Here is a 57,671-nt window from a genome sequence, read left to right as displayed (position 1 = left end):
GCTCTGGGGTGACGAGTCCTACCGCGCCGACTACCTCGCGCTGGTCGAGGAGGTGCGGCGTCAGGACGCCGGGCTGATGACGATCAAGACGGTCTCGCGGCGCAACTGGCCCGAGGGCGACGCACAGCGCTACACCACGTGGTACGAGCCCTACGACGACCAGGCGCGGATCACGGCCGCCGTGTCGTGGGTGCTCGCCCACGAGGAGGTCACCGGCATCCCGACCGCCGGTGACGTCGGGCTGCTGGGCATGCTCCTCGAGGCCGAGCGCAACCGCATCCCGGTCGAGGAGGCCGAGGCGCAGCTCGCCCGCGACCCGGCGTACTCCTCGCCGTTCGTGTCCATGCCCTGGTGAGGCCCGGTCGTCCACAGGCCATGGCTGGGGACAGTTCGCGTCGAGCTGCCCCGATCGAGGCGTGACCTCCGCTCGCGGTCGTCGAACTGCCCCGCGCCGCGGCCGCCCTCGTCCGCCGACCGGCGCCGGGTCGGCACCGAGGTCAGGCAGGCACCAGCACCCCGTCGGTGACCCCGGCGTGGACGTCGAGCATCCGGTCCACGGTGGCCGACCACGGGAACCGTTCGGCGCGGAGTCGCGCGGCCCGACGTCGTACGGCGGCGGGTCGCGCGGTCAGCTCGAGGACCGCGTCGGCGAGAGCACCCGCCTCGGGCTCGGCCCAGGCGCCCGAGTGCTCGTCGACCAGCTCGCGCGCGCCACCGCGGTCGGCGGTCACGACCGGGGTGCCGCTGGCCAGCGCCTCCAGCACGGCGAGCCCGAACGTCTCGCCGGGGCAGACCGAGAGCGCCACGTCGGCGGCGGCGATCCGGCGGCTGAGGTCCGCGCGCCCGTCGACGTATCCGTGGAACGTCACCGGCGCGTCACCCGCCAGCTCGACGAGCTCGTCGAGGTGGGGCCCGTCGCCGTACACGTCCAGGTGCACCGGCACGCCGCGTCGGTGCAGCTCGACCGCGGTCGCGACTGCCAGGTGCGGTGACTTCTCCCGGGAGAGCCGGCCGACGTGGGTCAGGCGTAGCGCGTCCGAGACCGGCGCCGGGTGCGGGCGGAACGTGTCGAGGTCGACGCCCAGCGGCACCCGCACCATCGGGCACCCGGCGGCGTCGGCCACCTCCTGGAACTCCCGCTGGGCGTAGCGCGACGTCACCACGATCGTGTCGAAGCTGCGCACCAGCACCCGGTTGAGCAACCCGATCGAGACCTTCGAGGTGGTCTCCAGGCCGCTGCGCATCGCGAACATGTCGTCGAGCCGCTCGTGGGAGAACAGCACCGACCCGACGCCGCGCCGGCGTGCCCAGCGGGTCACGGGCAGCAACGTGAGCTTGTCGCTGAGCTCGACCGAGGTGGGCGCGTACCTCTCGAGGACGTCGATCACCCGCCAGGGCTCGACGATCAACCGATAGCCGCCACCGACCCGGGGCGCCCGCACCTGGACCACGTCACCGTGCTCGGTGGCGGTCACCGTGTCGGCCGGACCGGGTACGACGAGCAGCCGTTCGGCCCCGGCTGCGACGTATCCCGCGCCGAGTGCGGCGACTGCGGTCCTCATCCCTCCGGAGGCGGGTCCGATGAAGTTGGCGAGCTGGGCGATGCGCACGACCCTGACCGTTCCGTGCCCGCGTGAACGACCGGCGAGGCACGGGTGGATGTCGGGTGTCGGTGCCGTGGTGGACGATGGCCCGGTGGACGAGGGCGAGGTTGGCGTGGGCGGACCGGCCGGGTGGTCCTGCGAGTTCGAGGCCGAGCTCTGGGAGTGGTCGTCCTCGCCCCAGGGGACGGCGTGGTGCTTCGTGACCGTGCCGGCCGACGAGACCGAGGAGATCCGGCTGCGCTCCGGCCCGCCGCGCGGCTTCGGCTCGGTGCGGGTCGAGGTGACGCTCGGCGGGTCGACGTGGCGCACGTCGGTGTTCCCGCACCGCGAGCTCGGATTCATGCTGCCGGTGAAGAAGGCCGTGCGCCGCGCCGAGTCCCTCGAGGTCGGGGACCCGGCGTGGCTGCGGCTCGAGCTGGTGTGAGTGCTCCTACGGCGCGACGGGCTCGTGGTTGAGCGTCTTGTACGTGTAGGCGGTGCCGATCAGCACGACCGGGACGCTCACGAGCGCCCCGATTCCGCACACGATGAAGCCCGCCGCCGCGACCAGGCCTCCGACGATGTACCAGACGATCGTGTTCGCGAGGTTGTCCCTGACGAACATCACGCTGGCCTTGATCGCGTCGACGGGCGCCATGCCCTTGTCGACGATGAAGTACAGCGTGTACGACGTCGCGAAGCCGATCACGATCGCGGGCAGGTAGCACAGGATCGTGCCGACGAACGTCGCGGCCGCGACGATCACGCTGGCGACGATCACCGACCCGAGGTTGTCGGTCTTGATCACGTCGGAGAACAGGAACGGCCTGCCCTCGGTGACGTTCAGCGACGCCCGGACGATGCCCGCGCCGATGATCCAGCCGACCACGAGCAGCACCGCCGACAGCAGTGACTGGACGATCAAGCGGCCGAAGAACCCGGTGCTCGAGTCGGTGAGGCCGCTGGTGGCCAGGCTGCCGATGACGGCGACCACGCCGACCGCGACGAGGACGACGAGGATCGACACGATGATCTGGCCGGCGTTGGCCTGGAACTTCGCCCAGCCGTAGGACAGGGCGTTGCCGAGGCTGTAGCCGGTGCTGTCACCGCCGCCGTACGCCGGCGCCGGAGGTGGCGGGGGAGGCGGTGTCTCGCCGTACCCGCCCGTGGGCGGGGGAGGAGGGACCTGGCCGGGAGGGGGCTCGTGCGTCGACATCCGTTGCTCCTGGGTCGGTGCGGAGAAGGCAGTCGCAACGTAGCGCCGGGGAACCTCCTCAGGACAGGCTCAGTCGGGCTATTGGCAGGCATCTGAACGCCTGCTTCGGGTACCGCTTCCCCGAGCTTGCCCCGGCGGACAGGATGGTCGACATGAGACGCAGGTCACGCGCGCAGGAGATCGAGGAGGCCGACGTCCGCGTCGGGGAGCCCAAGGGCTCCGCTGCCGGGGTCCCGGCGGTCGCGGTCGCGATGAAGCGAGCGGTCGAGCACATGGGCGTGGTGCGTTCCTCCCGCACGCTGCGCAAGCTCAACCAGGTGGGCGGTTTCGACTGCCAGGGGTGCGCCTGGCCCGACCCCGACGCCGAGCACCGGCACACCGCTGAGTTCTGCGAGAACGGCGTCAAGGCGGTCGCCGACGAGGCCACGCGCGAGCTGCTGGATCGGGAGTTCTTCGCCCGCCACAGCGTGGCCGACCTCGCCGACCACACGGACTACTGGCTCAACCGCCAGGGCCGGATCACCGAGCCGATGGTCCTGCGCGAGGGCGGCGCCCACTACGAGCCGACGTCGTGGGAGGACGCGTTCGCGCTGATGGCGCGCCACCTGCGAGCGATCTCGCCGGACCAAGCGGTCTTCTACACCTCGGGCAAGACCTCCAACGAGGCCGCGTTCCTCTACCAGCTCTTCGCCCGCGCCTACGGCACCAACAACCTGCCCGACTGCTCGAACATGTGCCACGAGTCGACCTCCGTCGGCCTGGCCGAGGTCATCGGCATCGGCAAGGGGTCGGTGACGCTGGACGACATCCACCACGCCGAGCTCATCGTGATCATGGGTCAGAACCCGGGCACCAACCACCCGCGCATGCTGACGGCGCTGGAGGAGGCCAAGGGCAACGGCGCGAAGATCATCGCGGTCAACCCTCTCAAGGAGACCGGGCTCGTCCGGTTCAAGAACCCGCAGAAGGTGCGTGGCGTCGTCGGCCACGGCACCGGACTCGCGGACCTCTACCTCCAGATCCGGACCAACGGCGACCTGGCGCTGCTGCAGGCCCTGGGCCACCTGCTGCTCGCCCGGGGCGCCGTCGACCAGGACTTCATCGACCAGCACACCACCGGGTTCGACCAGTACGCCGCGGCCGCGACGCTGCTCGACTGGGACGCCGTCTTGCAGTCCACCGGCCTGACACGCGCGGAGATCGAGCAGGCGGCGGACCTGCTCGCGTCCTCAGAGCGAACGGTCTTCTGCTGGGCGATGGGCATCACCCAGCACCGCAACGCGGTCGCGACCGTCAAGGAGATCGCCAACCTCGCGTTCCTGCAGGGCAACATCGGCAAGCCTGGTGCCGGTCTCTGCCCGGTGCGCGGGCACTCCAACGTCCAGGGCGACCGGACCATGGGCATCTGGGAGCGAGCTCCGGAGCACTTCCTGGACGCCCTGCGCGACGAGTTCGGCTTCGAGCCGCCGCGCCAGCACGGGTTCGACAGCGTCGCCGCGATCAAGGCGCTGCGCGACGGTGACGCGAAGGTCTTCATGGGCATGGGAGGCAACTTCGTCTCCGCCGCGCCCGACACCTCCGTCACCGAGGACGCGCTGCGCTCGGCCGCCCTCACCGTGCACGTGTCGACGAAGCTCAACCGCTCCCACGTGGTCCACGGGAGCGAAGCGCTGATCCTGCCCGTTCTCGGCCGCAGCGAGCGCGACCTGACCGGTGGCAGGAAGCAGCGCGTGACCGTCGAGGACTCGATGTCGGCCGTGCACGCCTCGCAGGGTCCGCTCGAGCCGGCCTCGCCGCACCTGCGCTCCGAGGTCGACATCGTCTGCTCCATCGCCGAGGCGGTCCTCCCGGACGGGCGCGGCATCCCGTGGACCGACTTCCGGGCCGACTACTCCGAGATCCGGCGGCGGATCGCCCGGGTGGTGCCTGGCTGCGCGGCGTACGAGGAGAAGGCCGACCAGCCGGGCGGCTTCACCCTGCCGCACCCGCCCCGTGATACCCGCACCTTCCCCACCGGGAAGGACAAGGCGATCTTCACGGTCAGCCCGATCGAGGTCCTGCACGTCCCCGACGGGCGGCTGCTGCTGCAGACCATCCGCTCGCACGACCAGTTCAACACCACGATCTACGGCCTGAGCGATCGCTACCGCGGCATCGAGGGCGGCCGCCGGGTCATATTCCTGCACCGAGACGACATCGCCGCTCTGGGGTTCGCCGAGGGCGACCACGTCGACATCATCAGCGAGTGGGCGGACGGGTCCGAACGCCAGGTGCCGACCTTCCGGGTCGTCGCCTACGACCAGCCCCGCGGGTGCGCAGCGGCGTACTACCCCGAGACCAACCCGTTGGTCCCGCTCGAGCACACGGCCGAGGGGAGCAACCAGCCTGCCTACAAGTCGGTGGTGGTGCGCCTGGAGCCGTCGACCGGCGGCCGGACCGGGGTCACGCAGGCGAGCGACGCGAACAGGCGGGTGCCCTCCGGGCGAGGCGACGAGACGAAGCGGGCGGTCCAGCCGCACCACCTGAGCTGACCGCCCGCACCCGGCGGAGAGTCACACTGGGCCGGTGAGCAACCTCGAGGACCGGCCCGACGAGCTGACGGCCGCCTGTGCGGTCACCCCGGGCGTGGAGATCATGACCCCGCGCGACGTCCCACTCGGCGGGCCGCGGGCGATGCGGGTCCGCCGTACCCTTCCGCAGCGACAGCGCTCGCTGATCGGCGCCTGGTGCTTCGTCGACCACTACGGGCCCGACCGGGTCGCCGACACCGGTGGGATGGTCGTGCCGCCGCATCCGCACACCGGGCTGCAGACGGTCAGCTGGCTGTTCACCGGTGAGGTGGAGCACCGCGACAGCGCCGGCCACCACGCGATGGTGCGGCCCGGCGAGGTGAACCTGATGACCGCCGGACGCGGCATCAGTCACTCCGAGGTCTCGCCGCCGTCGACGACCACGCTGCATGGCGCGCAGCTCTGGGTGGCGCTGCCGTCCTCGGACCGCTTCACCGACCCCGGCTTCGCCCACCACGCACCGTCGCCGGTCAGCGGACCGGGGTGGGAGGCGCGGGTGTTCCTCGGGTCGCTGCTCGGAGAGACGTCCCCGGTCCCGACGTACACGCCGTTGCTGGGGGCAGAGCTGCTCCTCTCGGCCGGCGCGACGCTCGCGCTCGACGTCGACGCGACGTTCGAGCACGGCGTGCTGGTGGACACCGGGGTGCTGTCGGCCGACGGCGTCGAGACCAAGCCGAGCGACCTCGCCTACGTGCCACCCGGCCGCTCGACGCTCACGCTGGCGGCGCACGACGAGCCGGTGCGGTTGCTGCTGCTCGGCGGCCCGCCGTTCGGCGAGAGCATCGTGATGTGGTGGAACATCGTGGCCCGCACCCACGAGGAGGTCGTCGCCTGGCGCGAGCAGTGGCAGGCGCAGATCAGCGACGCCGGTCTCGTCGACGGCCACTTCGGCATCCCGGTGGGGGACACCCGTCCGCCGATCCCGGCGCCGCCGCTGCCCAACGCCCGGTTGAGGGAGCGCCACTGAGGGTGTCGGAGCCGTCCGCCAGGATGGCGCCATGGGACCTGTGACCGGCGAGGACGGCATCCTCCGCTGCCCCTGGGCCGGTGGCCCGGGCGTGATGCGCGACTACCACGACACCGAGTGGGGCGAGCGGGTGCACGGGGAGGCGGCGTACCTCGAGCGGCTCACCCTCGAGGCCTTCCAGTCCGGGCTGTCCTGGTCGACGATCCTCAACAAGCGCCCGGCGTTCCGCGAGGTCTTCCACGGCTTCGACGCCGAGGCGATCGCAGCGTTCGACGAGGGTGACGTCGAGCGGCTGATGCAGGAGCCGCGTGTCGTGCGCAACCGGCTCAAGATCGAGGCGACGCTCACCAACGCCCGCGCCACCGTCGCACTCCGCGAGGCCGAGGGCCTCGAGGCGTTCGTTCTCTCGTTCGCCCCGGACGAGCCCACCGACTGGCACGACACCTCCGAGATGGTCTCCACCTCCGCGGAGTCCGTCGCCCTCTCCAAGGGCCTGAAGAAGCGCGGCTTCGCCTTCGTCGGCCCCACCACCATGTACGCCCTGATGCAGGCGCTCGGCATCTTCGACCCGCACCTGGTCGGCTGCTTCCGCCACGGTCTCAACGACTGAGCCCGGGCCGGCGGTGGTCGCGCTTGTCGAGACCCCGGCAGCGTGCGCAGGGCTCCGACTGCACGGATCACCACGGGCGCGTTGCTTGCACGGATCTCGACGGGCCCTCAGGCCCCAGGGGCCTTCGCTGCTCGATCAGCGGCTCCGGCCTCAGCGCAGCGCGGCGGCCTCGGCGGCGAGCCGCGTGACCCGCTCCCAGTCGCCGGCCGCGAGGGCGGCGGCAGGGGTGATCCAGGAGCCGCCGACGCACCCGACGTTCGGCAGCGCGAGGTACGCCGGCGCCGAGGCGGCCGTGATGCCGCCGGTCGGGCAGAAGCGGGCGGCCGGAACCGGCGAGGCGACGGACTGGAGGAACGCCGCCCCGCCGGAGGCCTCCGCGGGGAAGAACTTGAGCTCGGTGCACCCGGCCTCGAGCGCGATGAGCACCTCCGAGACCGTCGCGGTGCCGGGGAGGAACGGCAGCCCCGTCTCCCGCATCGCGTCCAGCAGCGACGGCGTGGCGCCGGGGGAGACGAGGAACGAGGCGCCTGCGTCAGCGGCCTGCTGAGCCTGGGCAGGGGTCACGATCGTGCCGGCGCCCACCCGGATCTCGGGGACCTCGGTGGCGATCGCCTTGATCGCGTCGAGGGCGACCGGGGTGCGCAGCGTCAGCTCGATCGCGGGCAGGCCGCCGGCGACCAGGGCGCGAGCCACCGGGACGGCGTGCTCGAGCGACTCGATGACCACGACCGGCAGCACCGGCACCAGGTCGAGCAGGGACTCGGTCAGGGGCTCGGTCAGGGGCTCAGACGGGCTGGACAACGGGGGCCTCCTGGGAGTGCGGCGCGGGCGGCGCGGTGACGTCGGGGAACACGCTGGCGCCGGTGTCGGCGGACCCGACGGTGGAGCGGAACGCCGCGAAGAGCTCGCGACCGGTGCCCGCCCACGCGGCGCCCTGCGGCGCACCTCCGGTGACCGGCCGGCTCGCGAGCTCCTCGCGGTCGACGTGCAGGTCGAGCACCCCCGAGTCCGGGTCGACCGTGACCAGGTCGCCGTCGCGCACCCGCGCGATCGGCCCACCGAGCGCAGCCTCCGGGGTGACGTGGATGGCAGCGGGCACCTTGCCGGAGGCGCCGGACATCCGGCCGTCGGTGACGATGGCGACCCGCTGCCCTCGGTCCTGGAGGACGCCGAGGGCAGGGGTCAGCTTGTGGAGCTCCGGCATGCCGTTGGCGGCCGGACCCTGGTAGCGGATCACCGCGACGAAGTCGCGGCCGTCGAGCTCACCCGCACCGAACGCCGCGAGGAGCTCGTCCTGGTCGTCGAACACGACGGCGGGGGCGGTGACCAGGCGTTGCTCGGGCTTGACCGCCGACGTCTTCACGACGGCGCGGCCGAGCGGACCGGTGAGCACGCGCAGGCCACCGTCGGGTGCGAACGGGTCGTCGGCCGGGCGCAGCACCGAGAGGTCGAGCGACTCCTTGGGGCCCTCCTCCCAGGTCAGGTCGCCGGTCGCCGGGTCGCCGCGCAGTACCGGCTCGCGGGTGTAGAGCGAGAGGCCGTGACCCGCGACGGTCCGCACGTCCTCGTGCAGGAGCCCGGCGCGCAGCAGCGTGTGCACCAGGAAGGCGATGCCGCCCGCGGCGTGGAAGTGGTTCACGTCAGCGGCGCCGTTGGGGTAGATCCGGCACAGCGACGGGACGACCGCGGACAGCTCGGACAGGTCGTCCCAGGTCAGCACGATGCCGGCGGCCCGGGCGATCGCGACGAGGTGGATCGTGTGGTTGGTGGAGCCGCCGCTGGCGAGCAGGGCCACGCAGGCGTTGACGATCGCCCGCTCGTCGACGATCTCGCCGATCGGCGTGGGCTCGCCGCCCTGCCGGGTCAGCTCGGTCGCCCGGCGCCCGGCGGCACGGGTCAGCGCGTCGCGCAGCGGTGTGCCCGGGTTGACGAACGACGACCCGGGCAGGTGCAGCCCGAGCACCTCCATCAGCAGCTGGTTGGAGTTGGCGGTGCCGTAGAACGTGCACGTCCCAGCTGAGTGGTACGACGCCGCCTCGGCCTCGAGCAGCTCGGCGCGGCCGACCTTGCCCTCGGCGTACAGCTGGCGGACCTTCGCCTTCTCGCCGTTCGGCAGCCCGGAGGCCATCGGCCCCGCGGGCACGAAGACCGTCGGCAGGTGGCCGAAGGACAGCGCCCCGATGAGCAGTCCGGGCACGATCTTGTCGCAGACCCCGAGCATCAGGGCGCCGTCGAACATGTCGTGCGAGAGCGCGATCGCGGTTGACATCGCGATCACGTCGCGGCTGTAGAGCGAGAGCTGCATGCCGTCGCGGCCCTGGGTGATGCCGTCGCACATCGCGGGCACGCCCCCGGCGAACTGGGCGATGCCGCCGGCGCGGATCACGGCCTTCTTCAGCTGCTCGGGGTAGTCGCGGAAGGGCTGGTGGGCCGAGAGCATGTCGTTGTACGCCGACACGATCGCCAGGTTGGGCTTCACCCGTCCCCGCAGCGCCTGCTTGTCCTCCGGCTCGGCGGCCGCGAAGCCGTGGGCGAGGTTGGCGCAGGCGAGGCGGCCGCGTGCCGGCCCGCTCTCGCCGGCGGCGCCGATCCGGCGCAGGTACTCCGCGCGGCTCTCGGCGCTGCGCTCGACGATCCGGTCGGTGACGGCCTTGACCGTTGCATTCATCGGGGTGGTCACTGGTCGAGCTCCTGCCAGTTTCGGCCGTCCCGCTCGAGGAGCATCGCGGCGGCGGTGGGTCCGGGAGTGCCGGCGGGGTAGCGCTTCGGGCGCTCGGCGGCGGCCGCCCAGCGCTTGAGGATCGGCTCGGTCCAGGTCCAGGCGGCCTCGACCTCGTCGCGCCGCATGAACAGGGTCGGGTTGCCCTTCATCACGTCCATCAGCAGTCGCTCGTAGGCGTCGGGCAGCCGCACCTGGAACGCGGTGGCGTAGCTGAGGTCGAGCGACACCGGGCGCAGCCGGTAGCCGCCGGGGCCGGGCTCCTTGGCGGTCAGGTGCAGCTTCATGCCCTCGTCGGGCTGGACCTGGATGTGCAGCCGGTTCGCGGTGGTGACGCCCTCCGCGCCGGGGAACATCGAGTGCGGGGGCTCCTTGAAGACCACGACGATCTCGGAGATCCGCCGGTCCATCCGCTTGCCGGTGCGCAGGTAGAACGGCACGCCGGCCCAGCGCCAGTTCTGCACCTCGGTCTTGAGCGCCACGAACGTCTCGGTCAGAGATCCGCCCTGCCCGCCGGTGGCCTTCAGGTCGTCGGAGTACGACGGCACCGCGGCTCCGTCGACAAGGCCGGCGACGTACCGGCCGCGCACGGTGTCGCGGTCGACGTCCTCGTCCTGCATCGGCTTGAGCGCCTGGAGGACCTTGAGCTTCTCGTCGCGCACGGTCTCGCGCCCGACGTACGTCGGCGGCTCCATCGCCACCAAGCAGAGCAGCTGCAGCAGGTGGTTCTGCACCATGTCCCGCAGCGCGCCGGCGTTGTCGTAGTAGGGGCCGCGGGCGCCGACGCCGACGGTCTCGGAGACCGTGATCTGCACGTGGTCGACCCACCGGGAGTTCCACAGCGGTTCGAGGAACGTGTTGGCGAACCGGGTGACCAGGAGGTTCTGGACGCTCTCCTTGCCCAGGTAGTGGTCGATGCGGAAGATCTGGGACTCGGCGAACACCCGGCCGACGGCCTCGTTGACCTCGCGGGCCGAGGCCAGGTCGTGGCCGATCGGCTTCTCCAGCACGACCCGGGCGCGCTCGTCGACCGCGCCGATCTCGTCGAGCCGTTGGCAGATCGAGCCGAACAGGCGGGGGGCGACCGCGAGGTAGAACACGCGCACGGCGTCCTCGACGCGCGGCCGGTCCTTGAGCAGGGCGTGGAACCGGTGCCAGTCGTCGGGGTCCTGGGCGTCCAGGGGGAGGTGGTGGAGGCGGGCGGTGAACCGGGCGAGGACTTCCTCGCGCAGGTCGGACCGGGGGACGTGCGTCGTCAGCGCCGACCGCACCGCCTCTCGCCAGCCGTCGTCGTCGAGCTGAGAGACGGAGACGCCGAGGATCCGGGTGTCGGCGGGCAGCTGTCCCTCGAGGTCGCGGTGGTAGAGCGAGGGCAGCAGCTTGCGGAGCGCGAGGTCTCCGGTCCCGCCGAAGACGGTGAAGTCGCACACGTCGGGAAGCGCGTGCGAGGCCGGAGTCGGGTCCATGTCACAACCGTAAGGAGAAGTTTGGATCGATACAACCCTATCTAAGGTCTTTTCGAGATCAAAGACGAGCGGTTTATGCTCACCCCGTGACTCAGCTGGTCGAGAACCGCGAGACCGCCGCCCCCGCCACCGCCGGAGAGCTCCTCGAGCTCGTCCGCACCGGACGCGCGAGCACCCGCTCCCAGCTGCGTGCCCTGACCGGGCTCTCGCGGACCGCGGTCACCGCCCGGGTCAGCTCGCTGACCTCGGCGGGCCTGCTGCTGCTCGGCGAGGAGCTCGCGTCCACCGGTGGCCGGCCCCCCGGCGCCCTGGTCTTCAACAAGGACGCCGGCGTGGTGCTCGCGGTCGCGATCGGCCGCTCCCGCACGCAGCTGGCCGTGCTCGACCTCGATGGCCAGGAGCTGACCGCCGACTCGCGCGACCACGAGGTCGGGGTGGGCCCCGACGAGCTGATGGCCGAGATCGTCGCCCGCTTCCGGGTGCTGCTCGAGGGCGTCGAGCCCCGGGTGCTCGGCATCGGCCTGAGCCTGCCGGGCACGCTGGACCCCGCGCGGGGTCTGAGCATCGGGTCGCCGGTGATGTCGGGCTGGGACGGCGTGCCGCTCGCGCCGTACTTCGCCGACCTCGCCCAGGCGCCCCTGTTCGTGGGCAACGACGCCGACGTGCTGGCCCGCTCCGAGCTCCTCGGCGGCGCCGGTGACCTCGACGACGTGCTGGTGGTCAAGGCCTCCACCGGCCTCGGCCTCGGCATCATCGCCGGCGGGCGCGTGCTCAGCGGCCACCTCGGTGCGGCGGGCGAGATCGGGCACACGGTGGTCGACCCCGCCGGGGACCTGCCGTGCCGTTGCGGCGCGGTCGGCTGCCTCGAGACGATCGCGGGCGGGTGGGCACTGGTCGCGAAGATGGCGGAGATGGGGCACCCCGTCGGGCACGTCCGCGAGCTGGTCGCGCTCGCCCTCCAGGGCGACTCCGCGGCTCGGGGCCTGCTGCGCGACAGTGGCCGTGAGCTCGGGCAGGTGCTCGCGGTGGCGATCAACCTCTTCAACCCCGCCGCGGTGGTCATCGGCGGCGACATGGGCGCGGCCTTCGACTTCTACGTCGCCGGCGTGCGCGAGAGCGTCTACCGCCGGGCGGCCCCGCTCGCCACCCGCGACCTCAAGTTCCTGCCCTCCACGCACGGGGCCCGTGCCGGCGTCGTCGGCTGTGCGGCCCTCGCCCTCGACCACGTGCTCAGCCCTGTCGCGGTCGACAGCCGGTTGGCCGCGCAGGGCTGACGCCGGCGGCACGTCACGCCGGTGTCGGCGCAGCGGTCGCGGCGTCGCTCGTCAGCCGCGCGCTCGGCTCGACCGCCATCTGCGGGTCCGCTGCCGCGTCCCCCCACTACCGTGTGCGCGTGACCCGAGTACACGCCTTCGGCGACGACGCGCTGGGCTCCCTCGACGCGGTCGGGCTGGTCGAGGCGATCCAGGACGGTGCGGTCGCGATCACCGACGTGATCGACGCCGCCATCTCCCGCACCGAGCGGCTGCAGCCGGACCTCGGTGCCATGGCTTACGTCGCCTACGACCGCGCCCGTGCCGAGGCGCTCGACCCGCGCGGCGGCTACTTCGCCGGTGTCCCGACCTACCTCAAGGACAACGTCGACGTCGCCCGGATGCCCACCCAGCAGGGTTGCGACGCCTACCGCGGCCGGCCCGTGGCCCGGGACGGCGACTTCGCCCGGATGTTCCTCGCGACCGGGCTGGTTCCCCTCGGCAAGACCCAGCTGTCCGAGTTCGGGTTCAGCCCTGCCGCCGAGCACCCGCGCCTCGGCCCGGTCCGCTCGCCCTGGGACACCGCGCGCACCGCCGGCGCCTCCTCGGCCGGTACGGCGGCGCTGGTGGCCGCCGGCGCCGTACCCCTCGCCCACGGCAACGACGGCGGCGGCTCGATCCGCATCCCGGCGTCGGTCAACGGCCTGGTCGGTCTCAAGCCGACCCGCGACCGGCTCGCCCAGGACCGGCTCACCCGCCAGATGCCGGTGCGCATCGTGTCCGACGGCGTGCTGACCCGCTCGGTGCGCGACACCGCCGCCTTCCTGCGCGAGGCCGAGCGCGTCTACCGGGCACTCTCGCTGCCGCCGATCGGGGACGTGGCCCGGCCCGGCCGGGCGCGCCTGCGGATCGCCGTGCACACCGGTGGTCTGGGCCGCACGGTCGCGCCCGAGGTCGCCGAGCTCACGCTCGAGACCGCGCGGCTCCTCGAGGAGCTCGGCCACCACGTCGAGCAGGCCGAGCACCCGGCGCCGGCGACCGTCCCGGATGACTTCCTGCTCTACTGGTCGATGCTCGCGATGACGATCGTGCGCACCGGTCGCCGCGTCGCCGGGCCCTCCTGGGACCGCGGGCTCCTCGACAACCTCACCCTCGGCCTCGATCGCCACTGTCGGCGCCGCGCCCACCGGCTCCCCGGGGCCATCGCCCGGCTCCGGCGGCTCTCGCGGGTCTCCGCGCAGTTCCACCAGCGCTACGACGTGGTGCTCACCCCGACGCTCGCGCACGAGACACCCCTGGTCGGCCACCTCGACCCGACCAACGACTTCGACACCGTCATGGAGCGGATCCTGGAGTGGGTGACGTTCACCCCGTGGCAGAACGCGACCGGCGACCCGGCCGTGTCGCTGCCGCTGGCGACCACCTCGAACGGCATGCCGCTGGGCATGATGTTCTCCGCCGGAGCGGGTCGGGAAGCCACCCTGCTGGAGCTCGCCTACGAGCTCGAGGAGGCCTCTCCTTGGACGCCGATCACGGCCCCGATCACGGGCTGATCAGGCGGCTCCGGACGGGGCTGCGGGGCCGATTTCCAGATCGCCCGCACCCGTGTGTAGAGTTCTCCGTCGTTGCCCCTTTAGCTCAGTCGGCAGAGCGTCTCCATGGTAAGGAGAAGGTCTACGGTTCGATTCCGTAAAGGGGCTCTGGGCAGGATTTTGCGTGCTGCGGTTACTCTGGAGCACGCAGCCGTGCCCTCGTGGCGGGGTAGCTCAGGTGGTTAGAGCACACGGCTCATAATCGTGGTGTCGCGGGTTCGAGTCCCGCCCCCGCTACTGCGACTTGACCTCGAACCAACAGCGACACCCAGCATCGACCTCCGAAGGACTTCCCGTGGCCAGCAAGAGCTCCGACGTTCGCCCCAAGATCACGCTCGCGTGCGTGGACTGCAAGGAGCGCAACTACATCACCAAGAAGAACCGCCGCAACGACCCCGACCGGCTCGAGCTCGCGAAGTTCTGCCCGCGCTGCCGCAAGCACACCGCGCACCGCGAGACCCGCTGATCGCACGTCTTCCCAGCACCCCGTCAGAGCTTCTCTGGCGGGGTTGCTGTCATTTCGGGCCCAGGTACGGACCGCCACTAGGTTGGGTTCATGCCAGTCGACCAGTCGCTCGTCGGTCGGGCGTTCCCGCCGACGCCGCCGCGCGCGGTGACCGAGGACACCATCCGCAGCTTCGTGGCCGCGACCGGCGGCGAGTACGCCGGCGGCCCGGCGCCCGCGACGTACCCGATCGTGCTCGCGTTCGACGCGATGAACGCGTTCCTGGCCGCGGAGTCGATCGACCTGCACCGGATCGTGCACGGCGAGCAGCGGTTCGCCTACGAGCGGCCCGTCGTCCCCGGCGACGTGCTCACCGCGACGCTGAGCGTCGGCTCCCTGCGCCAGATCGCGGGCAACGACATCATCGGCACCACCAGCGAGATCACCGACGCCTCGGGCGCCCTGGTGTGCTCGACGAGCGCGACCCTGGTGCACCGGGGGGCCGACGCGTGAGCCTGCCGACCCGCACCTTCACGATCACCCGCGCCGACCTGGTGCGCTACGCCGAGGCCAGCGGCGACCACAACCCGATCCACCAGGACGAGGCGGTCGCCCGCAGCGTCGGGCTGCCCGGGGTCATCGCCCACGGCATGTACACGATGGCGCTCGCGGCCCGCGCCGTCGCGGAGTGGTTCCCGGGCGCCGAGACGGTGAGCCTGGGCTGCAAGTTCACCAACCCGGTGGTCGTGCCCGCCGATGGCGGTGTCGACATCGAGGTCGCCGGTGAGGCGAAGGAGCCTGTGGACGGGCTGACCACCGTCACGCTCACCGTCACCTGCCGGGGCCAGAAGGTGCTGGGCATGCCCAAGGCCGTGGTCCGTGCCTGACCGGCTCGCCGACCACACCACGCTCCGGCTCGGCGGCCCCGCCGCCCGCTGGGTGCGGGCGACCACCGAGGCCGAGCTCGTCGAGGCGGTCCAGGCGGCTGACGCGGCCGGTGAGCCGGTGCTCGTGCTCGGAGGCGGCAGCAACCTCGTCGTCACCGACGAGGGCTTCCCCGGCACCGTGGTCGAGGTCGCGACCCGTGGCATCGAGAGCGACGACACCGGCGAGGCCTCGTGCGGAGGGGCGATGGTCACGGTCGCGGCCGGCGAGACCTGGGACGACCTCGTCGCGCTCGCCGTCGACCGCGAGTGGTCGGGCCTCGAGGCCCTCTCCGGCATCCCCGGCTCCGTCGGTGCGACCCCGATCCAGAACGTCGGTGCCTACGGCCAGGAGGTCGCCCAGACCATCGCCAGCGTGCGGGTCTGGGACCGCAGGCTGCGCGGCATCCGCACGTTCGCCAACGCCGACTGCGGCTTCGGCTACCGCACCTCGCGCTTCAAGGCCGACCCCGCGCGCCACGTGGTCCTCTCGGTGACGTTCCAGCTGCGCCAGGGGAGCCTGGGCCAGCCCGTGGCCTACGCCGAGCTCGCCCGGACGCTCGGCGTGCAGGTCGGGGCCCGGGCCCCGCAGTCGGAGGTCCGCGCCGCGGTGCTCGGACTGCGGCGCGGCAAGGGCATGGTGCTCGACGAGACCGACCACGACACCTGGAGCGCGGGCTCGTTCTTCACCAACCCGGTCGTCGAGCCCTCCGCCGTACCCGACGGAGCGCCTGCGTGGCCCCAGCCTGATGGCCGGGTGAAGACCAGCGCTGCCTGGCTGATCGATCACGCCGGGTTCGGCAAGGGGTACGCCGCCGGGCCGGTCGCGCTGTCGAGCAAGCACCCCCTGGCGCTGACCAACCGGGGTGGGGCGACCACCGCTGAGCTGCTCGACCTCGCCCGCGAGGTCCGAGCAGGGGTCGAGGCCAGGTTCGGGATCCGGCTGGTCAACGAGCCGGTGCTCGTCGGCTGCGAGCTGTAGGGCACGAGCCCGCTCCTACGGGCCGGTGCGCGCGACCCCGACGACGATCGCGAAGAACGCGATCACGGCCAGCACGCCCAGGACCAGCAGGCCGGTGCCGACGATCCCCATCACCCGGCCCGCCGAGGCCATCTCCCGGCCGCTGTAGGCGGTCGGGTTGGCGTCGATCTCGCGCAGCGCCCGCCCGCCGATCGCCCAGGCGAACGGCGAGACGACCAGCGTGAGGCCGCCGCAGACCAGGATGCCGACCAGGCCGATCAGGCCGAGCACCATGGCCGTGGTCGCCGAGGGGTGCTCGGGCGGCTTCGGTGCCCAGCCGTACGCCGGCTGCCCCGGCGCGGGCTGCGGGTAGGGCTGGCCGTAGGGCTGTTGGCCGTAGGGCTGGCCGTAGGGCTGGCCGTAGGGCTGTTGGTACGGGTCGTGCGGCGGGTAGGGCTGGCCTGGCTCGCTCATGGCCCCATCGTGTCAGGACCGGCGCCCAGCCACCCGTCGATGTCGGCGAGGATGCGGGCGCGCAGGTCCGAGGGTGCCCGCGACGCGCGCACCGACATCCGGGCCAGCTCGGCCAGCTGGGCGTCGCTGAGGTCGTGGGCGGCGCGCATGGTGGCGTACTGCCCGGCCAGGCGTGACCCGAACAGCAGCGGGTCGTCGGCGCCCAGGGCGACGGTCGCTCCTGCGGCGAGCAGGGTCGGCAGCGGGACCGACGTCAGGTCGGAGTAGACCCCGAGCGCCACGTTCGAGACCGGGCAGACCTCCAGGGCCACGCCGGCCTCGACGATCCGGTCCAGCAGGGCCGGGTCCTCGGCCGACCGGACCCCGTGGCCCAGGCGCTGCGCGTGCAGCGCGTCCAGGCAGAGACGGATGTGCTCGGGCCCACGCAGCTCCCCGCCGTGCGGGGCGAGCAGCAGGCCGGCCCGCTCGGCGATCGCGAAGGCGGGGGCGAAGTCGGCGGTGCTGCCCCGACGCTCGTCGTTGGAGAGCCCGAAGCCGACGACCCCGCGCCCGGCGTACTGTCCGGCGAGTCGGGCGAGCGTCCGGGCGTCGAGCGGGTGCCGTGTGCGGTTGGCGGCGACGACGACTGCGATGCCGAGGCCGGTCGCCTGCTCGGCGTCGCGCACCGCGTCGAGGACCAGGTCGGTGAACGCCGTGATGCCGCCGAAGCGGGCGGCGTAGCCGCTGGGGTCGACCTGGATCTCCAGCCAGCGGCCGCCGTCACGGACGTCGTCCTCGGCCGCCTCGCGCACCAGCCGGCGTACGTCGCTCTCGGTCCTCAGGACCGAGCGCGCCACGTCGTAGAGCCGCTGGAAGCGGAACCAGCCCTTCTCGTCGGCCGCGGACAGCGTCGGCGGCCACTCCTCGACCAGCTGGTCGGGGAGCGAGATCCCGTCGCGGGCGGCGAGCTCGAGCAGCGTCGAGTGCCGCATCGACCCCGTGAAGTGCAGGTGCAGGTGCGCCTTGGGCAGCCGGTGGAGGTCACGCATGGCCCGAGCCTGGAGCCGGGGTCACTCGAGCAGCTTCTCCGCGGCCGCCAAGCGGACGCACGTCGCGACGGCCTCCATGGCGCCGGTGACCTCCGCGAGCACGGGGTACGACGGCGCCAGCCGGATGTTCTCGTCCGCAGGGTCGCGCTTGTAGGGGAACGCCGACCCGGCCGGGGTGAGCGCCACACCTGCCTCCTTCGCGAGCCCGATGACCCGGCTGGCCGTGCCCGGGAGGACGTCGAGGCTCACGAAGTAGCCACCGCCCGGATGGGTCCAGGTCGCGATCCCGAGTCCGCCGAGCCGCTCGGTCAGGATCCGCTCGACCTCGCCGAAGCGTGGCGCGAGCAGCTCGCGGTGGCGCACCATGTGGTCACGCACGCCCTGCGCGGTGCCGAAGAACTCCAGGTGCCGGAGCTGGTTGACCTTGTCGGGGCCGATCGAGCCCAGGCCGAGGTTGCGGTGGAACCAGGCCATCGTCTCGACGGAGCCGCCGACGAAGGCGACGCCGGCGCCCGCGTAGGTGATCTTCGAGGTGGAGGCGAACACCACCGGCCGATGCGGATTGCCCGCGACCGCGGCCAGCGACACGATGTCCGCGCTCTTGGACTCCTCGCTGGTCAGATGGTGCAGGGCGTAGGCGTTGTCCCAGAAGATCTTGAAGTCCGGCGCCGCGGTCGGCATCGACGCCAGGCGCTCGGCGACCTCCTGCGAGGTCACCTGGCCCGTGGGGTTCGCGTAGGTCGGGACCACCCACATGCCCTTGATGCTCGGGTCGTCGGCGACGAGCGCTGCCACGGCCTCGGCGTCGGGGCCGTCGGCGTTCATCGGGACGGTCACCATCTCGATGCCGAACCACTCGGTCAACGCGAAGTGGCGGTCGTAGCCGGGGACCGGGCAGACGAACCGGACCTTCTCCTCCGCGCCCCACGGGCGCTCGGAGTCGACGCCGCCTTTGAGCCAGAGGTAGGACAGCACGTCCTTCATCAGCGTCAGGCTGGAGTTGCCCTGGGCCGAGAGCTGTTCGGTCTCGAGGCCGAGCAGCTCCGCGAACATCTCCCGGAGCGCCGGGATGCCCGACAAACCGCCGTAGTTGCGGGCGTCGACGCCGTCCGGGGACGTCGTCGACACCGGCAGCCGCAGCAGCCCGTCGGCCAGGTCCAGCTGCTCACCGGAGGGCTTGCCCCGCGTGAGGTCCAGCTTCAGGCCGGAGGCGACCAGGGCGTCGTACGCCGTCTGCTCGGCCGCGCGGAAGGCCTCGAGGTCGTCACGGGACCGGTCTGCCAGGGGCGGGTGCTCGCTCACGCGGCCATCGTGTCAGAGACCGATTGGTGCTCGGACCAGCGGCCCCGTAGACTCCAGGCTTGGTGGTTTCCCACACGCTCAGCCATGCCCTGGTGGCGACGCTGAGGTCGGGGGGCCACGTCGCAGAAGTCTGCGAAGGGCACTAGCTCAACTGGCAGAGCATCGGTCTCCAAAACCGAAGGTTGGGGGTTCAAGTCCCTCGTGCCCTGCAAAGCACGCACAGGTCGATCAGTCGAATCGAACGAGGAGAGGTGAAGGACGTGCCGGACAGCAAGGCAGTCCGCGGGTCGCGCGGAGGGGGCAGCAGCCACCAGCGCACGAGCATCCCCACGTTCTACCGTCAGGTGGTCGCCGAGCTGCGCAAGGTCGTCTACCCGACCCAGGAGCAGCTGATCACGTACTTCATCGTCGTGATGACCTTCGTGCTCTTCATGATGGCGCTGGTCTCGGTCCTCGACCTGGGCTTCGGCAAGCTCGTCTTCGCGGTCTTCGCCGGCAATTCCGACAACTGACTCCGGCCACCCGCCGGACGACCAGAGCACCCGAACGTGATGGAGCAGTACGTGTCTGAGCACGAGAACGACTCGGTGGAGACCGAGGAGACGATGCTGGAGTCAGCCGAGTCATCGGAGCCGACCGGTGAGCTCGACCCGACCCTCGAGGACCAGTACGGCGAGCCGAACGACGGTCCGGAGATCGAGGAGGACCCGCGCCTGGACGTCGAGGTCACCGACGAGGACTCCGACGAGGACCTGGGCCTCGACGACACCGAAGCCGGCGCGACCAGCATCGGGCTGTCCGAGGCCGAGGGCGACGAGGGCCCGGGCGTCGATGAGGCTGACGACGCGGGCGACGGTGACGACGCGGACGACGAGACCGACCCCGACGACCCGCTCGAGGCGTTCCGCCGGGAGCTGTGGGCCAAGCCGGGCGACTGGTTCGTGGTCCACACCTACTCCGGCATGGAGAACCGGGTGAAGTCGAACCTGGAGAACCGCATCATCTCCCTCAACATGGAGGATTACATCCACGAGATCGTGGTCCCCACCGAGGAGGTGGCCGAGATCAAGAACGGCCAGCGCAAGATGGTGCGCCGCACCGTCCTCCCCGGCTACGTCCTGGTGCGCATGGACCTCACCGACGAGTCGTGGGCCGCGGTCCGCCACACCCCGTCGGTCACCGGGTTCGTCGGCCACAGCCACCAGCCGGTCCCGCTGTCGATGTCCGAGGTCGAGAACATGCTCGCCCCGGCCGTCGTGGCCCGCGCCGAGGCCGAGGCCGTCGCCGCCGGCACCCAGCCCGCCTCGGGTGGCGGCGCTGCGAAGAAGCCGGTCGAGGTCGCGGACTTCGACGTCTCCGACTCGGTCATGGTCGTCGACGGCCCGTTCGCCACGCTGCACGCCACGATCACCGAGATCAATGCCGAGTCCCAGCGGGTCAAGGCCCTGGTCGAGATCTTCGGCCGCGAGACGCCCGTCGAGCTGAGCTTCTCGCAGATTCAGCGCGTCTGAGCTCTTCGACGGAGTCGAAGAGCTCAGAAAGCCGCGCGAGATCGAGTAGCCGCGGCCCCGCGACGAAGGAGTGGGGCCGACCGGCGTATCGAGATCAGAGGTCCGGGCTGGTCGGCTGGTCAAGCCAAGCGGCGGCCGGCAGCAGACGAGCGGTCCTCGGATTTCACACAACGCCCGATCCCGCCGCACAATAGACAGGTTGCCCGGTTGCAAACGGGGCAACGGCAGGTGGCAGAGGCCTACGACGTACGCCTCGTCATGACCACGAGACAGAAAGAGAAGCAATGCCTCCGAAGAAGAAGATCGCCGCACTCGTCAAGGTGCAGCTGCAGGCCGGTGCCGCGACTCCCGCTCCGCCCGTCGGTACCGCGCTCGGTCCGCACGGCGTGAACATCATGGAGTTCTGCAAGGCCTACAACGCGCAGACCGAGTCGATGCGCGGGAACGTCGTTCCGGTCGAGATCACGATCTACGAGGACCGGTCGTTCACGTTCATCACCAAGACCCCTCCGGCTGCCGAGCTGATCAAGAAGGCCGCCGGCCTCGCCAAGGGCTCGGGCGTCCCGCACAAGGAGAAGGTCGGCAAGCTGACCAAGGACCAGGTGCGCGAGATCGCTCAGACCAAGCTGCCCGACCTCAACGCGAACGACATCGACGCGGCCATGAAGATCGTCGAGGGCACCGCCCGTTCGATGGGCGTCACGACCGACTGAACACGTGGGAGAGCCGCGCTGGCTCGCTAACCACACCTTTTTCCAACAGAGAAGAGAAAGCTCATGCAGCGCAGCAAGACCTACCGCGCAGCGGCGGACACGTTCGACAAGGACGAGCTCTACGCCCCGCTCGCCGCGATCAAGATCGCGAAGACCTCCAGCAAGAAGAAGTTCGACGAGACCGTCGACGTCGTGATGCGCCTCGGTGTCGACCCCCGCAAGGCCGACCAGATGGTCCGCGGCACCGTCAACCTCCCGCACGGCACCGGCAAGACCGCTCGCGTCCTGGTGTTCGCGAACGGCGACAAGGCCGAGGCCGCTCGTGAAGCCGGCGCCGACATCGTCGGTGGCGACGAGCTGATCGACAAGGTCGCCGGCGGCTGGCTCGACTTCGACGCCGTGGTCGCGACCCCGGACCTGATGGGCAAGGTCGGCCGCCTCGGCCGCGTGCTCGGTCCCCGTGGCCTGATGCCGAACCCGAAGACCGGCACCGTGACGCCCGACGTCGCGAAGGCTGTCAGCGACATCAAGGGCGGCAAGATCGAGTTCCGTGTCGACCGGCACGCGAACCTGCATTTCATCATCGGCAAGGCCTCCTTCGACGAGGTAAAGCTCGCCGAGAACTACGCCGCGGCGCTGGAGGAGGTGCTCCGTCTGAAGCCGGCCAGCTCGAAGGGCCGCTACATCAAGAAGGTCACCGTCTCCACCACCATGGGCCCCGGCATCCAGGTCGACCCGAACCGGACGCGCAACGTCGCGCTCGAGGACGAGAACGCCCAGCCCTGATCGCAGTTCCTGTACGTCGACCCGCCCGGTGATCCGGGCGGGTCGTCGTCATTTGGGGACACGTGCATGCTGATGCGGTGGCGGCCTCCCGGCGCGTGATTGTCCGGCCCAGTCGCCCGTCAAGGGTCCGCTTCGCCGCACTTGACCGCCGCCGCCCGGGACTGGAATTCGCGCCTGTCGGGATGCCGCCGGGGTCCGGTCGTGCGACGTCATACGAAGCGTGCATTCAATGAGCGTCGCGGGGTAGGACGTCCCGAGACCCGCAGCCCGCGCGCCGACCGCAACAACACCGTCTGGAGACCAACCCAAGAGCGATACCGCGGCCCGCGCGGCGACGAAGTCGACGCGCGAGACGCGGCCCCGATTTGGCCCCGCCGCCGGATCCGCCGTACTGTTCTCCACGAAACCAAAGACCGCCGGTTGTCTCGCCACGCACGTGGTGCGACCGAAGGTTCCGCGAGAGTTGCGGACGGCCAGCGCAGGTGAAGAGCAGCTCCTCCTCACGGGGGTCCACGCCCTGAGCCTGTGCTCGGGGCGTTCGTCATTCCCGCGGTCCGCTTCCGGTGGTCGACCACCGGAAGGAGACCCATGGCGCGGGCAGACAAGCAGGCAGCCGTCGCGGAGATCGTTGAGTCGTTGAACGATTCCGCCGGTGCTGTGCTGACCGAGTACCGCGGTCTCACCGTGAAGCAGCTGCAGGACCTGCGGCGCTCCCTCGGTGCGAACGCCGACTACGCCGTGGTCAAGAACACGCTGGCCAAGATCGCTGCCAATGAGGTGGGCATCTCCGGCTTCGACGACCTGCTGACCGGTCCGACCGCCATCGCCTTCATCAACGGCGACGTGGTCGAGGCGGCCAAGGGTCTGCGTGACTTTGCCAAGGCGAACCCCACCCTTGTCATCAAGGGCGGAATCCTGGACGGCAACATCCTCGACGCGAGCGAGATCGCCAAGCTGGCGGACCTCGAGTCGCGCGAGGTGCTCCTGGGCAAGATGGCCGGCGCGATGCTCGCGTCGCTCAGCCAGGCCGTCTACCTGCTCAACGCCCCCCTCGCCCAGGCCGCCCGTCTCGCGGGCGCGCTCCAGGCGAAGGCCGAGCAGGACCCCTCGATCCTCGCAGGTGGTGCCGGCACGCCGGTCGCCGCCGAGGAGGCTCCGGCCGAGCCCGCTGCTGACGCAGCGGACGAGACCGAGGCCCCCGCTGACGAGGCTCCGGCCGCAGAGGAGGCTCCCGCCGAGGAGACCGCCGCTGAGGCCACCGCCTCCGACGAGGGCGACACCACCGAGGCCTGATCCCACCGGATCAGCTCGGTCACACCACCACCTGAAACCCGGTCCGCCGCAATCGCGAGTCGGACCACCGAATGGAAGGAAACGCCACCATGGCGAAGCTCAGCACTGACGAGCTCCTCGACGCGTTCAAGGAGATGACGCTGATCGAGCTCAGCGAGTTCGTGAAGCAGTTCGAGGAGACCTTCGGCGTCACCGCCGCTGCTCCCGTTGCCGTTGCCGCCGCGCCCGCCGCGGGCGGCGCTGCTGGCGGTGGCGAGGCCGCTGCCGAGCAGGACGAGTTCGACGTGATCCTCGAGTCGGCCGGCGAGAAGAAGATCAACGTGATCAAGGAGGTCCGCGCGCTGACCTCCCTCGGTCTCAAGGAGGCCAAGGAGCTCGTCGAGGCGGCCCCCAAGGCGATCCTCGAGAAGGTTGCCAAGGACGCGGCCGAGAAGGCCAAGGATGCCCTCGAGGGCGCCGGCGCCACCGTCACGCTCAAGTGACGTACCGCTCCGTCTCGGCCTAGCACGACCCTCACGAGGGGCGGTCCACCCACGCGGTGGACCGCCCCTCGTGGCATTTCGGGTCAGCGGACCGGTCCAGACGATCGCGATCTCCTGCGATGTCCAAGGTGTAAGTCGGGGGGTGCGGGGAAGGAAACCGACGCGTAACCTCGCCGCTACTCCGGCGTTGTTACCGGTCAGTGGGAGGCGGGGGAGTGTCAGGCGTGCCCGGCCCGGGATCCGGAGCGCGCGCGGTGGCGAGGAGGGACGAGGGCGGTCATGGGCGTTGAGATCCAGGTCGAGCACCTGAGCAAGTCGTTCGGCAAGCAGCTGATCTGGGGCGACGTCACGCTCACCGTGCCGGCCGGTGAGATCTGCGTGATGCTCGGCCCGTCCGGCACCGGCAAGTCGGTGTTCCTCAAGACCCTCATCGGCCTCCTCAAGCCCGACCAGGGCTCGATCGTCATCGAGGGCACCGACATCGCGAGCTGCTCGGAGAAGGAGCTCTACGAGATCCGCAAGCTGTTCGGCGTGCTGTTCCAGGACGGCGCGATGTTCGGCTCGATGAACCTCTACGACAACGTCGCCTTCCCGCTGCGTGAGCACACCAAGAAGTCCGAGTCCGACATCCGCGACATCGTCATGGAGAAGATGGACCTCGTCGGACTGGTCGGCGCCGAGGACAAGCTCCCCGGCGAGATCTCCGGCGGCATGCGCAAGCGCGCGGGCCTCGCCCGGGCTCTGGTCCTCGACCCCGAGATCGTGCTGTTCGACGAGCCGGACTCGGGTCTCGACCCGGTCCGTACGGCGTTCCTGAACCAGCTGATCGTCGACCTCAACGCCCAGATCGACGCGACGTTCCTGATCGTCACCCACGACATCAACACCGCCCGCACCGTGCCCGACAACATCGGCCTGCTCTACCACCGGCACCTGGCGATGTTCGGGCAACGGGAGATGCTGCTCTCCTCCGAGGAGCCCGTCGTGCGGCAGTTCCTCAACGCTCAGAAGGTCGGCCCGATCGGCATGTCCGAGGAGAAGGACGCCGACGAGCTCGAGGCCGAGAAGGACCAGGAGCTGCCCCCGCTGCCCCCGATCCCGATGCAGCTGGAGCCCTCCAACGGCATCCCGCGCCGCAGCCAGCGGGCTCCCGGTGAGTGGTGCCGCGCCAACGGCGTGACCCCGCCGCCCGGGTCGTTCGAGGAGAACATGACCATGACGACGGGCGGCTGAGCAGTCCGATGTCGTCGTTGACCGCGAGCCGCGCGCTCGCGCCGGTGGGGACCGCTGGCAAGTTCTTCGCCTTCGGCCTCGATGTGCTGCGCGCGCTGTTCCGACGCCCGTTCCAGCTGCGGGAGTTCATCCAGCAGGCCTGGTTCATCGCCTCGGTGACGATCATCCCGACCGCGCTCGTGGCGATCCCCTTCGGTGCGGTGATCGCGCTGCAGGTCGGTGGCCTGATCAAGCAGTTCGGCGCCCAGTCCTTCACGGGCTCTGCCTCCGTCCTCGCCGTCGTCCAGCAGGCCGCGCCGATCGGCACCGCGCTGCTCATCGCGGGCGCCGGCGGCTCGGCCATCGCCGCCGACCTCGGAGCCCGCAAGATCCGTGAAGAGCTCGACGCGATGATGGTGCTCGGGATCGACCCGATCCAGCGCCTGGTGGTGCCGCGCGTGCTGGCCGCCATGTTGGTCGCGGTGTTCCTCAACGGCATGGTGAGCGTCGTCGGCGTGGCCGGTGGCTACTTCTTCAACGTGGTGCTGCAAGACGGCACCCCCGGTGCCTACCTGGCGAGCTTCACCGCGCTCTCGCAGCTCCCCGACCTGTGGCAGGGCATGGCCAAGGCCCTCGTGTTCGGCCTCATCGCAGCGGTCGTCGCCTGCTACAAGGGCATGAACGCCGCCGGCGGGCCGAAGGGCGTCGGCGACGCCGTCAACGAGTCGGTCGTCGTCACGTTCATCCTCCTCTTCATCGTCAACTTCGTGATGAGCGCGATCTACATCCAGCTCGTCCCACCGAAGACGGGCTGACTCGCCATGACTCCCGATGCCATGGCCTGCTACGCGCCGCCCATCACGCACGCTCGCCGCGTTGGCGACGCTCGACAGACAACCCCGGTATGCCTTCGCGCCGCCGCCTTGCGAGCGCACGCGCTGGACGACGCTCGCGACGGCCGAGCATCGGGAGGCATGGCGCTATGACCAACATCCGCGCCGTCTACGAACGGCCGCTCAAGACGCTCGACAGCCTGGGCGAGGAGCTCGCGTTCTTCATCAAGGCGCTCGCGTGGACCCCGCGCGCGATCGGGCGCTACAAGAAGGAGATCCTGCGCATCCTGGCCGAGGTGACGCTCGGCAGCGGTGCGCTGGCCGTCATCGGCGGCACCGTCGGCGTGATCATGGCGATGACGTTCTTCACCGGGGCCCAGGTCGGGCTCTCCGGGTACGCCGCCCTCGACCAGCTCGGCACGGCCGCCTTCGCCGGCTTCGTCTCGGCGTACTTCAACACCCGCGAGATCGCGCCGCTGGTCTCGGGCATCGCCCTCGCCGCGACGGTCGGCTGCGGCTTCACCGCCCAGCTGGGCTCGATGCGGATCTCCGAGGAGGTCGACGCCCTCGAGGTGATGGCGATCCCCTCGCTGCCCTTCCTCGTCACGACGCGGATCGTCGGCGGGCTGATCGCGATCGTCCCGCTCTACGTCGTCGGCCTGCTGTCCTCCTACTTCGCGACCCGGCTGACCGTGACCCAGTTCTTCGGGCAGTCGTCGGGCACCTACGACCACTACTTCAACGCGTTCCTGCCACCCGGCGACGTGATGTGGTCGTTCGGCAAGGTGCTCGTCTTCGCCGTGACCGTCATCCTCATCCACTGCTACCACGGCTACACCGCCTCGGGTGGACCCGCCGGGGTAGGGATCGCCGTGGGACGTGCCGTCCGCACCAGCATCGTCGCGATCAACGTCATCGACCTGTTCTTGTCCATGGCGATCTGGGGCGCGTCGACCACCGTCAGGCTGGCGGGGTGATCGCGTGCGAGTAGTTGCCCTCCACAAGGTGCTGGGTGTGGTCTTCGTCTGCCTGCTGCTGCTGGGCGCCTACCTCACCTACGCCGTGTTCACGAAGAAGTTCGCCCACTACGACGAGGTCACGCTGCAGGCCTCGAAGATCGGCATGCAGCTCCCCAACCGCGCCGACGTGAAGATCCGCGGCGTCATCGTGGGGGAGGTCCTCGACTACGAGCCCGACCCCGAGGGCGCCCGCGTGACGCTCGGCATCTATCCCGATCAGATCGACACCATCCCCGCGAACGTCAGCGGGTCGATCGTGCCCAAGACGCTCTTCGGCGAGAAGTACGTCGCGCTCGACGTCCCGGCCGACCCGTCGCCGGACCACATCCAGCCCGGAGCGACGATCAAGCGCACCGAGGTCTCGATCGAGGTCGAGAAGGTCCTCTCCGACCTGTACCCCTTGCTGCGCACCGTGCAGCCCGCCGACATCAACATGACCCTCAACGCGCTCTCCACCGCGCTCGAGGGCCGCGGCGACCAACTCGGCCAGAACCTCGAGACCGTCGACAGCTACCTCAAGCGCATCAACCCGCAGATCCCCGCGCTCATCGACGACCTGAAGCTGACCGCCCAGGTGTCCGACACCTACGCCTCGGTGATGCCCCAGATCGCCAGCATCCTCGACGACACCGTGAAGACGACCGGCACCCTCGAGGACCGGGAGGTCAAGCTGCACGCGCTGTTCGACGACGTGGCCGCGTTCTCCGACACCGCTCGCGGGTTCCTCGAAGAGAACGGCGACAACCTGATCCGGTTCAGCCAGATCAGCCAGCAGCAGCTGCGCGTGTTCGCCAAGTACGCACCCGAGTACAACTGCCTGACACGGGGCATCGTCAACGCCGGCAAGCTGCAGGCCGAGGCGTTCCGCGGCTTCATGCTGCACATCGTGCTGGAGACGCTGCCCCACCAGCCGCGCCCCTACAACGTCAACGACCGCCCGCACTTCGGCGAGAACCGCGGCCCGGTCTCCTGCCTGCACCTGCCGAACCCGCCGTGGTCGCAGTCCAACCCGGTGCGCCACCAGCCCGACTTCAACGACGGCGTGGACGAGCCGACCGGCAAGGGCACCGACCGCGTGGGCCTCAACCAGTACTACCGGACCACGGTCGGCACCAGTGCCGAGAGCGACGTGCTGCGCTCCCTGCTCGGGCCCGCGCTCGGCGTACCCGACCAGGACGTCCCCGACCTGGGCCTGCTGCTGGTCGGCCCGATGGCTCGCGGAGCGGAGGTGTCGCTGCGATGAAGCTCCTGGACAAGCGCACCTCCGGTGACCTGGTCAAGCTGATGATCTTCATCGTCATCACGACCCTGGCCACCTCGGTGCTGGTCGCGACGATCGGCAACCTCACCTTCGCCGGCCACCACAGCTACAAGGCCGAGTTCGTGGATGCCACCGGGGTCGTCAAGGGCGACGACGTGCGCATCGCGGGCGTCAAGGTCGGCACGGTGGACAACGTGCAGATCGTCGACCGCACCCGGGCCCTGGTCAGCTTCAACGTCGAGGACTCCACCACGATCAGCCAGGCGACCCACGCCGCGATCCGCTACCGCAACCTCGTGGGTCAGCGCTACATCTCGCTGACCGACGAGATCGGCAACTCCGACCCGCTGCCCGACGGTGGCACGATCCCGGTCGACCAGACCTCGCCGGCGCTCGACCTGACCGTGCTGTTCAACGGCTTCAAGCCGTTGTTCCAGGCACTCTCGCCGGCCGACATCAACCAGCTGTCCTACGAGATCGTCCAGGTCTTCCAGGGCGAGGGCGGCACGCTCGAGGGCCTGCTCGCGCACACGGCCTCGGTCACCCAGACGCTGGCCGGACGCGACAAGCTGATCGGCGACCTGATCGACAACCTCAACGAGGTGCTCGACCACGTCGGCGACCGCGACGTCCAGCTGAGCCGGCTGATCACCACGTTCCGCACGTTCGTCGGCGGCCTCAAGGACGACCGCGGCGCGATCCTCGGGTCCCTCGACCAGATCTCGGCGCTCTCGGTCCAGACCGCCGACCTCGTCGACGGCATCCGTGAGCCGTTCGTCAGCGACATCACCCAGCTGCGCAAGTTCGCCGGCAACCTCGACAACGGCAAGGCGGAGCTCGACCGGGCGCTGCAGGTGCTGCCGATCAAGCTCAACAAGATCGGCCGCACGGCGACGTACGGCTCGTGGTTCAACTTCTACCTCTGCCACTTCCAGGGCCGGATCCGCCTCCCCGGCGGGCAGTCCGTTCCCGTCGACTACCCGGTGGGTGGCACGAAGGTCGCCGACAGGTGTGATCTCGGATGACTCCCTTCCGCGAGCGCAACCCCGTCATCGTCGGGGCCGTCAGCATCGTCGTCCTGGCGATCGTGATGCTGGCCGCCTTCCGCGCCCAGGACCTGCCGCTGATCGGCGGTGGTGACACCTACTACGCGGCGTTCTCCGAGGCCGGCGGGTTGGCGCCGAACGACGAGGTCCGCATCGCCGGCGTGCGCGTCGGCAAGGTGGAGAGCATCGAGCTCGAGGGCGACCATGTCAGGGTCACCTTCCGAGTCGACACCCCCTCGCAGTTCGGCGACGACACCCAGGCCGCGATCAAGGTCAAGACGCTGCTCGGCGCGATGTACCTCGCGCTTGAACCAGCGGGCCCCGGCCAGCTCGACGAGGGCTCGGAGATCCCGGTCGAGCGCACGAGCTCGCCCTACGACGTGGTGGATGCGTTCTCGGGCCTGGCCGAGACCTCCGAGCGCATCGACACCGACCGTCTCGCGAAGTCGATGACCACGCTCTCGGACCTGACCCGGAACACCCCCGAGGAGTTCCGCCAGGCGCTCGACGGGGTCTCGCGGCTCTCGTCGAACATCGCCGCGCGCGACGACCAGATCAACAGCCTGCTGAAGAACCTCAAGCGGGTCTCCAGCGTCCTCGACGAGCGCGACGGCGACATCATCGGGCTGATGAAGGACTCCGACGTCCTCTTTCGGGCGCTGGTCGCCCGTCGCGACGCGGTGCACAACCTCCTGACCTCCACGACCCGACTGTCGAAGGAGCTGACCGCGCTGATCGAGCAGAGCCGTGCCGACCTCAACCCGGCGCTGACCCATCTCGACCACGTCCTGGTCGTGCTCAACAAGAACGAGGACAACCTCGACAACAGCCTGCGCCTGATGGAGCCCTTCTACCGCGTCTTCGCCAGCACGCTCGGCAACGGGCCGTGGTTCGACACCTACATCCAGAACATGCCGCCGGCCCCGCAGGTGGGTGGCTGACATGGCGACCACGAGCATCCTCAAGCGGGCGATCATCCCCGCCGTCCTGGTGATCCTCCTGGTGGCCGCTGCGCTCACCCTGTTCCAGGGTGGGGACACCAAGACGTTGACCGCGCACTTCCCCCGCACGATCTCCATCTACGAGGGCAGCGACGTCCGGGTGCTCGGGGTGCCGGTCGGCAAGGTCGACTCGGTGACCCCCGCCGGCACCGACGTCGCCGTCACGATGTCGTACGACGCGTCGGTGAACGTCCCGGCCGACGCGAAGGCCGTGATCGTCGCCCCGTCGATCGTCGGCGACCGGTACGTCCAGCTGACGCCCGTCTACACCGGCGGCGACAAGCTCGCGGACGGAGCCGTCCTCGACGTGGACCGCACCGCGGTTCCACTCGAGCTCGACCAGATCTACAGCAGCCTCGACGACCTCACGGTCGCGCTCGGGCCGACGGGGGCCAACCGCAACGGCGCGTTCGCCGACCTGCTGGAGACCACGGCCAAGAACTTCGGCGGTGAGGGTGCGACCTTCCACCAGACCATCAAGGACTTCGGTCGGCTCAGCCAGACCCTCGACGACAACAAGGACGAGCTGTTCGGGTCGGCTCGCGAGCTCGAGGGCTTCATCGGCACCCTCGCTCGCAACGACAAGACGGTCCGCAAGTTCAACGACTCGCTCTCCCAGGTCTCCTCGATGCTCTCGGGTGAGCGGCAGGAGCTCTCGGCGTCGCTGAACAACCTGGCGACGGCGTTGGGCCAGGTGTCGACGTTCGTGAAGGAGAACCGCGAGGTCCTGGGCCGCAACATCTCCGGTCTCAACCGGGTCGCCAAGGTGCTGGTGAAGCGCCGTTCCGAGCTCGACAGCATCCTCGACTCCGCACCCCTGGCGCTGAACAACCTGGCGCTGACCTACAACCCCGAGGCGGGCACCCTCGACACCAACGCCAACCTCGGGGAGGTCATCAACCAGGTGCAGTCCGACCCGTCGACGTTCCTGTGCGGGTTCTTGAGCCAGGCCGACAAGTCGGGCGCCCTGTGCGACCTGGTCCAGCAGGCCCTGCCGCGTCCCGGCACCGGGGGCAAGGGAACGCCGCGCTCCTCGGTCGACCTGTTCGACCGCAGCCTGGCCGGACTCGTGGCGGTGGACCGATGAGGACACCGAAGATGCTCCGAGCCGTCGTCGCGATGATCGCGGGCGCGGTGCTGCTGACCGGCTGCGAGTTCGACGTCTACAAGCTCCCGCTCCCGGGCGGGACCGACGTGGGCAGCGACCCGATCACGGTGACCGCGGAGTTCCGCGACGTGCTCGACCTCGTGCCGAAGTCCACGGTGAAGGTCAACGACATCAGCGTCGGGCAGATCACCGACGTCGAGCTGGTCCAGGGGCACGCCGAGATCACCATGAAGCTGCGCAACGACGTCGACCTGCCGGAGAACGCGGTCGCCGAGATCCGCCAGACCAGCCTGCTCGGCGAGAAGTTCGTGTCGTTGAGCCCTCCCACGGACGTGCCCGCGACCGGCAAGCTCGCCGACGGCGACACGATCGGGCTCGACGACACCGGCCGCAACCCGGAGGTCGAGGAGGTCCTCGGTGCGCTGAGCCTGCTGCTCAACGGCGGCGGGGTCGCACAGCTGAAGACGATCACCACCGAGCTGAACAAGGCCCTCGACGGCCGCGAGGGTGCCGCCCGGTCGGTGCTCACCCAGATCAGCGACTTCATGGGACAGCTCGACGACAACAAGCAGCACATCGTCGACGCCATCGACAAGCTCAACAAGCTCGCGGTCTCGGTCCGCACCCAGCAGGACTCGATCGACGCGGCCCTCGACGAGCTGCCCAGCGCGCTCACCTCCCTGGACAAGCAGCGCGCCGACCTGGTCAAGATGCTCAAGGCCCTCAACCACCTCGGTGGCGTCGGCGTGCGGGTGATCAACGCGTCCAAGGACGCCACCATCGAGTCGCTGCGTCAGCTCAACCCCGTGCTGACGGAGCTGGCCGCGTCGGGCGACGCGTTCGTGAAGTCCTTCAACGTGTTCTTGACCTACCCGTTCGTCGACGAGGTCGTGGGGCGCGACCCCCAGGTGGCCCGCAACCTCCACATGGGCGACTACACCAACCTGTCGGTGGAGCTCGACCTCGACCTCTCCGGCGGGATCACCGGGCTGCCGACGTCGCTGCCCACCCTGCTGCCGAGCGACCTGGACCCGACCGTGCTCCTCGACCGGGTGACCCGGTGCATCCGGAGCGGTGACATCACCAGCAAGCCCTGCCAGAAGCTGCTGAGCAGCATCCAGGGGCTCGCCAAGCTGCGTGACGCCTGCTTGAAGAAGAAGAACGAGGACACCGTGGTCTGCCGGATCATCAACCAGATCCCCGGCCTTCCCGACGTCGGCCTGCCGACGGCACTGCCGACCAGCCTGCCGACGAGCCTGGGCGGCCTGCTCGGTCTCGGTCGTGCCGGGGTCGGACCGACCGCCTCGCCGCACGGCCCCACCATGCGTCAGCTCAGCCAGGTGTTCGACCCGGCCCTGGTCCGCCTGCTCGTGCCGGGGATGGTGACTCGATGATCACGCGCCGTACCCGCCTCCAGCTGATGGTCTTCGTCGCCATCACCCTGCTCGGCGTCAGCTACGTCGGCGCGCGCTACGCCCGCCTCGACCGGGTGTTCTTCGACGACCACTACACGGTCGTCGCCCACCTCCAGGACTCCGGCGGGATCTTCGCCGGCGGCGAGGTGTCCTACCGCGGCGTCCAGATCGGGCAGGTCGGCAAGCTGAAGCTCACCGACGACGGCGTCGACGCCTACCTCGACATCGACAACTCCTGGAAGGACATCCCCGCCGACTCGTTGGCCGTGGTCGGCAACCGCTCCGCGGTGGGCGAGCAGTACGTCGAGCTCCAGCCCCAGGTCGACTCGGGTCCCTACCTCGACGACGGCTCCCAGATCGCCGTCGCCGACACCCGCACGCCCATCCCGACCCAGAAGCTGCTCACCGACATCTCCAACACGGTCGAGTCGGTCGACAAGCAGTCGCTCGCGACTACGGTCCACGAGCTGGGGCTGGCGTTCGCGGGCACCGGCGCGGACCTCCAGCGGATCATCGACACCGGCAACGCCTTCATCAACGAGGCGAACGACAACTTCGACGTCACGACCTCGCTGATCCGCGACAGCAACACCGTGCTCAACACCCAGGTCGACAAGGCCAGCGCGATCCGCACCTTCGCCCGCCAGCTCAGCCTGTTCAGCGGCTCGCTCGCGGGCTCCGACGCAGACCTGCGAAAGGTCATCGACAACGGCTCGGCGGCCGCCACCCAGCTGCGGACCTTCCTCGAGGACAACCAGGTCGACCTCGGGGAGCTGTTCAGCGAGCTGACCACCACCGGCCAGATCATCGTCAAGCACCTGCCCGGGATCGAGCAGCTGCTGGTGATCTACCCCTACGTCGTCGAGGGCGGCTTCACGGTCGTCTCGAAGTCGCCGGACACCGGGCTGTACGACGCCCACTTCGGGCTGATCATCACCAACGCTCCCGTCTGCCACCACGGCTACGAGAGCACCGACACCCGGCCGCCTCAGGACGGCAGCAACCGTCCGATGAACACCAAGGCCGGCTGCACGGAGCCCGCGTCGATGAGCAACCCGCGCGGTCCGCAGAACCTCCCGCGCGCAGGGGCTGCCTACCGGGCGCCGGTGGCGTCGTACGACCCCGACACCGGCAAGCTCCGCTGGGGATCGAAGATCGACCCGGCGTTGGCGCCGGCCGGTACCTTGGCCCCCCAAGCCTTCGGAGAGGAGTCGTGGAAGTGGCTGTTCCTCCAGCCCCTGGTGCACTGACCGCCAGGACTGATGACACGCCGCGTTCCGCCACCTTCCGGCTCGTCCTCCTGGTCGTGCTCGTGATGCTGTTGCTCGCCGCGGCCGGCGCCCTGGTGTGGCTCCTCACGCAGCGTGCGGGCAAGGCGGACGACGCCCAGGTGGAGCGCGACGCGGTGATGTCGGAGACCCGGCAGTTCGTGCTGCGCCTGAACACCTACGGCCCCGACCAGCTCGACGCCCAGGGTCACCTCGGCGACTACCGCGACCAGGTGCTCGAGGTGATCACGCCGAAGTTCGCTGCCGACTTCGAGAAGTCCGGTCTCCCGATCGCCGAGCAGACGGTGGCCCAGGCCGGGTACGCCCGGACCGCGAAGATCTTCGGGGTCGGGGTCGAGTCGATGGACGCCGACTCCGCGACCGCGATCGTCGCCGCCGGGCTGACCGGCTCCTACCCCGACCCGAAGCATCCCGACGACGAGACCAAGCGTGTCGACGCCGACCAGGACGTGCTCCGCTGGGAGGTCGACCTGGTGAGGTCCGGCGGACACTGGCTGGTCGACGACTACGCACCCGTCACCGGGGAGGGATCGCAGTGACCGCCCCTGTCCCGACCCCGAGCTGGTACGACCTGCTCGGCGTCGCGCCCGACGCACCGGCCGAGGAGGTCCGCGCGGCCTGGCGTGCCCAGATCGCGGACCTCGACCCCACCGACCGCCGCTTCGCGGTGCTCAACCAGGCGGCCGAGGTGCTCCTCGACCCGAGCCGGCGAGCGGCGTACGACGCCGAGCTGGCTCCCCGGGAGGACGAGCCGACCGTCGAGCTGCCCGAGGAGCAGGCGGAGGACCAGGCGGAGGACCAGGCGGAGGACCAGGCGGACGAGCAGCCCGGCGGGTGGCTCGACGAGGCCATCCCCCCGGCCGCGCAGGACGCTCCGGATCCCGGCGGCCGGGTCGCCGCCATCCCGGGCTGGCTGCTGGCCGTGACCGCCGCGCTGACGCTCGCCCTCGTCGCGACCGTCGTGGTGCTCTGGACGCGGGAGCCCTCCGCCGGGGACGTCGAGGGTGACGCCCGGGCGGCCCAGGCGGCGGCCGAGCGGGCCGTCGTGCCGATCCTGTCCTACGACGCCACGCACCTCGACGAGTCCAAGGCGGCCGCCCAGCAGTACCTCACCGGCAAGCTGCGCGGCGACTACGACAAGATCTTCACCGGGCTGATCGAGAAGAACGCGCCCTCGACCAAGACGGTCGTCACGGCGAGCCTCGTGCGCTCGAGCATCGTGCGCGCGGACGAGGGCCACGCGCAGATCTTCCTGCTGGTCAACCAGACCCGGACCAACAAGCTGTACAAGGAGCCCCAGGTCTACAAGAACTGGGTCACGCTGACCATGGACAAGGTCGACGGCGACTGGCTGGTCGCCGACATGACCACCTGACCGCCGCTGATCTGCCGCCGATCCGTGGCTGATCCGTGGCCGGACCCGCCGGGGGAGTTGCTTGACCTTCGCCGCTCGGGCGTTCATGATCGACGGCAGCGATTGCGCGCTGGTTGTCGCGCGCCCACACATGCGGTAGGGTGAGAACTTGCGTCTGCCCTCAGATGCTCGTCAGCCTGCCCGGTGGCTGATCTTGTGGTGGGCGGATGCAGATCGAAGAGCGAATCGTCGAAGGACACCTCTTGGCCGCGCGCACCACCTCCGGTAACTCCCGCCGCATCTCTTTCGCAAAGATCACCGAACCCCTCGAACTCCCTCAGCTCCTCTCCCTGCAGACCGACAGCTTCGACTGGCTGGTCGGCAACGACAAGTGGAACGCCGCCGTCGAGCGTCGCCGTTCCGAGGGTGAGGACGTCTCCAGCAAGTCCGGTCTCCAGGAGATCTTCGAGGAGATCTCCCCGATCGAGGACTTCTCCGAGACGATGTCGCTGTCGTTCGAGAACCCGGTCTTCTACGACCCCAAGTACACCGTCGACGAGTGCAAGGAGAAGGACTTCACCTACTCCGCTCCGCTCTACGTCTCGGCGGAGTTCACCAACAACGACACCGGTGAGATCAAGGGCCAGACGGTCTTCATGGGCGACTTCCCGCTCATGACCGACAAGGGCACCTTCATCATCAACGGCACCGAGCGCGTGGTCGTCTCGCAGCTCGTCCGCTCGCCGGGCGTCTACTTCGAGCGCACCGCGGACAAGACGTCCGACAAGGACATCTACACCGCGAAGCTGATCCCCTCGCGCGGCGCCTGGCTCGAGTTCGAGATCGACAAGCGCGACATGGTCGGCGTACGCCTCGACCGCAAGCGCAAGCAGAACGTCACCGTGCTGCTCAAGGCCCTCGGGTGGACCAACGAGCAGATCCGCGAGGAGTTCGGCCAGTACGAGTCGATGATGCTGACCCTGGAGAAGGACCACACCCAGGGCCAGGACGACGCGCTGCTCGACATCTACCGCAAGCTGCGCCCGGGCGAGCCGCCGACGCGTGAGGCCGCGCAGACGCTGCTGAACAACTACTACTTCAACCCCAAGCGCTACGACCTCGCCAAGGTCGGCCGCTACAAGATCAACAAGAAGCTGGGCCTCGTCGAGGCGTTCGACCAGCAGACGTTGACCATCGACGACGTGGTCGCCGCGATCAAGTACATCGTCGCGCTGCACGACGGCCGCGAGCAGATCGAGTCGCCCCAGGGTGACCTCGACATCTCGGCCGACGACATCGACCACTTCGGCAACCGCCGGATGCGCACGGTCGGCGAGCTGATCCAGAACCAGCTCCGCACCGGCCTGGCTCGCATGGAGCGTGTGGTCCGTGAGCGGATGACGACCCAGGACGTCGAGGCCATCACGCCGCAGTCGCTGATCAACATCCGGCCCGTGGTGGCGGCGCTGAAGGAGTTCTTCGGCACCTCCCAGCTCTCGCAGTTCATGGACCAGACCAACCCGATCGCCGGCCTGACGCACAAGCGTCGCCTCTCGGCGCTCGGCCCCGGTGGTCTCTCCCGCGACCGCGCCGGCATGGAGGTCCGTGACGTCCACCCGTCGCACTACGGCCGCATGTGCCCGATCGAGACCCCGGAAGGCCCGAACATCGGCCTGATCGGGTCGCTGGCCTCCTACGGCCGGATCAACCCGTTCGGGTTCGTCGAGACGCCGTACCGCAAGGTCGAGAAGGGCCGGGTCACCGACCAGATCGACTACCTCACCGCTGACGACGAGGACCGTTACGTCATCGCGCAGGCCAACGCCGCGCTCGACGACAAGGGTCGCTTCTCCGAGGAGCGCGTGCTGGTCCGCCAGCGCGACGGCGAGGTCTCCGAGATCCTGGCCGACGAGGTCGACTACATGGACGTCTCGCCGCGCCAGATGGTGTCGGTGGCGACCGCGCTGATCCCGTTCCTCGAGCACGACGACGCCAACCGCGCGCTCATGGGTGCCAACATGCAGCGCCAGGCCGTGCCGCTGATCCGCAGCGACTCGCCGATCGTCGGCACCGGCATCGAGTACCGCGCCGCCGTCGACGCCGGTGACGTGGTCGTCGCGACCGCGGCCGGTGTGGTCAAGGAGGTGTCCGCCGACCTCATCGAGTCGATGAACGACGACGGCACCTACTCGACGTACAAGCTGGCGAAGTTCAAGCGCTCCAACCAGGGCACGTGCATCAACCAGCGCCCGCTGGTGAGCGAGGGTGACCGGCTCGAGGTCGGCACCCCGATCGCCGACGGACCGTGCACCGACGACGCCGAGATGGCGCTGGGCACCAACCTCCTCGTGGCGTTCATGCCGTGGCAGGGCCACAACTACGAGGACGCCATCATCCTGAGCCAGCGTCTGGTCCAGGAGGACGTCCTCACCTCGATCCACATCGAGGAGCACGAGGTCGACGCCCGCGACACCAAGCTCGGCCCCGAGGAGATCACCCGGGACATCCCGAACGTCTCCGAGGAGATGCTCGCCGACCTCGACGAGCGCGGCATCATCCGCATCGGTGCCGAGGTCACCACCGGTGACGTCCTGGTCGGCAAGGTCACGCCCAAGGGCGAGACCGAGCTCACCCCCGAGGAGCGCCTGCTCCGGGCCATCTTCGGTGAGAAGGCGCGCGAGGTGCGCGACACCTCGATGAAGGTGCCCCACGGTGAGTCCGGCACGGTCATCGGCGTCCGCGTGTTCGACCGCGAGGACGGCGACGAGCTGCCCCCGGGCGTCAACCAGCTGGTGCGGGTCTACGTCGCCCAGAAGCGCAAGATCTCCGTCGGTGACAAGCTCGCCGGTCGCCACGGCAACAAGGGCGTCATCGCGAAGATCCTGCCCGTCGAGGACATGCCGTTCATGGAGGACGGGACCCCGGTCGACGTCGTGCTCAACCCGCTGGGTGTGCCGCGACGGATGAACATCGGTCAGATCCTCGAGCTCCACCTGGGCTGGCTGGGCAAGCAGGGATGGGACCTCAACCTGTCCGGCGACCCCGACAGCGCGGAGTGGAAGAAGCGGCTGATCAAGATCGGCGTCGACAAGGCCGAGCCGAACACCAAGCTCGCCACGCCGGTCTTCGACGGTGCTCGTGAGGACGAGATCATCGGCCTCCTCGGCGCGACGATCCCGAACCGCGACGGCGTGCGGGTGATCGACGAGACCGGCAAGGCCCACCTGTTCGACGGGCGCTCCGGTGAGCCGTTCCCCGAGCCGGTCTCGGTCGGCTACATGTACATCCTCAAGCTGCACCACCTCGTGGACGACAAGATCCACGCGCGCAGCACCGGCCCCTACTCGATGATCACGCAGCAGCCCCTGGGCGGTAAGGCCCAGTTCGGTGGCCAGCGGTTCGGCGAGATGGAGGTCTGGGCGATGGAGGCGTACGGCGCCGCCTACGCCCTGCAGGAGCTGCTCACGATCAAGTCCGACGACGTGCCCGGTCGCGTCAAGGTCTACGAGGCCATCGTCAAGGGCGAGAACATCCCCGACTCCGGCATCCCGGAGTCGTTCAAGGTGCTCGTCAAGGAGATGCAGTCGCTCTGCCTCAACGTGGAGGTGCTGTCCCAGGACGGCACTGCCATCGAGATGCGCGACGCGGAGGAGGACGTCTTCCGTGCCGCCGAGGAGCTCGGCATCGACCTGTCCCGCCGCGAGCCCAGCAGCGTCGAAGAAGTCTGAACCACCCCGCGAAGTTCTCATCGCTTCGCTCGAGAACTTCGCGGGGACCCCGGTCCTGTGGTCACGACCGCAGGACCGGGGGAGTTCAGTCCACAGCCTTGAATCAAGTTTCTAACGAAGGATTGCAGCCATCGTGCTCGACGTGAACTTCTTCGACCAGCTTCAGATCGGCCTGGCCACGGCGGACGACATCCGCACCTGGAGCCACGGCGAGGTCAAGAAGCCGGAGACCATCAACTACCGCACGCTCAAGCCGGAGCGTGACGGCCTCTTCTGCGAGAAGATCTTCGGTCCCACCCGGGACTGGGAGTGCTACTGCGGCAAGTACAAGCGGGTCCGCTTCAAGGGCATCATCTGCGAGCGCTGCGGCGTCGAGGTGACCCGGTCCAAGGTGCGCCGTGAGCGCATGGGCCACATCGAGCTGGCCGCGCCGGTCACCCACATCTGGTACTTCAAGGGTGTCCCGAGCCGCCTCGGCTACCTGCTCGACCTCGCGCCGAAGGACCTCGAGAAGGTCATCTACTTCGCCGCCTACATGATCACCGCCGTCGACGAGGACGCCCGTCACCGCGACCTCTCCTCGCTGGAGGGCAAGGTCGGCCTGGAGCGCGAGCGCCTCGAGAAGCGCCGCGACCAGTCCATCGACGACCGCGCCAAGAAGCTCGAGGAGGACCTTGCCGCTCTCGAGGCCGAGGGTGCCAAGGCCGACCAGCGCCGCAAGGTCAAGGACGGCGCCGAGCGCGAGATGAAGCAGCTGCGCGACCGTGCGCAGCGCGAGATCGACCGCCTCGACGAGGTGTGGAGCACGTTCAAGTCCCTCAAGGTCCAAGACCTGATGGGCGACGAGATGCTCTACCGCGAGATGAAGAACTGGTTCGGCAAGTACTTCGAGGGCCACATGGGCGCCACGGCGATCCAGAAGCGTCTCGAGAGCTTCGACATCGAGGCCGAGGTCGAGTCGCTGCGCGACACCATCGCCAACGGCAAGGGCCAGCGCAAGGTCCGCGCCCTCAAGCGGCTCAAGGTCGTCGACGCGTTCCGCAAGACCGGCAACAAGCCCCAGGGCATGGTGCTCGACGCCGTCCCGGTCATCCCCCCGGACCTGCGCCCGATGGTGCAGCTCGACGGTGGCCGGTTCGCGACGTCCGACCTCAACGACCTCTACCGCCGGGTGATCAACCGCAACAACCGGCTCAAGAGGCTCCTCGACCTCGGCGCGCCCGAGATCATCGTCAACAACGAGAAGCGGATGCTCCAGGAGGCCGTCGACTCGCTGTTCGACAACGGCCGCCGCGGCCGTCCCGTCACCGGCCCGGGCAACCGGCCGCTGAAGTCGCTGTCCGACATGCTCAAGGGCAAGCAGGGTCGATTCCGCCAGAACCTCCTGGGCAAGCGCGTCGACTACTCCGGTCGTTCGGTGATCGTCTCGGGTCCGCAGCTCAAGCTGCACCAGTGCGGTCTGCCGAAGCAGATGGCGCTGGAGCTCTTCAAGCCGTTCGTGATGAAGCGTCTCGTCGACCTCTCGCACGCTCAGAACATCAAGTCCGCCAAGCGGATGGTGGAGCGCGCGCGTCCGGTCGTGTGGGACGTCCTCGAAGAGGTCATCACCGAGCACCCCGTGCTGCTCAACCGCGCGCCCACGCTGCACCGCCTCGGCATCCAGGCCTTCGAGCCCCAGCTGATCGAGGGCAAGGCCATCCAGATCCACCCGCTGGTCTGCTCGGCGTTCAACGCCGACTTCGACGGCGACCAGATGGCGGTGCACCTGCCGCTGTCCGCCGAGGCCCAGGCCGAGGCCCGGATCCTGATGCTGTCGACGAACAACATCCTCAAGCCCTCGGACGGTCGTCCGGTGACCATGCCTACCCAGGACATGATCATCGGCCTGTTCTTCCTCACCACCGACCGTGACGGTCAGCCGGGCGAGGGCCGGGCGTTCTCGTCGCCGGCCGAGGCCATCATGGCGTTCGACCGCGGCGAGATCTCGCTGCAGAGCCGGGTCAAGATCCGGTTCACCGACATCGTGCCGCCGCTCGAGCTCGGCGCCGACTGGGAGGCCGGCCAGGCGCTCACGCTCGACACCACCCTCGGTCGGGCCCTGTTCAACGAGACCCTGCCGCCGGACTACCCCTACGTGAACTACGAGGTGGGCAAGAAGGCTCTGGGCGCCATCGTCAACGACCTGGCCGAGCGCTACACCAAGGTCGAGGTCGCGGCATCCCTGGACGCGCTGAAGGACACCGGCTTCCGCTGGGCGACCTTCTCCGGTGTCACCGTCTCGATCGACGACGTCACGACGCCGGCGTCGAAGGCGACCATCCTCGAGGGCTACGAGAAGCAGGCCGCGAAGGTGCAGACCCAGTTCGAGCGCGGTCTGGTCACCGACGAGGAGCGTCGTCAGGAGCTCATCGAGATCTGGACCCAGGCGGCGAACGAGGTCGGGAAGGCCATGGAGGCCAACTTCGACCGCTCCAACCCGATCTACATGATGGTCGACTCGGGTGCCTCCGGAAACATGAACCAGATCCGGCAGGTCGCCGCCATGCGTGGTCTCGTGGCGAACCCGAAGGGCGAGATCATCCCGCGCCCGATCAAGTCGAACTTCCGTGAGGGCCTGACCGTCCTCGAGTACTTCATCGCGACCCACGGTGCCCGCAAGGGTCTGGCCGACACCGCCCTGCGGACGGCCGACTCGGGCTACCTGACCCGTCGTCTGGTGGACGTCTCGCAGGACGTGATCATCCGTGAGGACGACTGCGGCACCGAGCGCGGTCTGCCGAAGCGGATCGGTGAGCGCAACGCCGAGGGTGTGGTGGTCAAGGCGGAGAACGCCGAGACCGCGGCGTACGCCCGTTCGGCGGCGACCGAGGTGGCCCACCCGGAGACCGGCGAGATCCTCGTCGGCGCGGGTGAGGACCTGGGCGACGTCAAGATCGGCGAGCTCATCGCCGCGGGGGTCGAGGAGGTCAAGGTCCGCTCCGTGCTGACCTGCGACGCCAAGACCGGCACCTGCGCGAAGTGCTACGGCCGGTCGCTCGCGACCGGCAAGCTCGTCGACATCGGCGAGGCCGTCGGCATCATCGCGGCCCAGTCGATCGGTGAGCCCGGCACGCAGCTGACCATGCGTACCTTCCACACCGGTGGTGTGGCCTCCGCGGACGACATCACGCAGGGTCTGCCCCGCGTGGTCGAGCTCTTCGAGGCTCGCTCGCCCAAGGGCCGCTCGCCGATCGCGGAGGCCGCCGGCCGCGTGACGATCGAGGAGAGCGACAAGGCCCGCAAGGTCCTGATCACGCCCGACGACGGCTCCGAGGTCCAGGAGTACCCGGTCTCGAAGCGGTCGCGTCTGCTCGTCGCGGACGGGGAGCACATCGAGGTCGGCCAGAACATCACGGTCGGTACCCCCGACCCGCAGGACGTCCTGCGGATCCTGGGTGTGCGCCGAGCCCAGGAGCACCTGGTGGACGAGGTCCAGGCCGTGTACCGGTCGCAGGGTGTGTCGATCCACGACAAGCACATCGAGATCATCGTGCGGCAGATGCTGCGCCGGATCACGGTGATCGAGTCCGGTGACACCAACCTGCTCCCGTCCGACCTGGTCGACCGGGTCCGGTTCGAGGAGGAGAACCGTCGCGTGGTCTCCGAGGGCGGCAAGCCGGCCTCGGGTCGTCCCGTGCTCATGGGCATCACCAAGGCCTCGCTGGCGACCGAGTCGTGGCTCTCGGCGGCCTCCTTCCAGGAGACCACCCGGGTGCTCACCGACGCGGCGATCCACGGGCGCAGCGACTCGCTGCGCGGCCTGAAGGAGAACGTGATCATCGGCAAGCTGATCCCGGCTGGTACCGGCCTCGAGCGGTACCGCAACATCCGGGTGGAGCCCACCGAGGAGGCCCGCGCCGCGGCGTACTCCGTGACCGGCTACGACTCCTACGACTACGAGTTCGGCAACGGGACCGGCCAGGCCGTCGCCCTGGACGACTTCGACTTCGGGTCCTACCAGAACTGAGCGCGCTTGCGCGCAGTTCTGATAACCAGGAGCCAGATCGAGCAAGCCAACGCCCGCCCACGCTTGCGTGGGCGGGCGTTGGTGCGTCGAGATCCATTGCGCTGACCGGACGACCAGGCACTCAGCCAACGCCGACTCGGCACGCTCAGGCGTGCAGACGCGCCGACTCGGCACGCTCAGGCGTGCAGACGCGCCGACTCGGCACGCTCAGGCGTGCAGACGCGCCGACTCGGCGTCTTCTCAGTTGGCGAGGCGGCCGTCGTGGAGGTCGAGGACCCGGTCGGCGTACGTCGCCATCCGCGGGTCGTGGGTCGACACCAGCGCGGCGACCCCGCGCTGGTGCACCAGGGCCGCGATCAGCGACATCATCGCCTCGGCGTTGACGCTGTCGAGCTGACCGGTCGGCTCGTCGGCGATGAGCACGCTCGGCTCGTTGGCGAGCGCCCGGGCGATGCCGAGCCGCTGCTGCTGGCCTCCGGAGAGCTCGGCCGGCCGCTGGTTGGCGTGCTGGGCCAGCCCGACGGCGTCGAGCAGCTCGGCGACCCGGGCGTCTCGGTCCTCGGCGGTCAGTCCGCGGATCCGGAGCGGCAGCTCGACGTTCTCGGCCGCCGAGAGGACGGGGAGCAGCGCGAAGGACTGGAAGACGAACCCGATGTCGTGGCGACGCATGTCGACGAGGTCGTCCTCCGAGGCCGTCGTCACCTCCCGCTCGCCGAGCCACACCTGGCCCGAGGTGGGACGATCGAGGCCGCCGAGCAGGTTGAGCAACGTGGTCTTGCCCGATCCCGACGGCCCGCGCAGCACGAGCAGCTCCCCGGCCGGCACCTCGAGCGACACCCCCTGCAGCGCGTGCACGAGCGCGGACCCGGTGCCGTAGGTGCGGGTCAGCTCCTCGCAGCGGAGCGCGGGCGTCGGGCTCACGACGAGGCCTCCTCGGTGGACGTGGGGTGCACCTTGACGTGGTCGGTCTCGAGCTCGAGCCGGACCAGGTCCTTCAGGGACAGCGACCTGAGGTACTCCTCGGGCAGCTGGAGCCGGCCGACCCGGTCGAGGACGGCGTACTCCTCGGCATGGTGGCGCTCGACGCCGTGCTCGTCGAGGCGGGTGCTGCGCAGCACCTCGGTAGAGAGCCGGCCGTCGCGGATCTGGACCGTACGCCGCACCTGCTGGGAGACCCGCTGGTCATGGGTGACGATCAGCACCGTCACCCCGAGCCGCTCGTTGACGTCGCGCAGCGCGTCGAGGACCCGCTGGGAGTTGACCTCGTCGAGCTCGCCGGTCGGCTCGTCGGCGAAGAGCACCTCGGGTGCGTTCGCCAGCGCCACGGCGATCGCGACCCGCTGCTGCTGGCCGCCCGACATCTGCGCGGGCAGCCGGTCCCGGACCGCGCCCACCTCGAGCAGGTCGAGGAGCTCGTCGACGCGGGCCGCGCGGTTCCGGCGCCGGGACCGCGCCACGGCGATCGCCATCGCCACGTTCTCGGCCGCGGTGAGGTACGGCAGGAGGTTGCGCGAGGTCTGCTGCCACACGAACCCGACCGTGTGACGGCGATACCGGGTGCGCTCCCGGGTCCCCATCGCGAGCAGGTCGTGGCCAGCGACCCTGGCGGAGCCGGCCGAGGGCACGTCGAGCCCGGAGAGGATCGTGAGCAGGGTCGACTTGCCGGACCCCGAGGCGCCCACGACCGCGGTGAGCTCACCCTGCTCGACGCGCAGGGTCAGGCCCTGGAGCGCCTGCACCTCGACCCCCTCGGCGGAGAAGATCCGCACCAGGTCGGTGCACTCGATCTGCGCCCGCTGTGTCGGTTGTGTCGGCTGTGTTCTCAACGTTCCCCCATCTTGACGGTGTCGGCGGGCGCCACCCGGCGTCCCACTGCGACGGCGACGAGCCCGGCGACCACGACCACGGCCACGAACGCACCCACGCCCGTGAGCACCAGCACCGGATCGACCACGGCCGGCGGCGAGCTCCGGCCCCCGACGAACGGCCGCAGGTCGAGCGCCCGCAGCAGCACCCTCGGCAGCAGCAGTCCGACCGCTGTGCCGACCACCAGTGCGGTGACGGCGATCGGCCCCAGCTCCCAGGCCACGACGCCGCGCAGCTGGCGTCGCGACATCCCGAGGATGCGCAGCACGCCGAGCAGCTGCTGGCGAGACCGCGTCGCGGCGAGCGAGGCGAGCGCCACCGTGACCAGCGTGAGCAGGAGCGCGACGAGCGCCGCCACCAGCAGGGCCGGCTGGAGCCCGCCCACCAACGGCGAGGACCGGACCTCGGCGAGGGAGCTCTCGACGTCGGTCACCTCGACCGTCGTGTCGGCGCCGCCCACGGCTTCGACCGCGCGGCCGGCGACGTCGTCCGGGTGGGCGCCGGGGGAGACGCGGAGCAGGAGCTCCTGGTGCTGCCCGTCTCCACGGGCCGAGCGCCGCGGCAGCGCCGACTCGTCGACGAGCACCCAGCGGCGGTCCAGGTCGGGAAGCACACCCCGGTCGACGACCCCGGTCAGCTGGGCCGGGGCCCCGTCGAGGACGACGTCGTCGGCGTACTCCTCCCGGTCGGTGCCGAGCAGCAACGGCAACCCGGGCTCGCCCGCGAGCGACGGGAGGTCGGGCCGCACGGCGTGCAGCGCCGAGGTGTCGGTGACGACGACATCGACGTGCGCCGTGCGGCCGAGGTCCAGCTCGACCCCGGACCGCACCGAGAGACGGGCGGCGGCGTCGACACCGGCCAGCCGACGTACGGCGTCCAGGTCGTCCTTGCCGAACCGGGGAGCCGTCAACCGGACGTCGGCCCCGACCTCCTCGCGCACGGAGTGCTCGAGTCCGGACCTGACCGTGGAGGCCATCACCGCGGAGAAGGTGACCACCGAGAGCCCGACGACCAGGGCCAGCGCGGCGGCGAACCCGAGCGCGGGACGACGTACCGCCCGGGCGGCGCCCAGCACGGCGACAGGGCCGCGCCGCGAGCGCAGGGCCCGCAGCAGCAGGGCGAGGGGCCACGGATACACGCGCAGCGCGGCGGCGCAGACCGCGGCCACCAGGAGCGTCGGAGCACCGACGACCAGAGGATCGATCCCGACCGCTCGGCTCGACTCCACCACGCCGCGACGGTCCAGCGCGATCAGCGAGAGGACAGCCAGCCCCACCACCCCGATCTCGAGCACCCAGCGGACCCGGCTGTTGGTGCGCACCTGCAGGTCCTGACGAGGCTCGCGCACGGCCCGCGCGCTCGTGAGCACCCCGAACAGCACCGGGACCAGGATCGCGACCACCCAGGGCAGGGCCCGCCCGACCGGGCCGACGGTGGCGGGCACGAGCCGGGTGACGGTGCCGACCACCAAGGCTGAGACGGGTACGGCGATCAGCAGGCCCTCGAGCACCATGACGCCGCGCACCTGCAGCTCGCCGGCGCCGCGCGCGGAGGCGAGCGCCAACGTGGGTCGCCGTCGGGCGATCACCGTCTGCACCCCGAGCGCGAAGACCGCGGCGAGCACCCCCGCCAGCCCCGAGAGGGCGAGCGACAGCAGGGCGTACGTCGAGTCGATCCGGTCGCTGGTCTGCTCGACGACGTCGGCGAGCCCGGTCCGCAGGCTGATCCGCCCGCCCTCCGGCAGCTCGACGGGGGTGCTCGACAGCCTGCGGGCCTGTGGCAGCAGCTCGTCCGCCTCGGCGTAGGAGGCCCGCGACGGTTCGACCGGCAACCAGGCCGTGACCGAGCCCGTGGCCATCAGGTCCTGGAGGGGGACCGCCGAACCCGGGTCGAGGAGGACCGAGCCGGTCACCGTGGGCGGGCGGCCGGGTGCCTGAGCGACGGTGGGGGCGACCAGGTCGCCCGCGTGTGCGGCGTACCCCCCGTCGGGGTCGAGGACGTCGACGATCGCGGTGACCACCAGCGTCTTGGGGTCGGCCGGGAGCCGGTCGCCGACGCGGAGCCCGGCACGCTCGGCCAGCGTGCGGGGGACGGCGATGCCGATCGGCCCGTGTCCGTCGTACGCCGGGGGCAGCGTGCCGTCGACCGGGCGAACCAGGTCCCTCCAGGACAGGTCGACGCTGAGGCGCAGGTTGAGGGTGAGCTCGGAGGCAGGGTCCCGGCTGAGTCGAGGAGGCAGGGTCACGCTCCTGGCGGGTGCCCGCACCAGCCAGCGCGGCTCACCGACCAGACCCTGCAACGGCTGCGGCAGCGCGGGACGGAAGTTCCGCAGGACCAGGTCCAGGTAGGCGTAGGACCCCTCGAGGCCCGGGGTGAGGACCTTCGCCCCGGGTTGGCCGATCCCCGCGAGGTCGAGCTGCGTCGCCGAGGTCGTGCTCAGCGCGTGGCGGAGCTCCCGGTCGCCGAGCCGCGCCAGGGCCCGTGGCGCGACGGCCACCCCGGCGACGGTGACGCCGACGAGGAGCGCCACCAGGATCGAGGACCGCATCCCGGTCGAGAAGTGGCGACGGAGCAGGCCGACGTCGCCCAGGTGCGAACGCCGCGTCATCGCTCGTCCTCCGGGCCGCGAGCACGTCTGGCCTCGACACCGACTCGCCAGGTGTACGTCGCGATGCCGGCCGCCAGGCCGCCCACGAGCAGCGCCGCCCCACCCAGCAGGCCGAGGACGTCCACGCCGAGGCCGGTGGCGACCGTGGGATAGGGCTCGGGCACCGCGGCGCGGGCGAGCTGCGGAACCACGAGGAGGGCGACCGCGACGCCCGCGACCAGTCCGGCGCCCAGGCCGAAGACGACGGTCCAGGCCAGCTCGCGACCGCGGAGCCGCTGTTGTCCTCGCGCCGACAGTCCGAGCGCCCGGAGGATCGCGACGTCGGAACGCCGGGAGCGCAGCTGGCCGCGCGCAACGGTGTCGAGCGCGAGCAGGGCCAGGAGGCCGCAGCCGGCGGCGCCCCACCACCACGCCAGCGCTCCGGTCGCCAGCTCCGAGCGTCCGGCCGGGTCGGCGGCGGTGTCGATCCGACTGTTCGCCGGCAGCAGGTGACGCAGCTGGGCGACCGCCGACTCCGGTGCCCTGGTCGCGATCCAGAGGTCGGTGGGTGGCGACACGACCTCCTGGTCGTAGAGCCGGGCCTGGTCGACCGCGCGCAGGTCGAGCAGGGCCGCGGACTCCTCCGGGGCGCCGGGCACGGCCGGCACGACGTCGGCCACCTGGACCGGGAGCTCCTCGTAGGTCCCGTCGAGCGGGATCTCCAGGGTGTCACCCACCCCGAGGTCGAGACGGTCCGCCGCGGTGGCCGAGAGCACGACGGGCACCCGCGGGCCGTTCGGCGAGCCGGGGGCGAACGACGGGGTGAGCCGGATCTTGCGGACCCCCGGGTCCACGACGACGTCGCCGCTGGGCGCGTCCTGTCCCGGCGCGAGCGAGAGCTCCACGTCGCCCGGCACCTGGGCCGTCCAGGTCTCGTCCTCCAGCGGCGCCTCCCCGTCGGGCCCGTTCGTCGTGATGCGCACCAGCCCGACGCTCGGCGTCACGTCACCCGGGCGGGGAGGGGCCTGGTCGCTCAGGCCGACGTCCAGGTCGATGGCAGCGACCGTCCGCGCGCCCGGGACGCCGGAGGTGTCCGCGGGCAGCCGGGCCGAGTAGGACAGGGACCCGGTGCGCAGATGGAGGGGCAGTGTGCGCAGTGCGCCGGTGGCGTCCGTGACGATGACGGTGACCGTGGGAGGGGCGGTCAGCCCGCCGGACTCGAGGACGATGCCGATCCGCGTCGCCTCGGGCGGCAGCTCGGGTGCCGACGTACGGCTGGTGAGAGCCGCGGCGACGCGCTCCCGCTCGTCGTCGTCGGAGAACCCGCGGGCCAGGGCGCCCAGCGCGGCCGGGCTCACCGCGACGAGCGACCCGAGGTCGCCGCCCAGCTGGGTCGCCACCGGGGCCACGCCGCCGACGTCGCTCAGCCTCCCGATCGCGTCGATGGTCGTCAGGGCGGGCCCGAGCTCGCCGGTGGAGACCCGCACGTCCGCGCCGGCTCGGAGCTGACGGGTGGTGTCGAACCCGTCGGCCCAGGTCCGGCTGTACGACGCGGCGCTGATCACGGTCGCGGCGGCGATCGCGACGACGAGGACAGGGGCGGTGACCGGGACCAGCCGGCGGGACAGGTGCCGCGCCGCCAGGACGCGGGTCACGTCGCCCCCACCCGTCCTGCGCTCGGCGAGGCCGGCGACCGCGGGGAACAGCATCAGCGCGAGCAGGACCACCGCCACCAGGAGGGCTGCGGGTGCGGCCACCGCGACCGGGTCGACCGCGGACACCCCGTCGGCGCCGACCGTGACCGGGGAGCCGTAGGACCGCAGCTGCCACACCGCGAGCGCGGCTCCGGCGCTGACGAGGGCGACCAGTCCCGGGCCGATCAGGCGCCCCGCCCGTCCGCTCGGTCCCCGCCAGGCGTGCGACACGGTCGTCAGATGGACCTGCGCGGCGCTGAGCGCGGCCACCGACCCGGCAGCAGCCGTCACGGCGAGCCCGGCCGCGACGACCGTCCGGGCCGGGCCGGCCCCTGACGCGAGTGACGCCGAGCCGATCGCGACGAGTGCGCCTACCAGGCCGCCGGCAGCTGCGGCGGCGGAGGTCTCGATCGCGGCGGACCCGGACAGCCAGCCGGACGAGCCGCCGCGGGCCCACAACAGCGAGAGCTCCAGCGCATGGGTGGTCGCGAAGAGCCGGGCCAGGGCGGCCAGCGTGACCAGGCCGACGACCGCGAGCAGGAGCAGCACGACCGGCTCCACCGATCGCAGGCCGTCGGTCCGCAGCGCGACCTCGTGGGCGACGTCCGGCAGCCGGCCGTCCACCTGGAGGCCCTCGATGTCGTCGACGCGACCCGCCCAGTCCAGGGCGAGCCGGTTGCGTGCCGTGGCCACGGCATCGAGGTCCGCCGCGGTCACGTCCTGGAGGTCGGGGACGAGCACCCAACGCGCCCGGGGCTCGGCGGTCACCTCCGGCCACCGGTCCTCGGCGAGCACCACCGGACCGAACTGCCCGTCGTCGCTGCCGAGCGCCACCTGCGGGTCGCCGACCCAGCGCGGGTCGAGGTAGTCGCGTGCCCGCCAGGTGCCGGCGACGTGCAGTCGCAGGCCGCCGAGGACCACGTCCTGGCCCGGTCGCAGCCCGAGCTCGGCGGCGGCGTCGGCCTGGACCACCACGTCGTCGTCGCCCTCGGCCCAGGACCCCGACACCAGGTCGGCTCGCGTGGGCAGGTCGGGGACGCTCAGCGCGGTGACCGTTCGCTCCGGGCTGGAGTGGCCGCCCGGGCGCGGCACCGTCAGGACGGCTTGGCCCGAGACGGTGCGATCGACGGCGGCGGGCGTCGACAGGTCCGCCAGTGAGTCCGCCAGAGCCGCACGCACCTGCGTGTCCTGGCGTCCCGCGTCCGGGGCGAGGTCGAGCGAGACCCGGAGCGCCAGGTCCTGCCCGGCGTGCTGGGACGCGACCGCGCGTGCACCGTTGTCGACCGCCGCCTCGACCTGGCCGACGACCGCGACTGCCACCCCGCACAGGAGCATCGCGGTGCCGCAGAACGCCGCGAGGAGTGGCCCGTGCACCCGGGTCCGCCTGGTCAGGAGCAAGCGTTCCCCTCGCGATCCGTCCGCCCACCGTGTCAGCCCGACACTAGAGGGGATCGGCCCGAATGGGAACGCTCACATTTGATCGGGCACGAGTCGGCAACTCTCCCGGCCCCGCGTGCGTCCCAGGGACATGAAGATCCTCCACACAGCTGCAGTCCTGGGCATCCTCGCCGCCGGGCTGACCCTTCCGTCGAGCTCCGCCCAGGCCGTCGCGGTCGCGCCGTGCACCAACGCCGAGCTCAAGGCCTCCTTCCACCACACCGACGCGGCGATGAGCCACCGCTACGGCCGGATCGTCTTGACCAACATCTCCGACCACGCCTGCCGCACCGGCGGCTACGGCGGGCTGTCGTACGTCGGCGGTGGCGACGGCACCCAGATCGGGGCGCCCGCGGACCGGGTGCCGGGCAAGGTCCGCTCGCTCCTGGTCGAGCCCGGCGAGAAGGTCGTGAGCCCGGTGTCGGAGACCGTGGCCTCGGTGTACCCGCGCCGCGAGTGCCGGCCGACCCACGTCGACGGGTTCCGGGTGTACGTCCCGAACGAGACCGCGTCGCAGTTCATCGCGCACCCGACCACCGGCTGCCGCAACGACCAGGTGCACCTGATCACGCACAAGGCCTTCCGTCGCGCCTGAGCGGGCTGAGCGGGCTGAGCCTGATTCTCGTTCGGGCGGGTCGGCCTGAGACAATCGGAGCGTGAGCACTCCCGCGCAGACCGACGTTCTCGTCGTGGGCGCCGGCCCTGCGGGGTCGGCGGCCGCCACCTGGGCGGCCCGTGCCGGGTTGGACGTCGTGCTCGCCGACGCGGCGGTGTTCCCGCGCGACAAGACCTGCGGTGACGGACTCACCCCGCGGGCGATCGGGGAGCTGCAGCGCCTCGGTCTCGAGGACTGGCTGCGCGCTCACACGGTCAACCAGGGGCTGCGGGCGCACGGCTTCGGCCAGACGCTCTACCTGCCGTGGCCCGGTGGGAGCCTGCCCGACTGGGGGTCCGCGGTCGCCCGCACCGAGCTCGACGACCACCTGCGCACCACCGCGATCAAGGCGGGTGCGGTCGCGGTCGACGGGGCTCGCGCCGTCGACGTCCGCCGCGAGGGTGGCCGGGTCACCGCCGTCGTCTTCCGCACCGAGGGCGGTGAGGTCGAGATCGGCTGCCGCCGCCTGGTGGTCGCCGACGGCGTGCGCTCGCCGCTGGGCAAGGTGCTCGGCCGGGAGTGGCACCGCGAGACGGTGTACGGCGTGGCCGGGCGCGCCTACGTCTCATCGGAGATGTCCGACGACCCCTGGATCAGCTCCCACCTCGAGCTGAGAGGCCAGGACGGCAAGGTCCTGTCCGGCTACGGGTGGATCTTCCCACTGGGCACCGGTGAGGTGAACGTCGGCGTCGGCACCCTGGCCACTGCCAAGCGGCCCGCCGACATCGCGATCAAGCCGCTGATGGCTCACTACGCCGACGAGCGCCGGGAGGACTTCAAGCTCTCGGGCGAGCTGCGGATGCCGACCTCGGCCCTGCTCCCGATGGGTGGTGCCGTCTCGAACGTCGCCGGACCCAACTGGGCCCTGATCGGTGACGCCGCGGCCTGTGTGAACCCCCTCAACGGCGAAGGCATCGACTATGGCCTGGAGACCGGACGGCTGGTCGCCGAGCTGCTCGCGGAGCGTCCCGCGGACGCGCCCGGCCTCGAGACCGCATGGCCCGCGCTGCTGCGCCAGCACTACGGGGAGTCGTTCTCGATCGCTCGCCGGCTGGCCGGGCTCGTCACGATCCCGCGGCTGCTCCCGACCCTGGGCCCGGCCGGGATGCGCTCGGACTGGCTGATGACCCTGGCCCTGCGCTGGATGGGCAACCTGGTGACCGACGAGGACCGCGACCGGGCGGCCCGGGTGTGGCGCTGGGCCGGGCGGCGCTCGATCGCCGTCGACCACCGCCCGCCGTTCGGCTGAGGGAGGACTCGTGGTCGGGCTCCCCAAACGGCAGCGGGTGGCGGCGTACGCCGTGATCATCCGCGACGGCCGGATCCTGCTGAGCCGGCTCTCGCCCAGCATCACCTCCGAGGAGCTGTGGACGCTGCCCGGTGGCGGCCTCGACCACGGCGAGGACCCCCGCGACGCGGTGATCCGCGAGATCTACGAGGAGACGGGTCTGCACGCGGTGGTCGGCGAGACCGCGCGCGTCTACTCCGCGCACCTGCCCGGGGTGTGGCGCGACGGCCGCCGCGTCGACGCGCACGCGTTGCGCATCGTCTACGACGGGTGGGTCCCGATCGACGCCCCCGAGCCCCGCGTGGTCGAGGTCGACGGGTCGACGTCCGAGGCCGCCTGGAAGCCCACCGAGCAGGTCCTCGACGGGACCGTCCCGGTCGCGCCGATGGTGCTCGAGGCGGTTGCCGACCACCGCCCGTTCCGGCACCAGCGGCTCGGCGCGTACGCGCTGATCAGCCGTGGGGACGCTGTGCTGCTCGTGCGGATCTCCGACCGCGGGTTCCACACCGGCTCGTGGACCCTGCCGGGCGGCGGCGTCGACCACGGCGAGCCGCCCCGGGCCGCGGTCGTGCGGGAGGTGCGGGAGGAGGCCGGCGTCGAGTGCCAGGTCGGTGACCTCCTCACCGTGCACGACGACCACTTCAGCGGCACCGCACCGTCTGGGCGCTACGAGGACTTCCACTCGGTGGCGTTGGTCTTCGCCGCTGACCTCGCGGTCGACGCCGACCCCCGGCTGGCCGAGCAGGACGGCACCTCCGCGGAGGTCGCCTGGGTCTCGCGGGATCGGATCACCTCGGGCGAGGTGCCGGTGCTCGACCTGGTCCGCGAGGCGCTCAGCGCCCGCTGACGCGCGAGGTCAGGGCATCGGCGTCGCCGCGACCTCGCACACGTTGAGGTGCGGGCGGGCGGCGTTGTTGGTGACCAGGTAGGACGAGAGGACCCAGGTCTTCTTGACCCCTCCGACCGACCACCAGATCCGCATCATCCCGTTGCGGGGCAGGTCGACGGGGCCCAGGAGCCCGGTCTCCGGGTCGTAGTCGAGGTCGCTGTAGTGCGCGATGTGGTCGGGGTCGTTCGTGCGTCCCTCGCCCTGGACGTACTCGTAGTCCATGAACGCGTCCGGGTCGTCAGGCCGCAGCGCCACGCTCTGCTCCCCGGCGCGACCGGTCTCGCACACCAGCTCGGCCTGACCGAAGCCGGGGATCGTCGTGGTGCTGGTCCGGTTCGCCGCGGCGTTGTCGTCGCCGTGCCAGCTCAGCCCGAACTGCTCGTCGGTGTCGGTGTGCAACGCCAGCGTCATCTTGCAGTACTGGCTGCCCGGGTAGGCGAACCGCTCCCAGTACCAGGTGAGCTTGAACGACGTCACGGGCAGGGCCAGGGCGCCGCCGCCGGGCTGGTTGCGGCCGGGTCGCTGGCTGATCACGCCGTAGGCCGACCCCTGGGCGAAGTCCTCGATCGGGGTCTGCTGGTTGAGACCCTCGTGGGCCTGCGGCCCCGTGCCGCCGGTGCCGTCGTCCGCCGCCGTCGCGTAGCGGTAGACGCGGACGTTCTTCACCGCGACCCGGTCGGTCCCCTCCTTGGTCTCGAACTTCGCCATCCACATCTGGGTCTCGGCGCTACGGTCGTTGGCACGGATCCGCAGCATGGTGTTGTTGGGCCGGCAGACGAGCTCGACCTGACCGATGCCCGGCACGTCCGTCGCCTTCTGGTACCTCGGCCGCTTCTGGTAGCCCTGCCACTGGACCACGATCCGCTTGGACTGCTGCACCTGCCGGCGTGCGGCCGCGGTGACGGTGCTCGCCGTGGGGGCGGCGTACGTCGGCGCCACGGTGAGCGCCGGAGCGGCGAGCAGCAGGGGCGCCACCAGCGCCACCAGCCGGGTGGCCCTGGTCGTCATCGCGCCGGCTTCTCGCTCGGGGCCGGTTGAGAGGGCGAGCTGGCGGTGTCGTCCGGGACGTAGAGCACCGGGGCCTGCGCGCCGTTCAGCCACTCCTCCTGGAGCCGCACGGTCTCGTCGGGCAGCGGCACCAGCCGGGCGGTGTCTGCGCCTGCTTGGGCATTCGCGACGTAGTGGCCGAGGAAGTCACGCACCTCGGCCCGGGCCAGCGACCGCGTGGTCGTGGTGATCAGCAGCTGACGGGCCAGGGGGTACTCACCGCTGGTGATCGTGCGCTGGCTGGGGAAGATGCAGTTGCGCTGGCCGTCGGGCATCGTGATCTCGAAGGGCCGCAGCTGGTCCTCGAACAGCTCGTAGTAGCTGAACCGGAAGTACGCGACGTGCCCGCGGTAGGCCTCGTAGAGGCGGCGGGCGTCATCGGTGCTCTTGTAGAGGGCGTTGACATCGTTGTAGCGCAGAGCGACGGCGTTGAGCCGGTTGCGGGCGACCGACCGGCGCGCGAACGCGGCGTCGACCCGTTGCTGGTCCTTGGCCTTGTCGGCCGGCAGACGCTCGTCTCGGATGCCCTTGGCGCGCTCGGCGAGCGCGGTGGAGAGCTCCTGCTGGGCCGCCGCCATCTCGGTGCGGGCGTCCTGGAGGGCCTGGTTGGCCTGCGCCCGCCGGCGGCTGACGTCGTCGAAGCGGGACGCACGCAGTGCCAGGGTGGGCTTGCCGACGACGAACTGGCGAGCCGCCTCGTCGTTGTCGGCCAGGAAGTAGTCGGAGCGGAGGTCGACCTGGGACGGCTCCGGTGCGCCGAGCACGTAGCGGCCGAAGAACCCGAACCCGTTGTTGTCCGGGTTGGGGCCGCCGACCTTGAGCGGCACGTCGTCGAAGCCGAGCGGCTCCTGGCTCCAGTTCGTCAGCGGCGAGCCCGCGCGGTAGAGGTCGCGCACCTGGTCGACCGTGAGGCAGTCGGCGCCGACGTCGGTCTCGGACTTGATCGCGACCACGATCGCCTCTGCGGCGACCTGGAACTGCACCACGTCGAGCCCGACGGCCTGGCAGGCCTCCCACTCGGCCCGGCTGATCGGGCGAGCCGAGTCGACCAGGTCGATCTGCCCGGCGCACAGCTCCTGGAAGGCCTGGTCCTCGCCGTTGTCGGCGGCGTTGACCTGAGCGGCGTCGGCCGTGGTCTCGTAGCGGTCGATCTCGGAGGGTGTCAGCGAGCCTTTCGTCGATCCGTCGATGTCGACGACGCCGGTCGGACGGGTCGGCAGCGCGGCGTACGCCTTGTCGATGTCCTGCTGGCGCAGCTTGTTCTCGCGGAACTCCTTGGCCTGGTCCTGGGTCACCGTGTCGGTGGCCTTCTGGGAGGGGTCCGAGCACGCGGTGAACATCCCCAGCGAGACGGCCGCCACGGCCAGCGTCCCGATCAGCTTCGAGCGGTTGCGCGTCACTGGGCTGCGCCCCCTTCGGTAGGCGACGTGGACGGCGAGGCGTTCGGACTCGAGCTGGGGTCGACGGCCGTCTCGTTCTCCTGCGGCGGGTAGTGGAAGACCTTGCCCAGGGGCAGGACCTCGAAGTCGTCGAGGGTGAGCCCCTGGAGCTCGTTGCCGCGGATCAGGCTGTCGGTGACGTCTCGCTGGGCGTAGAGGGTCGGGACGGCCGCGCGGTCGACGACGATGGCCCCGTAGGTGCGCAGGCAGGCGACGATCGCGTCGGCCAGCCGCTGCTGCTGCTTGGTGAGCTTGATGATCTTGCCGGTCCGCGGGTCCCGCGGGGCCGGGAGCACGACGTCGCGCTTGAGCCGGATCCGCGCGCCTTCCGGCAGCGACCGCACCCGGCCGTTGCCGTCGGTGGAGGAGGCCGGCTGCACGAACAGGCCGAGTGCCGGGCCGGGCACGCTGATCGCCAGCGCGTGCTGGATCTCGCCGGACTCCAGCTCTCCGGCCCGGATCAGTCCGGCGAACAGCGGCAGCCCGGAGCCGCGGGCACCCTCGGTCCACGGGTCGCTGTACCCGGGCCCGTTGAGGTCCCACTTGCGCATGTAGTTGTAGGAGATCGTGTCGTCCGACTCGCGACGAGCGCGCCACAGGTCGTAGGCGACCGACGCCGAGGTGTCGAACACGGTGTACCAGCCGTCGTAGCGCGGATCCGGGTCGACGTCGTCGGGGATGTTGAGCACGGTGGTGTTCTCGCCGTCGCCGCAGACCAGCTGGCGGCACACCAGCTTGGTCGGGCGGCCACCGGCGACGACCGGGACCGTCCACCGCGTGGTGTTGATGTAGAGGCCGGCGTTGACCATGTCGCGACGCTGGATCTGCGTCGAGCCCGGCCCCTCGATCACGCCGAGGCGCTCGTGTGCGTACTGGATCATCTGGTCCGAGCGGGGGTCGACCCGGATGCTGTCGATGCGCCGGTTCCACGGCGAGCTGTCGTTGAAGAACCGCCGTTCCGGCACGACCACGCCCGGGGACAGGGTGGGGTCGACGGTGACCACGACGTTCCCGCCGGAGCCCTTGTCCGGCCCGCTCGTGGAGCACCCGGAGAGCAGGACGGCGGCTGCCGCGACGACGGCGGCGGCGTACTGGCTGCGGCGGCGGCGGCGGGGGCGGCGGGGGCGGCGGGTGCTCATCGGGGTGCTCATCGGGAGGGTCCGGTCTCTCGGGTCCGCGACCGCAGGAGCGAGGCCTCGGTGGTGTCCGCGACCCGTGAGATCGCATCGCTGAGGACCGCCAGCCGGTGGCCGTGGTCCCCGGGGTCGTCGTCGAGGTCGTCGAGCTCGCCGGCGCGCATCCGCGCGGCGGTCACGATCGCGTGCGCCTCGCGGCGCGACTGGAGGCGGATCAGCTCGGCATCCAGCTCCGCCTGGGCGGTGACCAGCTCATAGCGGCGGGCCGCTTCGAGCTCCATGGCCTCGAGGTGGTGCAACGTCGCCTGCTCGGCGGCGTACATGCGGTCGATCACGCCGTGCGCGATCTCCTCGACCGTCCGGGCCAGGTCGACCGGAGGGGTGAGGGGCGGGCGCGTCAGCGCGGGCTCCGGCTGCGGCTCCGGCTCCGGCGCGGGCGCGGGCTCGGGCTCGGGGGCGTTCGCCAC

49 protein-coding genes and 3 tRNA genes (2 of these 52 cut by a window edge) are annotated in these 57,671 nt (G+C 70.7%); 36 read left to right on the top strand and 16 right to left on the bottom strand.

All coding sequences use genetic code 11. The annotated features are described in order from the left end of the window. Positions 1 to 355, top strand: partial view of an aldo/keto reductase gene (locus tag AC3ANS_RS20200; RefSeq protein ID WP_488293365.1) — the end only. Its footprint begins 512 nt before the window's first position; the window shows 355 of its 867 coding nt (coding positions 513–867); its start codon lies off the left edge, out of view; its stop codon occupies positions 353 to 355. A gap of 142 nt (positions 356 to 497) precedes the next feature. Here AC3ANS_RS20200 and AC3ANS_RS20195 read toward each other — a convergent pair whose 3' ends face one another. Then, a complete protein-coding gene (locus AC3ANS_RS20195; RefSeq protein WP_488293364.1) occupies positions 498 to 1,610 on the bottom strand; it encodes a glycosyltransferase in 1,113 nt (370 codons plus the stop codon). Between the two features lie 85 nt (positions 1,611 to 1,695). Between AC3ANS_RS20195 and AC3ANS_RS20190 the strand changes: the two genes are divergently transcribed. Next, positions 1,696 to 2,028 carry a DUF1905 domain-containing protein gene (locus AC3ANS_RS20190; RefSeq protein ID WP_488293363.1) on the top strand — a complete coding sequence of 111 codons (333 nt, stop codon included), beginning with the start codon at positions 1,696 to 1,698 and terminating at the stop codon, positions 2,026 to 2,028. A gap of 6 nt (positions 2,029 to 2,034) precedes the next feature. On the opposite strand, the gene AC3ANS_RS20185 is transcribed toward AC3ANS_RS20190, so the two are convergent. Continuing rightward, complete coding sequence (locus AC3ANS_RS20185; protein ID WP_488293362.1) at positions 2,035 to 2,799, bottom strand: hypothetical protein; 765 nt, start codon at positions 2,797 to 2,799, stop codon at positions 2,035 to 2,037. 152 nt (positions 2,800 to 2,951) lie between these two features. On the opposite strand from AC3ANS_RS20185, the gene AC3ANS_RS20180 reads away from it, so the two are divergent. The 3 genes from AC3ANS_RS20180 to AC3ANS_RS20170 are packed head-to-tail and all read left to right on the top strand — an operon-like array spanning position 2,952 to position 6,946. After that, on the top strand, positions 2,952 to 5,330 hold the full coding sequence (locus tag AC3ANS_RS20180; protein ID WP_488293361.1) for an FdhF/YdeP family oxidoreductase: 2,379 nt from the start codon (positions 2,952 to 2,954) through the stop codon (positions 5,328 to 5,330). A gap of 34 nt (positions 5,331 to 5,364) precedes the next feature. Further along, a complete protein-coding gene (locus AC3ANS_RS20175; protein ID WP_488293360.1) occupies positions 5,365 to 6,336 on the top strand; it encodes a pirin family protein in 972 nt (323 codons plus the stop codon). A 31-nt stretch (positions 6,337 to 6,367) separates the two neighbouring features. Then, positions 6,368 to 6,946, top strand: a complete 579-nt coding sequence (locus tag AC3ANS_RS20170; RefSeq protein WP_488293359.1) for a DNA-3-methyladenine glycosylase I — start codon at positions 6,368 to 6,370, stop codon at positions 6,944 to 6,946. Between the two features lie 150 nt (positions 6,947 to 7,096). Here AC3ANS_RS20170 and eda read toward each other — a convergent pair whose 3' ends face one another. From eda to zwf, 3 genes are read right to left on the bottom strand one after another with little or no spacing between them, the layout of a single operon-like run. Beyond that, on the bottom strand, positions 7,097 to 7,714 hold the full coding sequence (eda, locus tag AC3ANS_RS20165; protein ID WP_488296535.1) for a bifunctional 4-hydroxy-2-oxoglutarate aldolase/2-dehydro-3-deoxy-phosphogluconate aldolase: 618 nt from the start codon (positions 7,712 to 7,714) through the stop codon (positions 7,097 to 7,099). A 16-nt stretch (positions 7,715 to 7,730) separates the two neighbouring features. Continuing rightward, positions 7,731 to 9,614 (bottom strand): phosphogluconate dehydratase, encoded by a 1,884-nt coding sequence (edd, locus tag AC3ANS_RS20160; RefSeq protein ID WP_488296534.1) that lies wholly within the window; start codon positions 9,612 to 9,614, stop codon positions 7,731 to 7,733. Positions 9,615 to 9,622: 8 nt separating this feature from the next. After that, positions 9,623 to 11,131, bottom strand: a complete 1,509-nt coding sequence (gene zwf, locus AC3ANS_RS20155; protein ID WP_488293358.1) for a glucose-6-phosphate dehydrogenase — start codon at positions 11,129 to 11,131, stop codon at positions 9,623 to 9,625. 86 nt (positions 11,132 to 11,217) lie between these two features. Here zwf and AC3ANS_RS20150 point away from each other — a divergent pair, with 86 nt between their 5' ends. The 8 genes from AC3ANS_RS20150 to AC3ANS_RS20115 all read left to right on the top strand — a co-directional run bounded on the left by AC3ANS_RS20150 (position 11,218) and on the right by AC3ANS_RS20115 (position 16,326). Then, positions 11,218 to 12,405: an ROK family protein gene (locus AC3ANS_RS20150; protein ID WP_488293357.1), complete on the top strand. Its 1,188-nt coding sequence runs from the start codon at positions 11,218 to 11,220 to the stop codon at positions 12,403 to 12,405. A gap of 119 nt (positions 12,406 to 12,524) precedes the next feature. Then, the gene (locus AC3ANS_RS20145) at positions 12,525 to 13,937 is read left to right on the top strand and encodes an amidase (RefSeq protein ID WP_488293356.1); all 1,413 of its coding nucleotides are present in this window, start codon (positions 12,525 to 12,527) and stop codon (positions 13,935 to 13,937) included. 74 nt (positions 13,938 to 14,011) lie between these two features. Further along, a tRNA-Thr gene (locus AC3ANS_RS20140) sits at positions 14,012 to 14,084 on the top strand. A gap of 55 nt (positions 14,085 to 14,139) precedes the next feature. Beyond that, a tRNA-Met gene (locus AC3ANS_RS20135) sits at positions 14,140 to 14,213 on the top strand. Between the two features lie 58 nt (positions 14,214 to 14,271). After that, positions 14,272 to 14,442 (top strand): 50S ribosomal protein L33, encoded by a 171-nt coding sequence (gene rpmG, locus AC3ANS_RS20130; protein WP_121804265.1) that lies wholly within the window; start codon positions 14,272 to 14,274, stop codon positions 14,440 to 14,442. Positions 14,443 to 14,532: 90 nt separating this feature from the next. Beyond that, positions 14,533 to 14,934: an FAS1-like dehydratase domain-containing protein gene (locus AC3ANS_RS20125; RefSeq protein ID WP_488293355.1), complete on the top strand. Its 402-nt coding sequence runs from the start codon at positions 14,533 to 14,535 to the stop codon at positions 14,932 to 14,934. Beyond that, complete coding sequence (locus AC3ANS_RS20120; protein WP_488293354.1) at positions 14,931 to 15,308, top strand: MaoC/PaaZ C-terminal domain-containing protein; 378 nt, start codon at positions 14,931 to 14,933, stop codon at positions 15,306 to 15,308. The genes AC3ANS_RS20125 and AC3ANS_RS20120 overlap by 4 nt, the downstream gene beginning before the upstream one ends. Then, positions 15,301 to 16,326: a UDP-N-acetylmuramate dehydrogenase gene (locus tag AC3ANS_RS20115; RefSeq protein ID WP_488293353.1), complete on the top strand. Its 1,026-nt coding sequence runs from the start codon at positions 15,301 to 15,303 to the stop codon at positions 16,324 to 16,326. The genes AC3ANS_RS20120 and AC3ANS_RS20115 overlap by 8 nt, the downstream gene beginning before the upstream one ends. 15 nt (positions 16,327 to 16,341) lie before the next feature. On the opposite strand, the gene AC3ANS_RS20110 is transcribed toward AC3ANS_RS20115, so the two are convergent. The 3 genes from AC3ANS_RS20110 to AC3ANS_RS20100 are packed head-to-tail and all read right to left on the bottom strand — an operon-like array spanning position 16,342 to position 19,109. Then, positions 16,342 to 16,779: a hypothetical protein gene (locus tag AC3ANS_RS20110; RefSeq protein WP_488293352.1), complete on the bottom strand. Its 438-nt coding sequence runs from the start codon at positions 16,777 to 16,779 to the stop codon at positions 16,342 to 16,344. Further along, positions 16,776 to 17,807 carry an adenosine deaminase gene (locus AC3ANS_RS20105; RefSeq protein ID WP_488293351.1) on the bottom strand — a complete coding sequence of 344 codons (1,032 nt, stop codon included), beginning with the start codon at positions 17,805 to 17,807 and terminating at the stop codon, positions 16,776 to 16,778. Before AC3ANS_RS20105 ends, AC3ANS_RS20110 begins: the two co-directional genes overlap by 4 nt. A 21-nt stretch (positions 17,808 to 17,828) precedes the next feature. Next, a complete protein-coding gene (locus AC3ANS_RS20100) occupies positions 17,829 to 19,109 on the bottom strand; it encodes an aspartate aminotransferase type Ic (RefSeq protein ID WP_488293350.1) in 1,281 nt (426 codons plus the stop codon). A 136-nt stretch (positions 19,110 to 19,245) separates the two neighbouring features. Between AC3ANS_RS20100 and AC3ANS_RS20095 the strand changes: the two genes are divergently transcribed. The 20 genes from AC3ANS_RS20095 (at position 19,246) to AC3ANS_RS20000 (ending at position 43,166) form a co-directional block, all read left to right on the top strand. Continuing rightward, a tRNA-Trp gene (locus AC3ANS_RS20095) sits at positions 19,246 to 19,318 on the top strand. A gap of 51 nt (positions 19,319 to 19,369) precedes the next feature. Then, entirely contained in the window at positions 19,370 to 19,621 is a 252-nt protein-coding gene (gene secE / locus AC3ANS_RS20090) for a preprotein translocase subunit SecE (protein WP_488293349.1), read from the top strand. A gap of 51 nt (positions 19,622 to 19,672) precedes the next feature. Further along, positions 19,673 to 20,620, top strand: a complete 948-nt coding sequence (nusG, locus tag AC3ANS_RS20085; protein WP_488293348.1) for a transcription termination/antitermination protein NusG — start codon at positions 19,673 to 19,675, stop codon at positions 20,618 to 20,620. 284 nt (positions 20,621 to 20,904) lie between these two features. Beyond that, on the top strand, positions 20,905 to 21,333 hold the full coding sequence (gene rplK / locus AC3ANS_RS20080) for a 50S ribosomal protein L11 (RefSeq protein ID WP_488293347.1): 429 nt from the start codon (positions 20,905 to 20,907) through the stop codon (positions 21,331 to 21,333). Positions 21,334 to 21,396: 63 nt separating this feature from the next. After that, positions 21,397 to 22,119 (top strand): 50S ribosomal protein L1, encoded by a 723-nt coding sequence (gene rplA, locus AC3ANS_RS20075; protein WP_488293346.1) that lies wholly within the window; start codon positions 21,397 to 21,399, stop codon positions 22,117 to 22,119. A 588-nt stretch (positions 22,120 to 22,707) separates the two neighbouring features. Next, the gene (gene rplJ / locus AC3ANS_RS20070; RefSeq protein WP_488293345.1) at positions 22,708 to 23,412 is read left to right on the top strand and encodes a 50S ribosomal protein L10; all 705 of its coding nucleotides are present in this window, start codon (positions 22,708 to 22,710) and stop codon (positions 23,410 to 23,412) included. A gap of 89 nt (positions 23,413 to 23,501) precedes the next feature. Next, a complete protein-coding gene (gene rplL / locus AC3ANS_RS20065; protein ID WP_488293344.1) occupies positions 23,502 to 23,894 on the top strand; it encodes a 50S ribosomal protein L7/L12 in 393 nt (130 codons plus the stop codon). Positions 23,895 to 24,173: 279 nt separating this feature from the next. After that, a complete protein-coding gene (locus AC3ANS_RS20060) occupies positions 24,174 to 25,127 on the top strand; it encodes an ABC transporter ATP-binding protein (RefSeq protein WP_488293343.1) in 954 nt (317 codons plus the stop codon). Positions 25,128 to 25,135: 8 nt separating this feature from the next. After that, positions 25,136 to 25,921 carry an MlaE family ABC transporter permease gene (locus tag AC3ANS_RS20055; RefSeq protein ID WP_488293342.1) on the top strand — a complete coding sequence of 262 codons (786 nt, stop codon included), beginning with the start codon at positions 25,136 to 25,138 and terminating at the stop codon, positions 25,919 to 25,921. A 167-nt stretch (positions 25,922 to 26,088) separates the two neighbouring features. Continuing rightward, positions 26,089 to 26,916, top strand: a complete 828-nt coding sequence (locus AC3ANS_RS20050) for an MlaE family ABC transporter permease (RefSeq protein ID WP_488293341.1) — start codon at positions 26,089 to 26,091, stop codon at positions 26,914 to 26,916. 4 nt (positions 26,917 to 26,920) lie between these two features. Next, complete coding sequence (locus AC3ANS_RS20045) at positions 26,921 to 28,201, top strand: MCE family protein (protein WP_488293340.1); 1,281 nt, start codon at positions 26,921 to 26,923, stop codon at positions 28,199 to 28,201. After that, positions 28,198 to 29,244 carry an MCE family protein gene (locus AC3ANS_RS20040; RefSeq protein ID WP_488293339.1) on the top strand — a complete coding sequence of 349 codons (1,047 nt, stop codon included), beginning with the start codon at positions 28,198 to 28,200 and terminating at the stop codon, positions 29,242 to 29,244. Before AC3ANS_RS20045 ends, AC3ANS_RS20040 begins: the two co-directional genes overlap by 4 nt. Then, the gene (locus tag AC3ANS_RS20035; RefSeq protein WP_488293338.1) at positions 29,241 to 30,206 is read left to right on the top strand and encodes an MCE family protein; all 966 of its coding nucleotides are present in this window, start codon (positions 29,241 to 29,243) and stop codon (positions 30,204 to 30,206) included. The genes AC3ANS_RS20040 and AC3ANS_RS20035 overlap by 4 nt, the downstream gene beginning before the upstream one ends. 1 nt (position 30,207) lies before the next feature. Continuing rightward, positions 30,208 to 31,353, top strand: a complete 1,146-nt coding sequence (locus AC3ANS_RS20030; RefSeq protein WP_488293337.1) for an MCE family protein — start codon at positions 30,208 to 30,210, stop codon at positions 31,351 to 31,353. A gap of 11 nt (positions 31,354 to 31,364) precedes the next feature. Beyond that, complete coding sequence (locus tag AC3ANS_RS20025; protein ID WP_488293336.1) at positions 31,365 to 32,768, top strand: MCE family protein; 1,404 nt, start codon at positions 31,365 to 31,367, stop codon at positions 32,766 to 32,768. After that, positions 32,765 to 34,039 (top strand): MCE family protein, encoded by a 1,275-nt coding sequence (locus AC3ANS_RS20020; RefSeq protein ID WP_488293335.1) that lies wholly within the window; start codon positions 32,765 to 32,767, stop codon positions 34,037 to 34,039. The genes AC3ANS_RS20025 and AC3ANS_RS20020 overlap by 4 nt, the downstream gene beginning before the upstream one ends. After that, positions 34,009 to 34,617: a hypothetical protein gene (locus tag AC3ANS_RS20015; protein WP_488293334.1), complete on the top strand. Its 609-nt coding sequence runs from the start codon at positions 34,009 to 34,011 to the stop codon at positions 34,615 to 34,617. The genes AC3ANS_RS20020 and AC3ANS_RS20015 overlap by 31 nt, the downstream gene beginning before the upstream one ends. Then, entirely contained in the window at positions 34,614 to 35,453 is an 840-nt protein-coding gene (locus AC3ANS_RS20010; RefSeq protein ID WP_488293333.1) for a J domain-containing protein, read from the top strand. The genes AC3ANS_RS20015 and AC3ANS_RS20010 overlap by 4 nt, the downstream gene beginning before the upstream one ends. A 206-nt stretch (positions 35,454 to 35,659) precedes the next feature. Further along, positions 35,660 to 39,160 carry a DNA-directed RNA polymerase subunit beta gene (gene rpoB, locus AC3ANS_RS20005; protein ID WP_488293332.1) on the top strand — a complete coding sequence of 1,167 codons (3,501 nt, stop codon included), beginning with the start codon at positions 35,660 to 35,662 and terminating at the stop codon, positions 39,158 to 39,160. 133 nt (positions 39,161 to 39,293) lie between these two features. Then, entirely contained in the window at positions 39,294 to 43,166 is a 3,873-nt protein-coding gene (locus tag AC3ANS_RS20000; RefSeq protein WP_488293331.1) for a DNA-directed RNA polymerase subunit beta', read from the top strand. A 240-nt stretch (positions 43,167 to 43,406) separates the two neighbouring features. Here the strand turns inward: AC3ANS_RS20000 and AC3ANS_RS19995 are convergent, their stop codons facing one another. From AC3ANS_RS19995 to AC3ANS_RS19980, 4 genes are read right to left on the bottom strand one after another with little or no spacing between them, the layout of a single operon-like run. Further along, positions 43,407 to 44,087, bottom strand: coding sequence for an ABC transporter ATP-binding protein (locus tag AC3ANS_RS19995; RefSeq protein WP_488293330.1), 681 nt, complete (start codon positions 44,085 to 44,087; stop codon positions 43,407 to 43,409). After that, the gene (locus tag AC3ANS_RS19990) at positions 44,084 to 44,935 is read right to left on the bottom strand and encodes an ABC transporter ATP-binding protein (RefSeq protein WP_488293329.1); all 852 of its coding nucleotides are present in this window, start codon (positions 44,933 to 44,935) and stop codon (positions 44,084 to 44,086) included. The genes AC3ANS_RS19995 and AC3ANS_RS19990 overlap by 4 nt, the downstream gene beginning before the upstream one ends. Before the next feature lie 53 nt (positions 44,936 to 44,988). Beyond that, positions 44,989 to 47,640: an FtsX-like permease family protein gene (locus tag AC3ANS_RS19985; RefSeq protein ID WP_488293328.1), complete on the bottom strand. Its 2,652-nt coding sequence runs from the start codon at positions 47,638 to 47,640 to the stop codon at positions 44,989 to 44,991. Next, on the bottom strand, positions 47,637 to 50,711 hold the full coding sequence (locus AC3ANS_RS19980) for a hypothetical protein (protein ID WP_488293327.1): 3,075 nt from the start codon (positions 50,709 to 50,711) through the stop codon (positions 47,637 to 47,639). Before AC3ANS_RS19980 ends, AC3ANS_RS19985 begins: the two co-directional genes overlap by 4 nt. A gap of 130 nt (positions 50,712 to 50,841) precedes the next feature. On the opposite strand from AC3ANS_RS19980, the gene AC3ANS_RS19975 reads away from it, so the two are divergent. From AC3ANS_RS19975 to AC3ANS_RS19965, 3 genes are all read left to right on the top strand, one after another. Then, positions 50,842 to 51,345: a DUF4232 domain-containing protein gene (locus AC3ANS_RS19975; protein WP_488293326.1), complete on the top strand. Its 504-nt coding sequence runs from the start codon at positions 50,842 to 50,844 to the stop codon at positions 51,343 to 51,345. A 61-nt stretch (positions 51,346 to 51,406) separates the two neighbouring features. Continuing rightward, positions 51,407 to 52,654, top strand: coding sequence for a geranylgeranyl reductase family protein (locus AC3ANS_RS19970; RefSeq protein WP_488293325.1), 1,248 nt, complete (start codon positions 51,407 to 51,409; stop codon positions 52,652 to 52,654). 10 nt (positions 52,655 to 52,664) lie between these two features. Then, the gene (locus AC3ANS_RS19965; protein ID WP_488293324.1) at positions 52,665 to 53,540 is read left to right on the top strand and encodes an NUDIX hydrolase; all 876 of its coding nucleotides are present in this window, start codon (positions 52,665 to 52,667) and stop codon (positions 53,538 to 53,540) included. Positions 53,541 to 53,549: 9 nt separating this feature from the next. Here the strand turns inward: AC3ANS_RS19965 and AC3ANS_RS19960 are convergent, their stop codons facing one another. The 4 genes in view from AC3ANS_RS19960 to AC3ANS_RS19945 are tightly spaced (at most 8 nt apart) and all read right to left on the bottom strand, a layout consistent with a single transcriptional unit that may run on beyond the window. Further along, on the bottom strand, positions 53,550 to 54,590 hold the full coding sequence (locus tag AC3ANS_RS19960) for a hypothetical protein (RefSeq protein ID WP_488293323.1): 1,041 nt from the start codon (positions 54,588 to 54,590) through the stop codon (positions 53,550 to 53,552). Further along, positions 54,587 to 56,029 (bottom strand): substrate-binding domain-containing protein, encoded by a 1,443-nt coding sequence (locus AC3ANS_RS19955; protein WP_488293322.1) that lies wholly within the window; start codon positions 56,027 to 56,029, stop codon positions 54,587 to 54,589. Before AC3ANS_RS19955 ends, AC3ANS_RS19960 begins: the two co-directional genes overlap by 4 nt. Continuing rightward, entirely contained in the window at positions 56,026 to 57,207 is a 1,182-nt protein-coding gene (locus AC3ANS_RS19950; protein ID WP_488293321.1) for a hypothetical protein, read from the bottom strand. The genes AC3ANS_RS19955 and AC3ANS_RS19950 overlap by 4 nt, the downstream gene beginning before the upstream one ends. Positions 57,208 to 57,215: 8 nt before the next feature. Next, on the bottom strand, positions 57,216 to 57,671 hold the 3' end of the coding sequence (locus AC3ANS_RS19945) for a hypothetical protein (protein ID WP_488293320.1). The gene runs 516 nt beyond the window's last position; only the last 456 of its 972 coding nucleotides appear in the window; the start codon falls outside the window, past its right edge; it ends in the stop codon at positions 57,216 to 57,218.

This window comes from Nocardia sp. 149-1B (genome assembly GCF_057747975.1).
Note: the sequence above shows the minus strand (reverse complement) of the source record. Positions and strands in the feature narration are given on the sequence as shown.

Bases quoted from the DNA above. Each gene is read 5' to 3' on its own strand.
- AC3ANS_RS20185 (WP_488293362.1), bottom strand. From the start codon at position 2,799: ATGTCGACGCACGAGCCCCCTCCCGGCCAGGTCCCTCCTCCCCCGCCC.
- AC3ANS_RS20180 (WP_488293361.1), top strand. From the start codon at position 2,952: ATGAGACGCAGGTCACGCGCGCAGGAGATCGAGGAGGCCGACGTCCGC.
- AC3ANS_RS20170 (WP_488293359.1), top strand. From the start codon at position 6,368: ATGGGACCTGTGACCGGCGAGGACGGCATCCTCCGCTGCCCCTGGGCC.
- edd (WP_488296534.1), bottom strand. From the start codon at position 9,614: ATGAATGCAACGGTCAAGGCCGTCACCGACCGGATCGTCGAGCGCAGC.
- zwf (WP_488293358.1), bottom strand. From the start codon at position 11,131: ATGGACCCGACTCCGGCCTCGCACGCGCTTCCCGACGTGTGCGACTTC.
- AC3ANS_RS20125 (WP_488293355.1), top strand. From the start codon at position 14,533: ATGCCAGTCGACCAGTCGCTCGTCGGTCGGGCGTTCCCGCCGACGCCG.
- AC3ANS_RS20110 (WP_488293352.1), bottom strand. From the start codon at position 16,779: ATGAGCGAGCCAGGCCAGCCCTACCCGCCGCACGACCCGTACCAACAG.
- AC3ANS_RS20105 (WP_488293351.1), bottom strand. From the start codon at position 17,807: ATGCGTGACCTCCACCGGCTGCCCAAGGCGCACCTGCACCTGCACTTC.
- rplK (WP_488293347.1), top strand. From the start codon at position 20,905: ATGCCTCCGAAGAAGAAGATCGCCGCACTCGTCAAGGTGCAGCTGCAG.
- rplA (WP_488293346.1), top strand. From the start codon at position 21,397: ATGCAGCGCAGCAAGACCTACCGCGCAGCGGCGGACACGTTCGACAAG.
- rplJ (WP_488293345.1), top strand. From the start codon at position 22,708: ATGGCGCGGGCAGACAAGCAGGCAGCCGTCGCGGAGATCGTTGAGTCG.
- rplL (WP_488293344.1), top strand. From the start codon at position 23,502: ATGGCGAAGCTCAGCACTGACGAGCTCCTCGACGCGTTCAAGGAGATG.
- AC3ANS_RS20060 (WP_488293343.1), top strand. From the start codon at position 24,174: ATGGGCGTTGAGATCCAGGTCGAGCACCTGAGCAAGTCGTTCGGCAAG.
- AC3ANS_RS20055 (WP_488293342.1), top strand. From the start codon at position 25,136: ATGTCGTCGTTGACCGCGAGCCGCGCGCTCGCGCCGGTGGGGACCGCT.
- AC3ANS_RS20050 (WP_488293341.1), top strand. From the start codon at position 26,089: ATGACCAACATCCGCGCCGTCTACGAACGGCCGCTCAAGACGCTCGAC.
- AC3ANS_RS20040 (WP_488293339.1), top strand. From the start codon at position 28,198: ATGAAGCTCCTGGACAAGCGCACCTCCGGTGACCTGGTCAAGCTGATG.
- AC3ANS_RS20035 (WP_488293338.1), top strand. From the start codon at position 29,241: ATGACTCCCTTCCGCGAGCGCAACCCCGTCATCGTCGGGGCCGTCAGC.
- AC3ANS_RS20030 (WP_488293337.1), top strand. From the start codon at position 30,208: ATGGCGACCACGAGCATCCTCAAGCGGGCGATCATCCCCGCCGTCCTG.
- AC3ANS_RS20025 (WP_488293336.1), top strand. From the start codon at position 31,365: ATGCTCCGAGCCGTCGTCGCGATGATCGCGGGCGCGGTGCTGCTGACC.
- AC3ANS_RS20020 (WP_488293335.1), top strand. From the start codon at position 32,765: ATGATCACGCGCCGTACCCGCCTCCAGCTGATGGTCTTCGTCGCCATC.
- rpoB (WP_488293332.1), top strand. From the start codon at position 35,660: ATGCAGATCGAAGAGCGAATCGTCGAAGGACACCTCTTGGCCGCGCGC.
- AC3ANS_RS19985 (WP_488293328.1), bottom strand. From the start codon at position 47,640: ATGACGCGGCGTTCGCACCTGGGCGACGTCGGCCTGCTCCGTCGCCAC.
- AC3ANS_RS19975 (WP_488293326.1), top strand. From the start codon at position 50,842: ATGAAGATCCTCCACACAGCTGCAGTCCTGGGCATCCTCGCCGCCGGG.
- AC3ANS_RS19960 (WP_488293323.1), bottom strand. From the start codon at position 54,590: ATGACGACCAGGGCCACCCGGCTGGTGGCGCTGGTGGCGCCCCTGCTG.
- AC3ANS_RS19950 (WP_488293321.1), bottom strand. From the start codon at position 57,207: ATGAGCACCCGCCGCCCCCGCCGCCCCCGCCGCCGCCGCCGCAGCCAG.